The organism is Exiguobacterium oxidotolerans JCM 12280, from assembly GCF_000702625.1.
Lineage (GTDB): Bacteria > Bacillota > Bacilli > Exiguobacteriales > Exiguobacteriaceae > Exiguobacterium_A > Exiguobacterium_A oxidotolerans.
On the sequence record NZ_JNIS01000001.1, the window covers coordinates 1,543,186 to 1,600,000 of the forward strand.

Here is a 56,815-nt window from a genome sequence, read left to right on the forward strand (position 1 = left end):
ATGCTCCGGCTGATCGACCGGATTTGATTTTCTTCGAACGTCATCTTGATCGTCGCTAAATCAAATTCTGGTTGTTCGAGCAACGGGCCAATTTCGCCGAAGACCGGATAACGATTCAAATAGAGACGGAAGATTGCCGTTTGTTGCTCTTCTTGACTACTCATTTGATCAAAGTAATAACGGAAGCCGCTGCGTTGCGTGACTTGGTCGAGCCAGCCTCCATGAATATTGATGTAGCTGACGAGCGTACTGTAATCGACTGCCGTACTTTGTGTGTTCGGTGACAGCGTGTTGAAACGATAGGCATTGTAATCCCGGTCATACGTCGAGACGCTGACCCCATCCGTCAACACGTCGAGTCCGTCTCGTCCCTTGATTTGTTGCACGTTCGTATTCGCTGTGAAGAACGCACTGCGGATCCGGTCGAGTGGTTTCGGGTCCTGTCCGACTTCGTCATAAACAAACACTTCTTCAAGACGAGGGGTTGCTGTTGCGACGTACGTGTAGTCACCGCCTTTAAGCTCGACCTTCGTCATCGGTTTTTTCTTATCGTAGGCAAAGAGACGTTTTAAGACTGTCTCGTCGCCGACCAATTGAAAGTCTTTAAAGCGACCCGTCGCTGACTCGAGCCGGAGAATCGGTCCGTCATAATCGAGCAGATAGAGCCGTTTAATCGGTTCAGTCATCGCAATCTCTTTTTCACCGAGTAGTTCTTCAAGCATCGCTGCCGTGACCGGTGTCGGGAAAATCATCTCGACGCTCCGTTTGCTGAGCGGGATGTTTGACGCTTTATCTGTCAAGACGAGGACACCGATATCAAACGAAGCACCAATCCGGTTCAAAATCGTCCGCCCGATGATTTGTGTCTGATAGGCTTCCACGCCATTCGAATAGACGACGAGTTCGGGATTGACGAGCTGGTTACTTTCAACCGTCTTTGAAGCATCAATTTCATTAAATGATACTTGTTCCTGCTCGATTGATTCACTACTTGGATGATATGTCCAAAGCATTGCCGTCTGAAAAATAGAACCACATACAAGTAGAATCAGCAGGGTCGTTTTCAGTCGTTGCTTCATCATCCGGCATCCACCTCTTCAATCACTTCATAAGGAAGGGTAAAGTAAATCGTCGTACCACGTCCCCATTCACTTTCTGCCCAAATGTCGCCGCCATGTGCCGAAACGACATCTTTCGCGATCGAGAGACCAAGACCTGTCCCACCAATCTTCCGTGCCCGTGCCTTATCGACACGATAGAAACGTTCGAAGATTTTTTGCAGGTTCGCTTTCGGAATCCCGACTCCTTCATCCTTGATGCTGATAACGATCCGTTTCGCCCGTAACATCGTCCGGACGGTAATCGTTCCGCCTTCCGGTGAATACTTGATCGCGTTCGTCAAAATGTTATCGGCAACTTGAATCAACTTATCCTGGTCCCCACGAATATAAACTTTCCGTTTCATGATTTTCCGGCGGAAGCGAATCCGCTCCGGTTTCGTCATGTCATGACGATCGAGAATTTCATTAATGAACTGGATATAGTCGAAGCGCACTTTATTCATCTTGTATTCCTTACTATCCATTTTCGACAGTTGCAGGAGGTCTGTGACGAGACGAATCATCCGCTCCGTCTCATTTTGTGTCGTCTCAAGGAAGCGTGGTGCCAGTTCTTCGTCTTGATAGGCCCCTTCTGCGAGTGCTTCGAGATAACTCCGCATCGTCGTCAATGGAGTCCGGAGTTCGTGACTGACGTTCGCGACGAACTCGCGGCGGTCCTGTTCGACTTGCTCTTGTTCCGTGACGTCATGCAAGACGATGATCATTCCGGTAATCGGTCCACTGTGTTTCTTGACGGGCGAGAAGAACGCCCGGACGAGGAATAGCTCATCCTCACTACTGAAATCAAGCAAACGTGGTGGCATTGTTCCGTCTTCCGGAATCATGAAATCGTCCCCGAGTGCGAGCAAATCCTTCAGATTCGTTCCGACCATGCCTGCCTCTTCGACGCCGACGATGTCTTTCGCCTGATCGTTCATCAAGATGACACGGAGCGTCCGGTCCGTTGCAATCACACCATCCGTCATGTTTTCGAGGACGCTCGTCAACTTCCGTCGTTCCGCTTCCGTCGTCGCGTTTGCTTCGAGCAACTCGTCGGTCAATTCATTGAACGACCGGGCCAGCTGTCCGATTTCGTCATCGGAATAGACTTTTACTTTCCGGGAGAAGTTCCCCCGGCGCATCTCGATTGCTTGCCGACGCATGTCGGAAATCGGTCGCGTGATCGTTCGAGATAACAGCACCCCGAGAATCGACGTGATGACAAGTGCAATCACTGTTCCCGTCGCTAGAATGCGGGTGACCTGTTGCATCTGTGAATAGATCGACTCCATCGATGCCCGGACATAAATCATCCCGATCGTCGAACCATCACCTTCTGACGTGACAGGTACGGCGAAGATTCGGATTTTATCTTCATTCGGATCAAGGACGGTATCGATTCGGGTCGAACTCGTCGCCTGCGCTTTTTTGATTAACGAGTTTGTCGCCCGTTGCCCAACCGCCGACTGGTTGTCCTCATCCGACGTCGCTTGAATGACAGAATCCTGATCGATGATTTGGACTTCGAGAATGTCGTTCCTTGAAGTGGAGCCACTACTAAACTCAGACAGCAGCTGCCCAAGAGACTCAGACAACTGCCGTTTAGAGGCTTCATCATCGCCTGCCTTATCAAATTCCTTCCCGACATTGTAAGCTACAAGTCCGGCTCGGTCCTCGACAGATTTTGAGAAGTTTGTAATGTACTGCTTTTCAAGGGAACGAACGAAATAGACTCCAATGACTTGCATCGCGACTAAAATCAGTAACGCGTATATGACGACAAGTTTCCACTGGATGGATTTAAAGAAGTTCGTTCCTTTTAACATAGTTATTCATTCTCCCCATCTTGGAGATAATAACCGACACCACGACGTGTCATGATATAGATTGGTGTACTTGGATTGTCTTCGACTTTCTCACGTAGACGGCGTACCGTCACATCGACCGTCCGAACGTCGCCGAAGTAATCATAGCCCCAGACTGTCTGAAGAAGATGTTCGCGCGTCATGACTTGTCCGATGTTCTTCGCTAAATAATGCAACAGTTCGAATTCACGTTGTGTGAGTTCGATTTTTTCTTCACGCTTCGTGACCGTATGAGAGTTTAAATGAATCGTCAACTCACCAATCGTAATATCATCCGGGTCATCACTGACTGGTTTTTCATCACGTCCTCGTTTTCGCATGTTCGCTTTGACACGTGCGAGTAGCTCGCGTGAACTAAACGGTTTCGTTACGTAATCATCCGCACCGAGTTCCAGTCCGAGTACTTTATCGATTTCTGAGTCTTTTGCCGTCAACATGATGATGGGTGTCTCAAGTGTTTTTCGGACTTCACGACAGACTTCCATCCCATCCATTAAAGGCAACATGATGTCGAGCAAGATCAAGTCTGGTTTGAATTCCTCGACCTTCTCAAGTGCTTCGATGCCATCATTGGCAACAGCGACGCTGTAACCTTCTTTTTCAAGTTTAAATTTTAATATATCCGCAATCGGTTGTTCGTCGTCGACGACGAGTATTCTACGTTCCGTCAATGGGTGTTCCCCCTTAAAAAATTTCTATTCAATCTATTTTACCTGTTTTTTCGGCATATAGAAAGGTGGCGACGGAAACTACCGACGCCACACCCCTACCATTCAACCGATTTCATGTGGAACGTTCCACGTGAAACATTACTTTTAGTATACGCTCTTATCCTTTTGTTTGTGAATTATTTCGCTTATCAAAAGATATAAAAAAAACAGGTGCGGCATCGATTGATGCCACGCCTGTTTGTATTCGACTTATGCTTCTTCGTAAAGATCGCGAAGGACGACTGTCTGCTCGCGACCTGGTCCGACCGAGAACGTGACGAGTGAAATGTTCGTCAAATCTGCGATCCGTTTTACGTAGTTTTGAGCATTGATCGGAAGGTCTTCAAACTTACGAATCCCTGTAATATCTTCTTTCCAACCCGGTAACTCTTCGTAGACCGGGACACACGCTTCAAGATCACGGAAGCTTGCTGGGTACTCATCGATTTGTTTTCCGTTGAATTCGTACGATGTACAAATCTTCAACGTTTCAATCCCCGTCAAGACATCGATCGAGTTCAAGGACAGGTCTGTCAAACCACTCGTCCGACGTGAGTGACGAACGACAACCGAGTCGAACCAACCGACGCGACGCGGACGACCTGTCGTCGTACCATATTCGCGACCGACTTCACGGATGTGATGACCGATTTCATCGAACAATTCCGTTGGGAACGGACCATCACCAACACGTGACGTATAGGCCTTACAGACACCGACGACGTGGTCGATACGAGCAGGACCGACACCGACACCTGACGCGACGCCACCCGCTGAAGCATTTGATGATGTGACGAACGGATACGTTCCGTGGTCGAGATCGAGCAAGACACCTTGCGCTCCTTCAAACAACACTTTTTCCCCTTTATCGAGGCTATCGTTGACGACGACTGATGTATCACAGACATACTTCGCGAATTCTTGACCATACGCGTAGTACTCTTCGAAGATATCATCAAAGGCAATCGGCTCTGCGTCGTACATTTTCGTAAACATCCGGTTCTTCTGTTCAAGCACGATTTGAAGTTTTTCAGCGAATGTTTCTTTATCGAGTAAGTCTGCCATCCGGATCCCGATCCGTGCTGCTTTATCCATGTAGCACGGTCCGATTCCTTTCAGCGTCGTTCCGACTTTCGCGTCGCCTTTTGCTTCTTCTTCGAGCTGATCTTGCAATTGATGGTATGGCAAGATAACATGAGCACGATTTGAAATTAATAAGTTATCTGTAGAAACACCACGATCGTGCAGATACTTTAATTCCTTGACGAGCGATTTCGGATTGACGACTAGGCCATTTCCGATGACACATTTCTTGTCTGAGTAAAAGATCCCTGAAGGAATCAAGTGTAACTTATACGTCTCATTATTGAATACGATTGTATGTCCTGCATTGTCCCCACCTTGATAACGAGCGACGACATCGGCTTTTTTCGAAAGGAAATCGGTAATTTTACCTTTCCCTTCGTCGCCCCACTGTGTTCCGACTACTACTACTGATGACATATTCTCATCCACCTCCACGTACGATTCAAAACCACGACTAAGTGTAACGCGGAAAAAAACAGAAGTCAATCAAATACCGAACAATTAATTAATGTATTTCTGTTTCGTTCGTTTAATTACTCCTTTTTGCTTCCTTTTTTCCTTTACTTTCAAGATATCGAAACATAATGATTCTTCCCGATGACTTCGTTTGTCCAAATCGTTATACTTCCTTTATGTGCTTTACTCTCGTCTTGTTTATCAAAATCGGGGGCTAGGCTACAGATACACTACTATTTAATTCTTCTACATACGCCCGCCGCGCTTTTCCTCTCCGAATCGACTTCTGAGCGGCAATCCCTTGCGCCGCTTCGCTTCGCTGCAGGGTCGCGCCTGATTGCTGTTCGCTCAAAAGCGATTCAATTCGGAACGCGCGACTCAACAAATCGATCCCCAATGATCCATACGACCCGCTACACAAGACAACCGTTTTACTTCTCGTGACTCCTACGGGAAAAAGCACAAGACGTCTTGTGCTGTCAGAGGCAGGCAAGACCCTGCTCCGTGTTCGTCAGAACGAAGGAGCAACGGCTTGCGCCTCGCCCGAGGAAAGCACGAGAAGAAAGACACGGTTGTCAGAAAGCAGAAAGCAAAAAGCCCCGTTCACAACATTGAATTTATCTTGTCCACACGTGAACTAAACTAACACCCCAGTCATGATTTTCTACAAACAAAAACACCCCGACCTGGTTAGATCGAGGTGTTGCTTGTTACGCCGGTGGAGCATACGAATTACTCGGCTCAAGATCGACGAATTTATTAAATTCTTTCCGAAAAGCGAGTTTAACCGTACCGGTCGGACCATTCCGCTGTTTCGCGATGATGATCTCGATCGTATTCGCATCTTCCGTTTCTTTGTTGTAGTAATCGTCCCGGTATAAGAAGGCGACGATATCCGCATCTTGCTCAATCGCCCCTGATTCCCGGATATCCGACATCATCGGTCGTTTATCTTGACGACTCTCCACACCACGCGAGAGCTGCGATAAGGCGATGACGGGCACTTCGAGTTCACGTGCGAGCGACTTTAAGGAACGGGAAATCTCTGAGACTTCCTGTTGACGGTTGTCGCTTGAGCGACCGTTCCCTTGAATCAACTGCAAGTAATCAATCATGATCATGCCGAGTCCGTGCTCTTGCTTTAAGCGACGACACTTCGCCCGGATATCATTGACACGAATCCCTGGCGTATCATCGATGTAAATCCCTGCTTGCGACAGACTGCTCATCGCGAGCGACAGTTTACCCCAATCTTCATCTTCGAGTTGCCCCGTCCGGAGACGTTGCGCATCGACGTTGCCTTCTGCACAGAGCATCCGCATGACGAGTTGTTCCGCACCCATCTCAAGACTAAAGATGGCAACATTCTCGTCGGCACGGGTGGCGACGTTTTGCGAGATGTTCAAGGCGAATGCCGTCTTCCCGACAGACGGACGGGCGGCGACGATGATTAAATCGTTACGCTGGAACCCGGCCGTCACTTGATCGAGGTCGCGGAAGCCGGTCGGAATCCCGGTCGTTTCACCGCTTTGCTTATGCAATTTATCAATCGTCGCATACGCGCTCGTCAAGACGTCAGAAATCGGGATGAAGCTTGCGCTCCCCTTGCCTTGCGAGACTTCAAGAATCTTCCGTTCTGCTTCATTCAGCAGGACGTCGACTTCATTTTGTCGTTCGTACCCGTCTGTGACGATTTCATTCGCTGTCCGGATTAAACGGCGGAGCGTTGATTTTTGGTCGACGACATTGACGTAATAATTGATATTCGCCGCTGTCGGGACACCTTCCGCAAGCTCACCGAGATAGGCAAGCCCGCCGATTTCTTCCAAGACACCAAGCGTGCTCAGTTCCGCCGTGACGGTGACGAGATCGATCGCTTCGCCACGGTCCGACAACACGAGCATCGCTTCAAAAATCCGTTGGTGTGCCGCTCGATAAAAATCGTGTGGCAATAATCGTTCGGACGCACTGATCAATCGATCAGCATCAATCATGATCGCCCCAAGGACGGCTTGTTCCGCCTCGATACTTTGGGGTGGCGTATTTTGCATTACATCACTCATCACCGATCCCCTTTTCTAATCACGCTTCTTTGACCTGAACGTTTAGCGTCGCTGTGACTTCATTGTGCAGTTTTAACGGCACTTTCGTGAATCCGAGGGCTTTGATCGGGTGTTCAAGCTCGATTTTACGTTTGTCGATTTTGTAGCCCATGCTCTTCAATGCTTCTGCAATTTGTTTACTCGTGACTGAACCGAAGACACGGCCGCCTTCGCCCGCTTTCGTCGAAACGACAATCGTTTCTTTTTCAATCTTCTCTTTTAACGCTTCCGCGTCGAGCAATGCTTGTTTCGCTTGCTCTGCTGCTTTACGTTCATGTGCTTCATGTTGTTTTAAGTTCCCTGTTGTCGCGGGACGCGCTAATTTCTTTTTGAATAACACGTTGTTCGCGTATGCATCTGCGACTTCTTTCACGTCTCCTGCTTTACCTTGTCCTTTAACGTCTTGCAATAAAATAACTTTCATTCGATTTCCTCTCCTTTTGTTTCATCTTCTAGATAACGATCGATTGCTTGTCTTAATTCATCCGCGACCGTGATGATCGATTCCGTCATCTGTGTCGCCGCATTCGTTAAGTGACCACCGCCACCTAACGTCTCCATGATCAACTGGACATTGACCTCACCGAGCGACCGGGCACTGATTGCCGTTCGACCATCTTGGAGCTCAGCGATGACGAAGGCAGCACGGATTCCTTGTAAGGATAACAGTTGATCCGCCGTTTGGGCGATCAAGACTTGATCATGGATGACCCCTGGCTCCGCTGTCGCGATCGCCATACCGGCCTTATAGATTTCCGTCCGCTCGAGAATATGCGACTGTTCGACATACGTCTCGAGGTTTTGACTAAGGAACTCTTGGACGAGGACCGTATCTGCGCCTTGCGAACGCAAGTAGGAGGCCGCATCAAACGTCCGCGAGCCTGTCCGGATCGTAAAGCCTTTCGTGTCGACGATGATTCCTGCAAGTAACGCCGTCGCTTCAAGCATTGACAGCTTTTCGTTCGTCGGTTGGTATTCAATCAACTCTGTGACGAGTTCTGACGTCGATGAGGCATATGGTTCCAGATAGACGAGCACCGGCTCCTCGATGAAATCTTCTCCGCGACGGTGATGATCGATGACGACCATTCGTTCGAACTGATCCAGTAATGCCGGAACGACGACAAGCGACGGTTTATGCGTGTCGACGATAATCAATAACGCTTGATCGTCGACGAGTTGCTCAGCTTGGAACGAATTGATGAAGCGCGACTCCAGTTTCTCGTCTTCACTGATTTCCGACATCATCCGTCGAATCCCTTGACCGATTTCTGCATCCGGTAACACGATATGTGCTTCCTTATCGTTCATCTCGGCAAGCTTGAGAATACCAATCGATGCTCCAAGTGAATCCATATCAGGATTTCGATGACCCATGACGAGGATTCGACTCGATTCCTGCATCAAGTCACGCAACGAATTAGCGATGACCCGTGCTCGGACACGCGTCCGTTTTTCCGTCGGGTTCGTTTTCCCACCATAAAAGCGGACTTTCCCGTCACGTTTGATGACGACCTGGTCACCCCCGCGTCCGAGTGCTAAGTCAAGACTCGACTGCGCCATCTGACCGAGAACAGGTATCGCGTCACTGCCACAGCCAATTCCGATCGACAGCGTTAATTGCACCCCACGTTGACTCGTCTCGTCTCGGACAATGTCTAAGATGGAAAACTTCGTCCGCTCAAGGATCCGTAGATTCTCTTCTGTCGTCACGACGAAGTAACGGTCTGAGGCGGTACGTTTTATATAGGTGCCGTGATCCGCCGCCCAATGGTTCAATAACTGGGTGACCCGACTATTTAATTCACTTCTTAATTGATCTTCAATCCCTTGCGTCATCTCATCATAGTTATCGAGATAAATGACGCCGATGACGGTTTGATTGTCGACGAGTTGTTGTTCAACTTGCGCCTCTTCTGTCATATCAAATAGATAGAACGTCCGATTTTCACGATTCGAGAAGACACGATAGACGGACTCACCAATCTCAAGTGTCGCTTGATCTTCATCCGTCGCCATCATTTCAACGAACAAGGGATCGAGATCGAGTAACAGATGCCCCATTGCCAAGTCGTCGAAGATTTCACGCATCGGATCATTGAACCATGTGACGTGCGTTTCCTCATCATATAGTAAGATTCCAATCGGCATATTCGTCAAAGCATCTTGCCCTGTATCCTCGACTTGAATCGATATTCTTTCGACATATGCTTCCCAGGACTTTCGTGCCCGCTGCTCTTCTAATAGATGAAGGACAAAAAGAACAGTCGTCACGAACGCACCAATTGCTGCGATGATTGGATTACTAATTGCGACGACGAGAAGTAGACCGACGATTAATAGATACGGAACGAAGCGAACAACCCGCCGTTCCCGTTCTGATGATACTTGTTGACCTGACTCCATCGCGTCCTCCTTAAATACTTCTAATTAAAAATTCGTTAACTTGTTTATTATAACCGAAAAATAGGACCGGTTGAAAGCGAAGCGAAAAAAAGCGCCCTTCCTTCGAAAAGGAAAAGCGCTTCACCGTAATCAGTCAGCTACGTATGGGATTAAAGCCATTTGACGTGAACGTTTGATTGCGATTGTAAGTGGACGTTGGTATTTCGCTGAAGTACCAGTCACACGACGTGGAAGAATCTTACCGCGTTCCGAAATGAAACGTTTGAGAAGTTCTACGTCTTTATAATCGATATGAGTGATGTGGTTCGACGTGAAGTAACATACTTTACGACGACGTTTTCCACCTGGACGACGTGCCATGTGATTAACCTCCTTTTTAGAGTAAATTTTTCAGTCCAACGTTCCCATTAGAATGGGAGATCGTCGTCTGAAAGATCGATCGAACTTCCACCGCTGAACGGATCAGCGCCGAAGCCCGAGTTCGATGAAGATGAAGCGGGTGCTGGCGAGGAAGAGTTGTTCTGCTGTTGCTGTGAACCCCATCCTGCAGCATTCCCGTTTCCACCTGTATTTGAATTCGAAGAATAGCTGTCACTATCTGAAGAACGGCTTGCATTGCGTGATTCTAGGAATCGAACACTATCCGCGACGACTTCAGCACGATATCGACGTTGACCCTCTTTATCGTCATAACTGCTAATCTGTAGGCGACCCTCGACACCTGCGAGGCTACCTTTTTTCAAATACTGAGCAACGTTCTCTGCTTGCTTGCGCCATACGACGCAATCGATGAAATCAGCTTCTCGCTTCCCATCTTGTCCCGTAAATGGACGGTCACATGCGAGTGTGAATCGCGTTACCGCAATCCCGCTCTGCGTATAACGCATTTCAGGGTCACGAGTTAACCGACCGACTAAAACGACGCGGTTAATCATCAGAATCACTCTCCTGTTTCAGCTTATTTCTCGTCTTTTGTGATCATTAAGCGAACGATATCGTCACTGATCTTCATGAGACGGTCAAGTTCTTTAGTAGCTGCTGGTTCAGCAGTCACGTTAAGAAGAACATAGAATCCTTCACGCATATCATTGATTTCGTAAGCGAAACGACGTTTACCCATTTCAGTTGTTTTTTCAACTGTACCACCGTTGTCAGTGAGGACTTTGTTGAAACGCTCAACTAGAGCTTTTCGTGCTTCCTCATCAACTTCCGGACGGATGATGTAAAGTACTTCGTATTTACGCATATCTGTCACCTCCTCTTGGACTGGCGGCTCGATTCATCGAGCAAGGAGCAATAATTCATTACTCACATTTGTTAATACTATCAAAGTATTTTGGTTTATGCAATAACGATTCGTTCGCTCCGCTTAAACGTTGAAGCGGAATGTGACAACATCGCCATCTTGGAAGACATATTCTTTACCTTCAGAACGGTAACGTCCTTGTTCTTTGACTGTCGCCATGTTTCCAGCTGCTGCTAAGTCATCGTATGCGACCACTTCAGCACGGATGAATCCACGTTCGAAGTCAGAGTGGATGACACCGGCACATTGTGGTGCTTTCATCCCTTTTTTGAATGTCCAGGCACGAACTTCTTTTTCGCCCGCTGTGAAGTATGTCGCGAGACCGAGCGTGTTATAGGCTGCATGGATCAATTGATCGAGACCTGACTCTTCGATTCCGAGGTCAACGAGGAACTCTTGACGTTCTTCCGGTTCGAGTTCAGCGATTTCTTCTTCGATCCGGGCACAGATGATGATGACTTCCGCGCCTTCTTTTGCTGCGAACTCACGCACGAGACGGACGTTTTCGTTGCTGTCTGCATCCGCGACTTCGTCTTCACCGACGTTTGCGACATAAAGCATCGGTTTCATCGTCAACAATTGGAAGTGTTTCACGATTGCCGCTTGATCTTCGTTTAGTTCTGCAAGACGTGCTGGTTTTTCGTCTTCGAGCAATGCGAGGACGATTTCAAGTGCTTCGAGTTCGCCTGCTGCGTTTTTATCACGTGACTTGACTTGTTTTTGGACACGTTGGATCCGTTTTTCAACCAATTCGAGATCGGCCAAAATCAACTCGAGGTTGATCGTTTCGATATCATCGATCGGTGAGACTTTACCTGAGACGTGTGTGATGTTTTCGTCGACGAAACAACGGACGACCTGACAGATCGCATCGACTTCACGGATATTGGCTAAGAATTTATTTCCGAGTCCTTCACCTTTAGACGCGCCTTTGACGATTCCCGCGATATCCGTGAATTCGAATGCTGTCGGGATGGTCTTCTTCGGGTTGACGAGTTCTGTCAATTTACGAAGACGTGCATCGGGTACTTCGACGACACCTACGTTCGGGTCGATTGTTGCGAACGGATAGTTCGCCGCCTCGACACCTGCTTGTGTAATCGCGTTAAAAAGTGTTGATTTTCCTACGTTTGGTAAGCCAACGATTCCTGCTGTTAATCCCACTTGGAATTCCTCCTTTTCGGTATTTCCTAGGAAATCCGTGCTAGCGGCCGCAGTGGGTAGATTGATTACACCACGTCAGCACATCTTTCACAATTATAGATAGTTCAATTTTTTTAAGCAAGGAGATGGGAATTCTTTTTTAAAGAGTTTGCTAATTCACCTAGCCGCTTAATCAAAACTTAGACTTCTCTTCAATCTTTTTTCCACCATTAGCGTCCTGCTTTATAACTAAAAAGACCGAGGCACCTATTAAGCGCTTCGGTCGTGTTTGATCAAATTCATTCTGGTAAGACTTTTTTTAACCGCTTATCAAAATCGCGCCGAGGCATTAAGATGCTTGCCCCACACCCTTGACATTTGATACGGATGTCCATGCCGACACGAATGATTTGCCACCGGTTCGTTCCGCATGGATGTTGTTTCTTCATTTCGACATAATCATGGAGATTGTACGTTTTTGGCATCATTGATTTGCTCACCATTCCCTTGATCTGTAGTGTTCATCATGACCATGTGCGGGTACGGAATCTGGATTCCTTCCGCTTCGAGACCTTGTTTGAATTCTTTACGCATCAAACGGCCCGCTTGAAAATGTTGCATCGGTGGTACTTCTGCCATCATACGGTACGCAACGCCAGAAGAATCAAGCATTTGGACACCGAGTATTTGAATCGGTTCAACGAACATATCGGCGTACTTCTTCGTCGTCGCTTCCGAGATGTCGTTCAGAATCGTCTCGACCCGATCAAGATCCTCTTCATACGGAACTTGGACATCGACTAAGGCAAAACTGTTATCGACCGAGAAGTTCGTCACTTGCAGAATCTGACCATTCGGGACGATATGAATCTCGCCCGTCAGACCTTTCAGCTTCGTCGTCCGAATACCAAGCTCGATGACAATCCCTTCAATCACGCCAACGCGGACATAATCACCGACTTTGAACTGTCGTTCGAAGATGATGAAGGCACCTGTGATGATATCTTGAACCAGGTTTTTCGCACCAAACGAAATGGCAAGACCGGCAATCCCTGCACTGGCGACGAGTCCTGTGATATTGATGCCGAATTGACTGAGTACGGTCAGCAACATGACAATTCCGAGGACGTAGCGAATCGCATTTTGCAACAATTTGAGTAACGTCTCGTTTTGTCGTTGCGCTAAATAATCATGCTCGTTGATTTTTCGAATCGTAAACAAACGGGCGACTGCTCCCGTCAGGACCCGTGTCAGGATATAAAATCCGACAATGATGATTAACGCAATCGTCACCTTCAGTCCAAACCGAATCCACATTTCTGTATCCGTCACTTGTGCAATCAACTTATCGACCTGGGCGACTGATTCTTTCACATCTTGATTGGTAGCCATTCTTTTCATCCTTTCCTTTCTCTCTATTACGACAGTATACGTGATTTTTAATGAGTTTCAACTAAAGAACCGATTTCGACGTTAGTTTTCCCGAAAAACCGGGAAAGGAAAATCATTACAGAACACCTTCACTCTCGCCAATACACCATGACGTAGACACCTAGAGAAGAAAGGATGATCTAGAGATGAACTTCCGCTTTCATTCACATGAGCCAAAGCCCTACTCTTTCTTTTTAGAGCATACAGAGCCGTTTGCGAAAGAACGATTAGCTGAACAATTACACGAGCAAGTCGCTGCGACGAAAGAAACACGTCCGGTCGTTCTCGTTTGTATCGGTTCCGATCGTTCGACGGGGGATTCCCTCGGTCCACTCGTCGGTACATTCCTCGAAAAATCCCGTCCCGCGCATATGCATGTGTATGGCACATTAGCCAAACCGGTTCATGCCTTAAATTTAGCTGAGACACTTCACTCGATTCAAACGACCCATTACAAACCACTCGTCATCGCCATCGACGCTTGTCTCGGACGCTTATCGAGCGTCGGTCATGTCTTTTTCTCGGAAGGTCCTCTCGCACCCGGAGCCGGTGTCCAAAAAGAATTGCCTGCTGTTGGTGACTTCAACATCAAAGCCGTCGTCAACGTCAGTGGATTTATGGAAATGATGATTTTGCAAAATACCCGACTCCACCTCGTCTATGAATTAGCTGAACTTGTTGCCGACAGCTTCGCCTTACTCGATGCGAAACTGGCAGCGGAAACAAAACGAACAACGATTTCCTTTACGCCCCGTTCGATTTAAACAGCACACACTACAATTAAAATAAGGACAAGCGAATCCTTACGACTCGCTTGTCCTTATTTTTTTGTCATTCTTCTTCCGGTAACAAAATATCAAGTATCCGATTTAAATCTTCTTCGTCCATAAAATCGATTTCTAGTTTCCCTGCCTGCTTCGTCGTCTTGATTCGAACACTGGCCCCGATCCGCTCCCGTAACGCGTCTTCAATAAAATGAAGTTCAGTCGTCTGTTCAGAAACATGCCGCTTTTGCTTACGTTCGCGGAGCTCTTGCTCAAGACGACGGACATTCCAATTCTCCGTGATGACGCGTTCCGCCATCCGCTCGATTTTTTGCGGATTTTTTAAAGCGAGCAAGGCACGTGCATGCCCCATCGATAACCGTTCTTCCATGACTGCTTGTTGGACGAGTGGCGGTAATTGCAACAAGCGTAGACTGTTCGTGATGTGCGAACGACTTTTTCCGACACGGCTCGCAAGTTCTGCTTGCGTCACCTCAAACTCTTCCAACATCTCGGCATACGCCATCGCTTCTTCAATCGCACTTAAATCAGCACGCTGAATGTTTTCAATCAACGCAAGCTCCATCATCCGTGTATCATTGGCCTCGATGATTAAGACAGGTACATTGGTGAATCCGACTTGTTTCGCTGCTTGATACCGGCGTTCCCCGGCGACGATTTCGTAAAATCCATCACGTGGTCGAACGACGATCGGTTGAATCATCCCGTGCTGTCGTAAAGAATGTGCTAACTCTTGTAATGCTTTTTCATTAAATTGTTTGCGTGGCTGACCTGGATTCGGTCGAATCGCCCGCAGGGGTATCTCATTCACATGAATCTCTCCTAAACGTAGCGGAAGGCACGACCGCAGTTTACGGACGTGCCTTCACGATGCGGATTCGCACCTCGACATATTCTTCACAATCTACTTCTTCTTTTTCGACGGTCAATCCTGTCCGCTCAATCATGTCGACTGAATCGCGTAGTGTGTTCAACGCGATCCATGTATCCCGTGCAAAACTTTTATGTCGTTTCTTCGGCTTTTTCGGTGTCAGTAGACGCTCGACACGCTGTTCCGTTTCTTTGACATTCCATTCGCGTTCCATGATTTCCGCTAAGACTGAGATTTGAAGATCTGCATCCTTTAAAGGCAACAAGGCGCGCGCGTGACGTTCCGTGATCGTCCGTTGCTTCAATGCCTCGCGAATTTCAGCTGGCAAACGCAACAGACGTAACTTGTTCGCAATCGTCGACTGACTGCGTCCTAGTTTACGTGCTAAGACTTCTTGCGTAATGTGTTGCATCGCAAGCAATCGTTCATATGCTTCTGCTTCTTCGATTGGAGTCAGTTCTTCCCGTTGTAGATTCTCAATCAATGCGAGTGCAGCTGTCGTTTCATCGGTCATTTCCTTGATGATTGCGGGAATCGTTTCCCACCCAAGTGATTCAACCGCTCGAAAACGACGCTCACCCGCGATGATTTCATAACCTAGCCCCTGTTTTCGTACTACGATTGGCTGTAGTAACCCATGTTCTTCAATCGTCATTGCCAATTCTTCAATCCGCTCCCCATCAAAAATCGTTCGGGGTTGGAATTGATTGGCAACAAGCTCTGTTAGCTTTAGCTCCTGAAGCGTGTCTCGGGGATCAAGCTCAAGCGGGACAGGCTGTCCCCCTTTACCAAGCAGTTTAGCAATTGCATTTTTCACGTTCGCGCACCTCACCTTTATCAGTCATCGTTTCACGTGAAACGGTGTTTAACTCAGTGGATCTTTAGCCGGTGTTCCCGCCTTCCGCGGATATTTCCCGGGTGTTAATCGTTTTTTATCTACAATCACGATATTACGCTCACTTTCCTCACCTGGCAATTGGAACTGGAAACTTTCCCGTAAATTACCACCAAGTACTTTGAGTGCCGTTGCGCCTTCTTCTAACTCTTGCCCTAACTTCGCTGCCTTCAAGGCAACGAATTGTCCGCCGACTTTCGCGAGTGGCAAACAGTATTCTGCAAGGACTGACATCCGGGCGACAGCGCGTGCCGTCACGACATCAAAGTGTTCCCGGAACTGTTTGTTTTTACCGAACTCTTCGGCCCGACCATGATGGAACGCGACACCTTCAAGTTCAAGTTCTGTCGCGAGCATGTTCAAGAAGCCGATTCGTTTATTCAGTGAATCGATGATCGTGACTTTTAAGTGCGGGAACATGATTTTAATCGGGAGGCTCGGGAAACCGGCACCGGCTCCGACATCACAAACGGTTTCGACGTCTGTGAAATCAAAGTAGAAAGCCGCTGTGATCGAATCATAAAAATGCTTCAAGTAAACATCTTCTTTATCCGTGATTGCCGTCAGGTTCATTTTTTCATTCCATTCGACGAGTAGCTCATAGTAGCGTTTGAACTGGTGTAATTGTTGTTCTGAGACGTTGAGACCTTGCTCGGCTAAAGCCGTTACGAATTGCTGTTCGTTCATGTTATCACTCCGCAGTCAATGCGTATTGGCCTTGCTCGATGTAAATTAGCAAAATCGAGATATCTGACGGGTTAACCCCAGAAATCCGTGATGCTTGTCCAATCGAGAGCGGACGCACTTGGTTTAGTTTCTGTTTTGCTTCAATCGCGAGACCATTGATGACATCGTAATCGAGTCGATCCGGAATTCGTTTTTGTTCCATCCGCATCATACGTTCGACTTGGTCGAGTTGTTTGTCGATATAACCGGCGTACTTGACTTGGATTTCGACTTGCTCGGCCGCTCCCGCTGACAATGCGACAGGTGGCTCTGTCATGTCTGCAATCATTGCGTACGTGATTTCCGGACGTTTCAATAACGTAATTGCGTGCAACGCTTCTTTCAACGGTGAGACACCGATTGCTGTCAGTTTTTCGTTGACGTCTGGTGTCGCTTTGATGACGACTTTTTCAAGACGTTTCATTTCGCGACTGATTTCGTCTTTTTTCAGTTCGAGTTTCGCATGACGTGTGTCATTGATCAGACCGAGTTCATGCCCGATTTCAGATAAGCGAAGATCGGCATTGTCATGACGGAGTAAGAGACGGTATTCAGCACGTGACGTCAAGAGGCGATACGGTTCGTTCGTCCCTTTTGTGACGAGATCATCAATCATGACACCGATATACCCTTGCGAACGCGACAAAATCAATGGCTCTTTGCCTTGAACTTTAAGCGATGCATTGATTCCAGCCATGATGCCTTGTCCGGCAGCTTCTTCGTAGCCGCTCGTACCGTTAATTTGTCCTGCTGTGAATAACCCTTCGACCCGTTTCGTTTCAAGTGTCGGCCACAGTTGCGTCGGAATGACCGCATCGTATTCGATTGCATAGCCGGGACGCATCATTTCTGATTTTTCAAGACCGGGAATCGAACGTAAGATATCGTGTTGGACATCTTCCGGTAAGCTTGTGGATAACCCTTGGACATAGACTTCTTCCGTATCGCGACCTTCCGGCTCGAGGAAGATTTGGTGACGCGGTTTATCATTGAACCGGACGACTTTATCCTCGATCGAAGGACAGTAGCGTGGGCCTGTTCCTTTAATCATGCCTGAGAACATCGGCGAACGGTGTAAGTTCGCGTCAATCAATTGGTGCGTGTACTCTGTCGTATACGTTAACCAACATGGAATCTGTTCCGTGATCATCTGAGTCGTCTCATGGCTGAACGGTAAAGCAACCGCATCCCCTGGTTGGATTTCGGTTTTTGAATAATCAATTGTTTTTCCATCAATTCGGGGTGGTGTCCCTGTTTTGAAGCGCGCGAGCTCGAACCCGAGTTCCTCGAGGTGCTTCGATAGGTTGACGGACGGCATCTGATTGTTCGGACCACTCTCGTATGAGAGTTCACCGATGATGATTTTCCCACGCATGAACGTTCCTGTCGTAATGACGACAGCATTCGCCCGGTACTCTGCGCCTGTATTCGTCACGACACCGACACAACGTCCGTCTTCAATCAATAGACGTTCGACGAGTGCTTGACGGAGTAACAGGTTCGGTTCATCCTCAAGGGCTTTTTTCATTCGATTTTGATACTCAAATTTATCTGCTTGCGCCCGAAGTGCACGGACGGCCGGACCTTTTGACGTATTGAGCATTTTCATTTGGATGTAAGTCGCGTCAATCGCTCGTGCCATCTCGCCACCTAATGCATCAATTTCCCGGACGACAATCCCTTTTGCGGGACCTCCAATCGACGGGTTACAGTACATGAACCCGACCATGTCGGGATTCATCGTTAACATCACCGTTTTCGAACCCATTCGCGCTGACGCGAGTGACGCTTCGATTCCAGCATGTCCGGCTCCGACGACGATGACGTCGAATTCACCTGCTTGATAAGCCATAATTTCGGTTCCTCCTTTTATGAATCAACAACCTGACAGTGCAATTATTTCCCTAAACAAAACTGGGAGAAAAGTTTATCGAGTAGACTATCTTGCGCCGTATCCCCGTTGATTTCGCCAAGCGTATCCCATGCCCGGCGTAAATCGATTTGGACCATGTCGATCGGCATCGCTGCTTCTGCCGCCCCGAGCGCATCTTCAATCATCTGACTCGCTTGTTTAATCAATTGAATATGACGTGCATTCGAGACGTACGTCATGTCTTGGCTTTCAACACCTTGTTCGAAGAAGAGGGCCGCGATGGCTGCTTCGAGGTCGTTGACGCCTGCTTCTTCAAGCAAGGATGTCGTGACGACCGGGCGTCCTGCCGCCAGTTCTTCGACACGTGTTAAGTCGATTTGTTGTGCAAGATCACTCTTGTTGACGATGATGATCGCGTTCATATCGCGAATCGCTTCAAACAACAACGTATCTTCTTGCGTCAATTCGTCGTTTCCGTTTAAGACGAGTAAAATCAAATCCGCTGAATTGAGCGCTTGGCGTGATTTTTCGACACCCATCCGTTCGACGATATCTTCCGTTTCCCGAATCCCTGCCGTATCGATCAACTTGAGCGGTACACCGCGGACATTCACATATTCCTCAATCGTATCACGGGTCGTCCCTGCGATATCCGTGACGATTGCTTTTGCTTCTTGCACCAATGTGTTGAGCAAAGATGATTTCCCGACGTTCGGTCGCCCGATGATTGCTGTCGACAGGCCTTCGCGTAGAATTTTTCCTTGGCGCGCCGTCCGGAGCAGTTCCGTCAGGATGCGGCGAACTTCCCCAGCATCTTTTTGGACGATTTGTTGTGTCATTTCTTCCGCATCGTATTCCGGGTAGTCGATGTTGACTTCAATCGAAGCAATCGTCTGTAACAACTGTTCGCGCAATTCTTGGACGAGCTTCGAAAGCCGTCCTTCGATTTGACCGATTGCAACTGTCATCGCCCGGTCCGTTTTCGCACGAATTAAGTCCATTACGGCTTCTGCTTGGGATAAGTCGATGCGCCCGTTCAAAAAGGCGCGCTTCGTGAATTCACCTGGTTCTGCTAGACGAACATCAGGTTGTGCCAGAATGAGTTCGAGTACACGATTGACCGCAACGACTCCACCATGACAATTCAATTCGACGACATCTTCGCGCGTAAACGTCTTCGGCGCTCGCATGACACTGACCATGACTTCATCGACGACCTGCTCCGTCTCGTGGTCGACTAATTTCCCGTAATGAATCGTGTGGGTTGGTACTTCGAGTAACTGATTCGCACCTCGGTACACTCGGTCTGCCGTTGCTACTGCTTGCGGACCTGATAAGCGGACGATTGCAATTGCCCCTTCGCCCATCGGTGTCGAAATCGCGGCTATCGTATCAAATTCCATCATTCGTCATTCACACCTCGTTTTCTTCTATCGTTTCTATGATTAATTGATGAGTTAGTTATAAATGGGTATAACGTGACAACTATACACGAAATAGCCCAAAAGAAAAAGAGCGACACTCTGTAAAAACGGAGTATCGCCCTCATTTGTGATTAACGTTTCTTTTTCGGCTTTTTCGGAGCAGGAGCTGCTTCAGCCGCTTCTTTTTCACGTTTTGAAGCAATCGTTGCTTCAGTCTGTAATTTAATCTTCTCACGCATCGGCTTCATGATCACGATCGTCACGATAATCGAGAAGATATAACCAACGACCCAGTAAAGTGATAGGGCAGATGGTAACGTCACACCCATGACGAAGATCATGACCGGGAAGATGTATAACATGATTTTCATCTGCGGATTATCTTCTTGCCCTGCCATCGAGAGTTTCTGTTGCAGGTACGTAAAGACCGCGGAAAGAATCGGTAAGATAAAATACGGATCTGGCTTTCCAAGATCGAACCAAAGGAACGTATGCTTGAAAATATCCGGCGTGTAAATGATTGCATTGTAGAAGGCAATCAAGATTGGCATTTGAATTAAGATCGGTAAACAACCTGCAAGTGGATTGACGTTATGCTCCTGATAAAGCTTCATCATTTCCTGTTGCAATTTCTGTTGTGTTTCCTGATCTTTTGAACTGTATTTCTCACGCAGTTTCATCATTTCTGGCTGGATGACTTGCATACCACCCATACTCTTCGTTTGTTTAATCATCAACGGTAAGATGACAAGACGAACAATCAATGTCGTAATCACGATTGCAATCCCGTAATCCCCATTAAAGTATTCTGCAATTTTTCCAATCAACCAAGCCATCGGCCAAACAAAATAATGTTTCCAGAAACCTTCTGTGTCCGCAGTAATCGGTTCACCTGTTCCATATGTTCCAGGTGTACAACCCGATAGAACAACCGCGAGTACTGACATCAGTCCAAGTGTCAACCAAATCTTAGTTCTCTTGTTCATAATTCCTCCTAATGATGTTTACCCTTTGTCGGTCCAGACTCCTTCTATAGATAGAATAAGGAAAGACCGTTACAAATCAAACAGAATATACTACGTATTTATTTAACTTGCCGCTTCCAGACGCCGGAACGCTTTAATACATGTCGCAAACTATCTGCGACTTCTTGCGCAGTCATCTTCGCAGCTGGATTGCGGGCGATGATTACAAGATCATAATCTGGTGCAATCGAAGCTTCATGTAACAAAAATGCTTCACGAAGGTACCGTTTTACCTGATTACGTACGACAGCATTTCCGATTTTCTTACTCACTGATAAACCAATCCGAAAATGAGCTTGCTGGTCTTTTTTTAGTGCGTATACGACAAATTGCCGATTGGCGACAGAGGCTCCTCGAGTAAACACCGCTTGGAACTCCTTGTCTTTCTTGACGCGGTATTCCTTCTTCACCTTGATCACACTCCATCCTGACATCACGAAAATTCGTCGTCTTTCATCATATCATAGAATAATCCTGCTTCGCGAGAGGGGGTTGTGACAAAAGCACGAACACCCTTAAAAAAAAGCAAAAAAAAGATCACCTCAGGCATCGCCAGAAGTGATCTCATCATCGCTCGATTATACAGTCAAGGCTTTGCGGCCTTTAAGACGGCGAGCAGCCAAGATCCGGCGGCCACTCTTCGTTGCCATGCGCGCACGGAATCCGTGAACTTTTTTGCGCTTACGGTTGTTTGGGTTGAAAGTTGGTTTCATTTTAGTCTGCACCTCCTTTAAAAATTACTCTATTAAAAAACATCGTTTTCTACTTTAAGGCAGTCTTGTACATTATATAAATCAAAAGGGACCTTGTCAATGAAAGTTCGTAAGAATTATCTCGTTCGATTCTATCGATTCGTTACGATAGAAATCTGGATGAGGGTTCGTATTACAAGATAGGATCTGATCTGCATGAACAATAGGAAATTCCCCAAATCAAAACTATCCACAGACTTATCCACACTATCCACACTTTCCGTGGATAACTCTTCACTTTGTCTACAATAGTATTTTTTAAAATCAACGTCAAGGTTTGATTTTCGACTCGATTCTCCAACTATTTTTGATTTTGTGTATAACTATTTTTTTACGCTTCCTCTTTCAAAAAGTTATACACACGTTATCCACACCTTATCCACACTATCCACAGCCTGTGGGTAACTACCTGTGTATATCTTTATTTACTTGTGGATAAATCACTCTAGGCATTGCCAGGGCTCATTTCATTTGATACACTAATTGTGCATAACAACGACACGAACCAAATTGAATTTTCAAGTTATACACACCCTGTGGATAACTTTATACACAGTTTTATTTGCCTGTGGATAACGTTATCCACAGTTTTTATGTTGTGGGGATAAGTCGAGTTTCTTCATTAACTTTGTCCTGTGCATAAACCTGTGTATAGTTTTTTATATCATGATAGAAAAAGGGGGGTATTTATGAAAAACGCTGCCGAACTTTGGCATAATGTATTGTCTGTGATCGAGGAAGAAGAACGGACACCTAAGGCAAGTTATGACATGTGGTTAAAATCCACTGAAGGCGTCACGCTGAATGGAACGACACTAATCATCTCAGCACCAGCTGCATTTACCGTTACTTGGCTGGAACGTCAATACTTATCGTTACTCGAAGATACGGTTGAAGAAGTGACAGGGAGTCGACTTGATATTCAATTTATCGAGGAAGGCCAAGCAAAGAAGATGCTCGATCGTCAAAATGAGGAAGCGTCTGAGACGGTACCACCGTCTAAAACATCAAATCGTGCACAATCGTCACGAAAACCAACCGATGAGCTGGTCATGAGTGAACTCGGTCAATTGAACACAAAATACACGTTCGATACGTTTGTCATTGGATCAGGTAACCGTTTTGCCCATGCCGCTTCCTTGGCTGTAGCAGAAGCACCTGCAAAAGCCTATAATCCTTTATTCATCTATGGAGGAGTCGGACTTGGTAAAACCCATTTGATGCACGCGATTGGCCAGTACGTCCAAGATCAAAACCTTGGGACACGGATCGCCTATGTCTCCTCGGAACGTTTTACAAATGACTTCATTAACTCGATTCGGGACAATAAAACCGTTGAGTTTCGGAACAAATACCGGAACATCGATGTTCTATTAATAGATGACATTCAATTTCTCGCAGGAAAAGAGCAGACGCAAGAGGAGTTTTTCCACACATTCAATGCCCTGCACAATGATCAAAAACAAATCATCATCTCAAGTGATCGACCACCAAAAGAAATTCCGACACTTGAAGATCGGCTCCGTTCTCGGTTCGAGTGGGGATTGATAACAGACATCACACCGCCTGACCTTGAGACACGGATTGCGATTCTCCGGAAAAAAGCCAATGCCGAGCAACTTGATGTTTCTAATGAAGTCATGCTCTATATCGCGAGTCAGATTGACACGAACATCCGCGAGCTCGAAGGGGCACTGACGCGTGTCATTGCTTATGCAAACCTGGTCGGACGGACGATTGATCCGAATGTTGCGGCAGAAGCGCTGCATAACATCATGCCGGTCACGGAGCCACGAAAAGTCACGATTCGCGACATCCAAGAGTCGGTCAGTAAACACTTCAACTTACCGTTTGACGACTTAAAGGCCAAAAAACGGACGAAATCGATTGCCTTTCCCCGCCAGATCGCGATGTACCTCTCGCGAGAGATGACGGAAAGTTCTTTACCGAAGATTGGTGAGGAATTTGGTGGACGGGATCACACGACGGTCATCCATGCACATGAGAAAATCAGTATGCTCGTTAAATCGGATGGAGAAACAGGAAAAGTCATTGAACAAATTAAGCATGAATTGAAACATTCCTGAACCTGTGGATAAGCTGTGGATAAAAGAGGCTAGTTATCCACAAGTTATCCACACGCACTTTGGCTCTATACCAAGTTATCCACCGACTTATCCACACTATCCACAGCCCCTAATACTATTATTAAAAAAATATATTATTATGTTATGATGATGTAACGCCCATTTTGAGAGGAGCTTAACGACAATATGCATATTACAATTCAACGCGATACTTTAATCCAAGCCATCCAAGACGTAGCGAAAGCTGTCTCATCAAGAACGACGATTCCAATCTTAACGGGAATCAAACTTGAAGCGCATGGTGACGGAATGACGTTAACAGGGAGCGATACCGAGATTTCAATTGAACGGACAATCTACGCGGAAGAGAATGGTACTTCTTATGTAACGGTCCACCGCGCCGGTAGTGTCGTCCTCAATGCCCGTTTCTTTGGTGATATCGTTAAAAAGTTACCAACAGACGAAGTCATCATCGAAGTCTCTCCAAACTTCATGACACGGATTCAGTCCGGGACAGCTGAATTCCACCTGAACGGTCTTGACTCAGACGAGTTTCCGCGTCTTCCACAAGTCGATGGGGGGCAACAGTTCCGTTTACCTGCAGATCTATTACGTTCAATGATCCGTCAGACGAGTTTCGCCGTCGCGGTCCAAGAAACACGTCCTGTTTTGACAGGAGTGAATTTCTCAGCAGATAAAGGCATTTTGACATGCGTATCGACGGATAGTCATCGCCTTGCACTACGTCGGGCACAGTTTGAGACAGAGAACGAGATTTCGTTCCAAAATGTCATCGTGCCGGGTAAGAGCTTAAACGAATTATCGAAACTGTTAGGTGACGGTCATGTCGATGTCACGATCACGAACCAGCAAATCCTCTTCAAAATGAAACATGTCCTATTCTTCTCTCGTTTGCTCGACGGGAACTACCCGGATACGTCGCGTTTGATTCCAGAAGAGTACCGGACTGCTGTTCGCATGAATGCGAAGGAATTGCTTCAGGCAATCGACCGGGCATCCCTTCTTGCGCGTGAAGACCGCAACAACGTCATCAAGTTCGCCGCAGAAGGTACGACAGCCGTCGAAATTTCATCACACTCACCAGAAGTTGGGAAAGTTTCCGAACAAGTGAGCATCTTGTCGCTTGAAGGCGAAGAGCTGAAGATTTCTTTCAACTCGAAATACATGATGGATGCCTTGAAAGCACTCGATGCGACGGATATTGAAATTCAATTCACGGGATCGATTCGACCATTCATTCTCCATCCGGTCGACCAAGATAACGTCTTGCAATTGATTTTACCTGTCCGTACGGCTTGATTCCTTCCCCGAGAAACCGACTTGGTTTCTTGGGTTTTTTTTGTAATCCGTATATATGTTCGTTCATTTTGCTAAATCATGAGTTTTTTAGTACAATAAAGAGTACGTCATTTATAATATGTAGGTAGGAGGAGTCAATCCATGAATCAAATCAAAATCACGTCGGAATATGTCACATTAGGTCAGTTCTTGAAGCTGTCTGATATTATCTCGAGCGGAGGACAAGCAAAACCATTTCTAGCGGAGGTACCTATTCTCGTCAACGGTGAGGTCGATCAGCGACGTGGTCGTAAGCTGCGGGATGGAGATGTCATTGACGTAGAAGATTACGGTCAATTCGTCATCAAGAACGAGGCGAACTAACGTGCGACTAGATTCGGTACGACTCAGTCATTATCGCAACTATGAGTCGCTGGAATTGTTCTTTTCTGAAAAGACGAACGTTTTAATCGGGGAAAATGCTCAAGGCAAGACGAACTTGCTCGAAGCAATCCACGTATTGGCGCTCGCGAAATCGCACCGGACGACACACGATAAGGAATTGATCCAGTGGGATGCGGAAGCAGCACGCGTCGAAGGGCGTGTCATGAAGCGGATGGGTCCCCATTCGCAGGAAATCCAGATTTCGAGTCGTGGGAAGAAGGCGAAGCTCAATCATCTCGAACAGCGGCGCCTCAGTGATTATATCGGGGCGCTCAATATCGTGTTGTTCGCACCAGAGGATTTGCATATCGTCAAAGGCAGTCCACAAGTCCGGCGTCGCTTTTTAGATATGGAGATTGGTCAAGTCAGTCCGGTCTACCTGCATGAATTAAGTCAATACCTGAAAGTGTTGAAACAACGGAATGCGTTGTTGAAGCAGTTGTCAATTAAAGGGGGGGACGAGACGTTCCTCGACATTTTGACGGAACAGATGATTACGCTTGCCGTTAAAATCGTTCAACGCCGTCATCATTTCATTGCCCAGCTCGAAAAGTGGGCGCGACCGATTCATGATGGAATCAGTCGTGGACAGGAAGAACTCGTTCTACGCTATCGATCCGATACATTTAGTGATGATTCGCTAGATGTCGAAGGAATGACTGCTTCTTATACGCAGAAGTTTGGTAAAATAAAAGAAAATGAAATTAGACGAGGCGTGACGTTATTTGGTCCACACCGTGATGACTTCGAAATGGAGGTCAATGGACGAAATGTCCAGACGTACGGTTCACAAGGACAGCAGCGGACGGCTGCGCTCTCGTTGAAGCTAGCAGAGATTGAGTTGATTCATGAGGAAGTTGGAGAATACCCGTTACTTCTTCTAGACGATGTGTTATCGGAACTCGATGATCATCGCCAAACCCATTTACTCGATACGATGCAACAAAAGGTTCAGACGATCCTGACGACGACGAGTGTCGAGGGAATCGCACATGAAACGATTAGACAAGCGAAGTTGTTCCACGTGAAACAAGGGGCAGTTATTTTGGAAGAGACATCCTATAAAGAAACAGTAGGTGAGAAAACCGATGAGTAATCATGAAGATATGGAATTGGAACAAGGGTACGGTGCCGATCAGATTCAGGTACTTGAAGGTCTTGAAGCCGTTCGAAAACGTCCAGGTATGTACATTGGATCAACCGCGTCGAAAGGGCTCCACCATTTAGTTTGGGAAATCGTCGATAACTCGATTGATGAAGCACTAGCTGGATACTGTGACACGATTAAAGTCACGATTGAACCAGGGAACTCGATTCTAGTCGAGGATAACGGTCGGGGAATTCCGATTGATATTCAAGAAAAAATGGGACGTCCTGCAGTCGAAGTCATTTTAACGGTCCTCCATGCCGGCGGTAAGTTTGGTGGCGGAGGCTACAAAGTATCAGGTGGTCTTCACGGTGTCGGGGCTTCGGTCGTCAATGCCTTGTCGACGAAGCTTGAAGTATTCGTTAAGCGGAACGAGAAGCTCTATTATCAATCGTATCATCGTGGTGTTCCGACACAAGATCTCGAAATCATCGGGACTTCAGAAGAGACAGGGACGATGATTCGTTTCTTCCCGGACAGTGAAATCTTCCAGGAAACACTCGAATACGATTACGATTTACTTGCGACACGTTTACGTGAACTCGCTTTCTTGAATAAAGGTCTGAACATCGTCATTACGGACGATCGTGCAGAAGAACCGATTACGCGGCACTTCCATTACGAAGGTGGAATCAAGTCGTACGTTGAACACTTGAACCGCTCGAAAGAAGTTGTCCACCCGGAACCGGTCTATGTCCACGGGACAAAAGACGGAATTGAAGTCGAAGTTGCGCTTCAATACAACGATGGCTTTGCAGCCAACATCTATTCGTTTACGAACAACATTCCGACGCATGAAGGTGGTACGCATGAAACGGGCTTTAAGACGGCGTTGACGCGTGTCATCAATGACTATGCGAAGAAGTTCGGTTTGATGAAAGAAGCAGACGGTACGTTGTCTGGGGAAGACGTCCGTGAAGGAATGACGGCAATCGTCTCGATCAAACACCCGAACCCCCAATTCGAAGGACAAACGAAAACGAAGCTTGGTAACTCGGATGCTCGAACAGCGACCGATACGTTATTCTCTTCCATCTTTGAACAGTTCATGATGGAAAACCCGACGAATGCTCGTGCAATCGTCGAAAAAGGAATGATGGCCTCGCGTGCCCGGATGGCAGCGAAACGCGCGCGTGAATTGACACGTCGCAAAGGTGTCCTAGAAGTAAGTTCACTTCCTGGTAAATTGGCCGACTGTTCATCGCGGGATGCAACGATTTCAGAAATCTATATCGTCGAGGGTGACTCAGCGGGTGGTTCTGCGAAATCAGGTCGTGACCGTCACTTCCAAGCGATTTTACCGATCCGTGGTAAAATTTTGAACGTTGAAAAAGCCCGTCTCGATAAAATTCTCGGCAGTAACGAGATCCGGACGATCATTACCGCACTCGGAACGAGTATCGGTTCAGAATTCAACATCGAAAAAGCACGGTATCATAAAGTCATCATCATGACCGATGCCGACGTCGATGGTGCCCACATCCGGACACTCCTGTTGACGTTCTTCTACCGGTATATGCGTCCGCTCGTCGAGCATGGTTATGTCTATATCGCACAACCGCCGCTCTATGGAATCAAGCAAGGGAAAAACATCACATATGTGCATAACGAACGTGAACTGAACGAGGCCTTAGCCGCACTTCCAGAAAACGCGCGTTACGACATTCAGCGTTACAAAGGTCTCGGTGAAATGGATCCAGAGCAACTTTGGGAAACAACGATGGATCCGAGTGGTCGTCAAATGCTTCGGGTTGAACTTCAAGATGCCATCGAAGCGGATGAAGTATTCGATATCTTGATGGGAGATCAGGTAGAACCACGTCGTGACTTTATCCAGTCGCACGCGCATTACGTGAAGAACTTGGATATTTAACGTTGAATAGAGAGGGTGGCCAGACGAATGTCCGATCAACAAGGAATCATTAAAGATATAAATATTAGTCAAGAAATGCGTACATCCTTCATGGATTACGCGATGAGCGTCATCGTCGCACGTGCACTTCCAGATGTACGTGACGGTCTGAAGCCAGGACATCGCCGGATTCTTTATGCGATGAACGATCTCGGTATCCGCGCAGATAAGCCACATAAAAAATCTGCCCGTATCGTCGGTGAAGTTATCGGTAAGTATCACCCGCATGGTGATTCTGCTGTTTACGACACGATGGTTCGGATGGCACAGGACTTCAGCTACCGGTATGAGCTTGTCGATGGTCACGGAAACTTCGGTTCTGTCGACGGCGACTCCGCCGCTGCGATGCGATATACGGAAGCCCGTATGTCAAAAATCGCAATGGAGATCGTCCGTGACATCAATAAAAACACCGTTGATTTCAAAGATAACTATGATGGTTCGGAACGGGAACCGGAAGTCTTACCGGCACGTTTTCCGAACTTACTTGTCAATGGATCAAGTGGGATTGCGGTCGGGATGGCGACAAACATTCCACCGCACCAATTAGGTGAAGTCATCGATGGTGTACTTGCGCTAACGCACAACCCGGAGATTACGATTTCCGAATTGATGCAACACATTCCCGGTCCGGACTTCCCGACAGCTGGTGAAATTCTAGGGCGGAGTGGGATACGCCGTGCCTATGAAACGGGACGCGGGTCGATCATCGTTCGTGCGAAAGCAGAAATCGAACAAGCTAAAAAAGACCGCGAACGGATTATCGTCACGGAACTGCCGTATCAAGTCAACAAAGCACGTCTTGTTGAAAAAATCGCCGATCTCGTCCGTGAGAAGAAAATTGAAGGCATTACAGACTTACGTGACGAATCCGATCGTCGTGGTATGCGGATTGTCATGGAAATTCGTCGTGACGCGAACGCAAGCGTCATCTTAAATAACTTATACAAACAGACATCGATGCAAACGACGTTTGGTGTCAACATGCTTGCGATCGTTGGTGGTCGTCCGAAGACGTTGACACTTAAAGAGATGCTCTATCATTACCTCGAGCACCAAAAAGAAATCGTCCGTCGCCGAACACAGTTCGATCTTGAGAAAGCGGAGGCACGTGAACATCTTCTTGCGGGTCTTCGTATCGCACTTGATCACTTGGATGAAGTCATTAAAATCATCCGGGCGAACCGAACAGCCGATGCGGCACGCGAACAGTTGATGGATCGGTTTGCTTTATCAGAGAAACAATCGCAAGCGATTCTCGATATGCGTCTTCAACGTCTAACAGGACTCGAACGTGAGAAAATCGATGCTGAATATGATGAAATCATGCAATTGATTGCGGAACTCAAGAAAATTCTCGAAAGTGATGAAGAATTGCTCGAATTGATTCGGACGGAACTCGAGGAAGTGAAAGAACGCTTCAACGACAAACGCCGGACTGAAATTCGAATGGATCACATCGAATTCGAAGATGAAGATTTAATTCCTGAAAAAGATATCATCATCACATTGACGAGCAGCGGATACATCAAACGTCTCACGACGGATTCGTATCGAGCACAACGTCGTGGTGGTCGTGGTGTCCAAGGAATCGGAACGAATGATGCGGATTATGTAACACGTCTCTTATCGTGTTCGACGCATGATACGATCCTGTTCTTTACGAACCGCGGGAAAGTCTACCGCATCCGTGGGTATGAAGTACCGGAGATGAGCCGGACTTCAAAAGGTGTGCCAATCATCAACCTGATTCAGATTGAACGGGATGAAAAGGTTGAGACGATGATTCCAGTTAACTTCAAACGTTACTTGGAAGAGCAAAATGTCGTCGAAGAATCCATCATCGACGCGACAATCGAATCGGATGACGATGTAGCACCGGAAGAAGAAACGGAAGAGATTCTTGACGCAGAAGAAGTCATGCAGGATGAGCAAAAATCATTAATCTTCATGACACGCAAAGGACGCGTTAAACGTTCGCCACTCTCTGCGTACGCCCGGATTAATAAAAACGGTCTGATTGCGATTCGTCTGTTCGAAGACGACGAATTGACATCGGTCCGTCTCGCTTCGACAGACGATGAAGTCTTTACCGTTTCGAACCGTGGTAAGGCGATTCGTTTCCCGATCACAAACGTCCGCTCGATGGGACGTGGTGCGCGTGGTGTCAAAGCGATGAAACTAGCCGAAGAAGATATCGTCATCGGCATGGAGCTTGCGCGTGACGAACAAGATGTCCTCGTCATCACAGAAAAAGGCTTCGGGAAGCGGACACCAATGACTGAGTTCCGAAGCCAGACACGTGGTGGTAAAGGATTGATCGCAAGTAAAGTGAACGACCGGATTGGTCAAATTGCTGCCCTGCGGATCGTTGACGTCGATGATGACATCATGATCATGACAGAAGGCGGAATCGTCATTCGGACCGATTCACAAAACATTTCACGTGTCGGACGGAACACGCAAGGCGTTAAGGTCATTCGGATTGAAGAAGGTGACCGTGTCGCTACCGTTGCGAAACTGAAAAAAGAAGAAAACGAAGAAGCGATTGTTGATGAGCTGTCGACTGTCGTAGACGAAGAAAACGTTTCTTCGGCTGTTGAAGCAGAAACAGTAATCGAAGAAACCGAAGAATAACATCAGTATGGAATAAAGAGGTACAGCAGAGTCGGACGGTAGATGTCCCTACTCTGCTGTTTTTCTACAAATAAAACTGATGAGAGAAAGGGAAGAGGTAAGATGCGTATCGCAAGCGAGCGACTCATCATCGGCGATCGAGTAACGGAGTCAGTCTTTTTACATACCGATATACCGATTGTCGAAGCTGGAAAAAAACTAGGGACAGACGAACTAAGACGCCTGAAACGGTTTTTGATTAAGGAAATCGATATTGAGGAACGACCAGAAGGTCTAGTCGAAGAAAGTCAACAAGAGATGGTTCGTCTTCAAGAAGTGAGCGAAAATCCGTTCGAAGAACTTGTTAGTTCCTATAATCAAGTTTTCACCTCATGGGAGCAAGGTTTCACCCCGAATACATATGAAGCGTTGAAATGGGTTAAAAACTCGATGCCCGATACAGTTCGTCGGGAAGATATTTTACCGTTCTTCCTTGAACGGGGAACGGAAGCATATACAGTTCGCCATGCGATTTATCGAGGGGCACTTGCTCAGTTGTTAGCGGAAGCAGTCAGAAAAGAACGAAAGATGATTCAAGACTTATGGACAGCCTCTTACTTTGCAGACTATGGACTTGCACGTATCATGGAGTGGCGACATACAAAACGATATGAAGCGATGCAACAAGAGATTTTCCATCGGCATCCGGCGATGGCTTATCAAGCCTTACAAAACGATACGGTCATTTCAGATACGGTCAAACGTTTAATCGTCCAACACCATGAACGTCTAGACGGATCCGGTTATCCATTAAAAGCTACGGGTGATAAAATCATGGATCATACACGTCTTTTCATCGTAGCAGATGTTTTTGCGGCAATGACAAGCTGGCGTCCATATCGAGAGGCTTACACGGCATACGATGCATACGTTCACTTAAAGACGCGGCCGATGCAGTACGATTCGAAGTACGTTACATTACTCGGACAACTCTTATTGCCGATTGGAATCGGAGATCGTGTTTTGATGAGTAACGGAAAAATTGCGACTGTCGTGCGGAAAAATATCATCTTTGATCGTCCTGTCATCGTCTATGATGAGCATAATCAGCAAGTCTTGAAAGACTTAATGGAAGACCGGCAGTTGAACATCATGAAGCTAATGGATTGAGTAAGAACTAGTACTATAGAAGAAACAAGCCATTTAGTTTCAAAATAAGTGATCAATTGAACTAAGATATCGTTTTGTTCGAGTCGTATTTTAAACATGTTGCATAGCTTTGAGAATTTTTTAGAGTAGCACCTGATTGTTTCGACTCGAACAAAATAGTATATCTAAACCCACTCATACCCACTCATACCAACGATAAATGAGTTTTTATTCAAATGGCATCAAATCATTACAAAAGAAATTAAATTTCTTTTGTAAAAAATCTTGCACAATAATAAATCGCATGGTATATTATTTCATGTCCTAAAGAGGACGCACGCTTGAAACGAACGAAAAAAACTTCTTTTAAAAAGTTGTTGACTTATCGTTCCAGACTTGGTATTCTAATTGAGTCGCCAAAACAGGCGCGGACGAACTTTGAAAACTGAACGATGAGGCAAAAACGTATCTTCGGATACAAACAATGAATGAAGCGCAAGCTTCGTCAACGTGACTTTTAGTCACAACAACGAGCAAGTCAAACACTTTATGGAGAGTTTGATCCTGGCTCAGGACGAACGCTGGCGGCGTGCCTAATACATGCAAGTCGAGCGCAGGAAGTTCGCGGAACTCTTCGGAGGGAAGTAAGTGGAATGAGCGGCGGACGGGTGAGTAACACGTAAGGAACCTGCCTCAAGGATTGGGATAACTCCGAGAAATCGGAGCTAATACCGGATAGTTCTTCGGACCGCATGGTCCGATGATGAAAGGCGCTTCGGCGTCACCTTGAGATGGCCTTGCGGTGCATTAGCTAGTTGGTGGGGTAATGGCCTACCAAGGCGACGATGCATAGCCGACCTGAGAGGGTGATCGGCCACACTGGGACTGAGACACGGCCCAGACTCCTACGGGAGGCAGCAGTAGGGAATCTTCCACAATGGACGAAAGTCTGATGGAGCAACGCCGCGTGAGTGATGAAGGTTTTCGGATCGTAAAACTCTGTTGTAAGGGAAGAACAGATACGAGAGGTAATGCTCGTATCCTGACGGTACCTTGCGAGAAAGCCACGGCTAACTACGTGCCAGCAGCCGCGGTAATACGTAGGTGGCAAGCGTTGTCCGGAATTATTGGGCGTAAAGCGCGCGCAGGCGGCCTTTTAAGTCTGATGTGAAAGCCCCCGGCTCAACCGGGGAGGGTCATTGGAAACTGGAAGGCTTGAGTACAGAAGAGAAGAGTGGAATTCCATGTGTAGCGGTGAAATGCGTAGAGATGTGGAGGAACACCAGTGGCGAAGGCGACTCTTTGGTCTGTAACTGACGCTGAGGCGCGAAAGCGTGGGGAGCAAACAGGATTAGATACCCTGGTAGTCCACGCCGTAAACGATGAGTGCTAGGTGTTGGGGGGTTTCCGCCCCTCAGTGCTGAAGCTAACGCATTAAGCACTCCGCCTGGGGAGTACGGCCGCAAGGCTGAAACTCAAAGGAATTGACGGGGACCCGCACAAGCGGTGGAGCATGTGGTTTAATTCGAAGCAACGCGAAGAACCTTACCAACTCTTGACATCCCCTTGACCGCTTGAGAGATCAAGTTTTCCCTTCGGGGACAAGGGTGACAGGTGGTGCATGGTTGTCGTCAGCTCGTGTCGTGAGATGTTGGGTTAAGTCCCGCAACGAGCGCAACCCCTATCCTTAGTTGCCAGCATTTAGTTGGGCACTCTAGGGAGACTGCCGGTGACAAACCGGAGGAAGGTGGGGATGACGTCAAATCATCATGCCCCTTATGAGTTGGGCTACACACGTGCTACAATGGACGGTACAAAGGGCAGCGAGACCGCGAGGTGGAGCCAATCCCAGAAAGCCGTTCCCAGTTCGGATTGCAGGCTGCAACTCGCCTGCATGAAGTCGGAATCGCTAGTAATCGCAGGTCAGCATACTGCGGTGAATACGTTCCCGGGTCTTGTACACACCGCCCGTCACACCACGAGAGTTTGCAACACCCGAAGCCGGTGAGGTAACCGCAAGGAGCCAGCCGTCGAAGGTGGGGTAGATGATTGGGGTGAAGTCGTAACAAGGTAGCCGTATCGGAAGGTGCGGCTGGATCACCTCCTTTCTAAGGAAAACGTCCCGTAAGGGACATGCCCATCGTTCAGTTTTGAGAGCTCGTCTCTCAGTCTCGTAAGAGACACTCGCACCTTGAAAACTGAAGACATCAACAAGACATCAAATTTTTTATAACCATGTCATTAGACGTGTGTTCTTAGAATACCAAAATGCTAGATCAAGGTATGAAGGGCGTACGGTGGATGCCTTGGCACTAGGAGCCGATGAAGGACGCGACGAACAGCGATATGCTTCGGGGAGCAGTAAGTATGCTTTGATCCGAGGATTTCCGAATGGGGGAACCCACCATCCGTAATGGGATGGGACATGTTACATGAATACATAGTGTAGCGTGAGGCAGACCCGGGGAACTGAAACATCTAAGTACCCGGAGGAAGAGAAAGCAAATGCGATTCCCTGAGTAGCGGCGAGCGAAACGGGAACAGCCCAAACCGGAGAGCATGCTCTCCGGGGTTGTAGGACACTCTATACGGAGTCAAAAAGGAAGACAGTAGGTGAATGACCTGGAAAGGTCGGCCGAAGAAGGTGACAGCCCTGTAGCTGAAACTGTTTTCCCTCCAGAGTGGATCCTGAGTACGGCGGGACACGTGAAACCCCGTCGGAATCCGGGAGGACCATCTCCCAAGGCTAAATACTCCCTAGTGACCGATAGTGAACCAGTACCGTGAGGGAAAGGTGAAAAGCACCCCGGAAGGGGAGTGAAATAGATCCTGAAACCGTATGCCTACAAGTAGTCAGAGCCCGTTAATGGGTGATGGCGTGCCTTTTGTAGAATGAACCGGCGAGTTACGATAGCGCGCGAGGTTAAGCTGATGAGGCGGAGCCGTAGCGAAAGCGAGTCTGAATAGGGCGCCATAGTGCGTTGTCGTAGACCCGAAACCAGGTGATCTACCCATGTCCAGGATGAAGGTCAGGTAACACTGACTGGAGGTCCGAACCCACGCACGTTGAAAAGTGCGGGGATGAGGTGTGGGTAGCGGTGAAATGCCAATCGAACCTGGAGATAGCTGGTTCTCCCCGAAATAGCTTTAGGGCTAGCCTCGAGGTTGAGAGTTCCGGAGGTAGAGCACTGATTGGACTAGGGGCCCCCACAGGGTTACCGAATTCAGTTAAACTCCGAATGCCGGCAACTTATACTCGGGAGTCAGACTGCGAGTGATAAGATCCGTAGTCAAGAGGGAAACAGCCCAGACCGCCAGCTAAGGTCCCAAAGTGTATGTTAAGTGGAAAAGGATGTGGCGCTGCCTAGACAGCTAGGATGTTGGCTTAGAAGCAGCCACCATTCAAAGAGTGCGTAATAGCTCACTAGTCGAGTGGCGCCGCGCCGAAAATGTAACGGGGCTAAACATACCACCGAAGCTGCGGATTCCGTAAGGAATGGTAGGGGAGCGTTCCAAACCGCTGTGAAGCTGTACCGTAAGGAGCAGTGGAGCGTTTGGAAGTGAGAATGCCGGTGTGAGTAGCGAAAAGAGGGGTGAGAATCCCCTCCGTCGAAAGCCCAAGGTTTCCTGAGGAAGGCTCGTCCGCTCAGGGTTAGTCTGGACCTAAGCCGAGGCCGAAAGGCGTAGGCGATGGATAACAGGTTGATATTCCTGTACCACCGATCCACCGTTTGAACAATGGGGGGACGCAGGAGGATAGTGACGCATGCGGATGGAAGTGCATGTGTAAGTTTCGAGATCGTCTGATTGGCAAATCCGTCAGGCACCAAGATCGAGGAACGACGCGGAGTCCCCTAGGGACGAAGGTCACGATTTCACACTGCCAAGAAAAGCCTCTAGTGAGGTGGAAGGTGCCAGTACCGTAAACCGACACAGGTAGGCGGGATGAGAATTCTAAGACGCGCGGGATAACTCTCGTTAAGGAACTCGGCAAAATGGTCCCGTAACTTCGGGAGAAGGGACGCTCTACATGAGTAGAGCCGCAGTGAATAGGCCCAAACGACTGTTTAGCAAAAACACAGGTCTCTGCTAAATCGCAAGATGACGTATAGGGGCTGACGCCTGCCCGGTGCTGGAAGGTTAAGGGGATGGGTTAGCGCAAGCGAAGCTTTGAACCGAAGCCCCAGTAAACGGCGGCCGTAACTATAACGGTCCTAAGGTAGCGAAATTCCTTGTCGGGTAAGTTCCGACCCGCACGAAAGGCGTAACGATTTGGGCACTGTCTCAACGAGAGACCCGGTGAAATCATAGTACCTGTGAAGATGCAGGTTACCCGCGACAGGACGGAAAGACCCCATGGAGCTTTACTACAGCCTGATATTGAGGCTTTGTGCATGATGTACAGGATAGGCGGGAGACGTCGAGACCGGAGCGCCAGCTTCGGAGGAGTCACCCTTGGGATACCGCCCTTCATGCATAGAGTCTCTAACTCGCAGCCGTAATCCGGCTGGAGGACCGTGTCAGGCGGGTAGTTTGACTGGGGCGGTCGCCTCCTAAACAGTAACGGAGGCGCCCAAAGGTTCCCTCAGAATGGTTGGAAATCATTCGTAGAGCGCAAAGGCAGAAGGGAGCTTGACTGCGAGACCTACAAGTCGAGCAGGGACGAAAGTCGGGCTTAGTGATCCGGTGGTTCCGCATGGAAGGGCCATCGCTCAACGGATAAAAGCTACCCTGGGGATAACAGGCTGATCTCCCCCAAGAGTCCACATCGACGGGGAGGTTTGGCACCTCGATGTCGGCTCATCGCATCCTGGGGCTGGAGTAGGTCCCAAGGGTTGGGCTGTTCGCCCATTAAAGCGGTACGCGAGCTGGGTTCAGAACGTCGTGAGACAGTTCGGTCCCTATCCGTCGTGGGCGCAGGAAATTTGAGGAGAGCTGTCCTTAGTACGAGAGGACCGGGATGGACGCACCGCTGGTGTACCAGTTGTTCCGCCAGGAGCATCGCTGGGTAGCTACGTGCGGACGGGATAAATGCTGAAAGCATCTAAGCATGAAGCCCCCTCCAAGATGAGATTTCCCTTTGAGTAATCAAGAAAGACCCCTCAGAGACGATGAGGTAGATAGGTCACGGGTGGAAGCATGGTGACATGCGGAGCTGAGTGATACTAATCGGTCGAGGCCTTGTTCTAGCAGATGATTGTTGATGACTTCAGTTTTGAGGGCGCGAGCCCGTCGTCTGGTGACGATAGCCAAGTGGTCACACCCGTTCCCATGCCGAACACGGAAGTTAAGCACTTGAACGCCGAAAGTAGTTGGGGGCTTCCCCCTGTGAGGATAGGACGTTGCCAGGCAATTGAAAAAGACCGATCTGCATCTTGCAGGTCGGTCTTTTTGTGTTGTGTGAAACTTCAGACTGTTCTGATTATTAGTGGAGTCATTGACATGACTGCTTCTCCTTGTTACCATAACATCAATATTCTTTTATCAAAGAGAAAGCGAGTGGATAAACATGTGGGAGAATAAATTTGCTAAAGAGGGCTTGACGTTTGATGACGTTTTGCTTGTACCACGTCGTTCAAGTGTCTTACCACGTGACGTCGATCTATCTGTATCCTTATGCGAAGGGATTACACTGAACATCCCGTTGATCAGTGCAGGAATGGATACTGTGACGGAAGCACCAATGGCGATTGCCATGGCACGTCAAGGCGGTCTAGGTGTCGTCCACAAAAATATGTCGATGGAAGACCAAGCAGAACATGTCGATCGCGTCAAACGTTCTGAAAATGGTGTCATCACGAATCCGTTTTACCTTACACCTGAACGCCAAGTATACGATGCTGAATATTTAATGAGTAAATATCGTATTTCTGGTGTTCCGATTGTTAACAACGAAACAGAACGGAAACTCGTGGGTATTTTAACAAACCGTGATCTTCGTTTTGTTAAAGATTATTCGACGGTAATTGAGACGGTCATGACGACAGAAGAACTCGTCACTGCTACAGTTGGTACGTCACTTGAAGAAGCAGAACAAATTCTCCACAAACATCGCATTGAAAAGTTACCACTCGTTGATGAGAACGGTGTATTAAAAGGCTTAATCACAACAAAGGATATTGAAAAAGTGGAACAATATCCACATGCAGCAAAAGATCAATTCGGACGTCTTCTCGTCGCTGCAGCTGTCGGTGTCACGAAAGATGCATCTCTTCGCGCACGTTTCCTTGTTGATGCAGGCGTCGATGCACTCGTCGTCGATACGGCACACGGTCACTCTGAAGGCGTACTCTTAAAAGTACGTGAGCTTCGTGATGAATATCCAAATCTTCCAATCATCGCAGGGAACGTTGCAACAGCAGAAGCAACACGCGATTTAATTGAAGCTGGTGCATCGGTCGTCAAGGTAGGGATTGGACCTGGTTCAATTTGTACGACACGTGTCGTTGCGGGAGTGGGGGTTCCACAAATCACTGCAGTCTTTGATTGTGCGACGGAAGCCCGTAAGCATGGTGTCTCCATCATTGCTGACGGCGGAATCAAATACTCGGGCGATATCGTCAAAGCACTTGCAGCTGGCGGCCATGCCGTCATGTTAGGTAGTCTGCTCGCTGGTGTTGAAGAAAGCCCAGGCGAAATGGAAATCTACCAAGGTCGTCAATTTAAGACATACCGTGGTATGGGTTCTGAAGCATCAATGAAACGTGGTAGTCAAGATCGCTACTTCCAAGAAGCAGATAAAAAATTCGTTCCAGAAGGAATTGAAGGTCGCGTCGCTTACCGTGGAAAACTCGGTGATTCTGTCTATCAACTCGTTGGTGGGATTCGTTCAGGAATGGGATATTGTGGAGCAGCTTCATTAGAAGAATTGCGTGAAGACACACAATTCATCCGCATGACGGGTGCTGGATTACAAGAAAGTCACCCACATGACATTCAAATCACAAAAGAAGCATCGAACTATACACGCCAATAATCAAACAAAAAAGCCTTGCAGATGATGCGAGGCTTTTTTTGTTTGATCAGTGATGTCGAGCGACTCAAAGTGAGACACAGTATGAAAATCATGAACACATTTAAGTAGATTTTGTTCACAGTCCGAGAGAACAATACTATAACTTCCAAGCCTGTAACAACTCCCCAAGCCCCTCTTCAAGATCTGATTCCGATAGACTTGCAAAACCTAACACGATTTGTGGATGCACTGCTTCTAACGGAAGTTGTGCATACTGAGATAAACCATAGACCTGAATTGAAGCGTCGTGTGCTCGCCTGACTAATTCTTCTTCCGTCATCCCGTTCGCAACAGAAACGACGACATGCAAACCCGCACTTTCGCCGGTCAAGCGCAGGGATGAGACAGCACGTAACGAATTGACGACGATGTCTAACTTACGCCGGTAAATCTTTCGCATCCGGTTCAAATGTTTCTCGAAGTCTCCTTCTTTCATAAAGCGTGTCAAAATCGTTTGATCAAAACGTGAGACACTGCATGTGTAATAGGAGAGTTCGGCCTGATAGCGCTCAAGCAAAGAAGGCGGAAGGACCATGTAGCCAATCCGCAGTGAAGGCATGAGCGACTTGGAGAAGGTGCTCAAATAGAGGACCCGTTCACTATCGATGCTGTGGAGTGACGGAATCGACTTGCCACTATAACGAAACTCACTGTCGTAGTCATCCTCAATGATGTAACGTGTCGGCGATTCAGCAGCCCAGTTCACCAATTGCCGGCGCCGATTGACGGATAAGATGCTTCCGGATGGAAATTGGTGGGCAGGTGTCACATACATGATATCCACATTGGTCTGACTTAAAGTCGAGACTTTGACACCACTTTGATCGACCGGAATCGGGAGTGCTGTTCGTCCATGATTCTCAAGAATGAGTCGGGTCGCATGATAACCGGGATCTTCGATGCCATAGGTGACGTGTTGTCCTAGCAGGAAAATCAGTTGGGGTAAAAGTTGTTCGACCCCAGACCCGACGATGATTTGTTCAGGCGAACAGATGACACCTCTTGAGTGATATAGGTAGGTCGCAATTTCAACACGTAAGGCGAGATCGCCTTGCGGGTGTCCGAGTGAAACAAGAGATTGATTATGTTCATCGATGACATCCTTCGCATGTTTTCGCCAACGTGAAAAAGGAAAAGACGATCCATCGATTTTACTCGGATGGAAATCATGACGGATATAGGTGGACGGAGAAAGGTGTTGCCTCGTTGCTAGTGGTGTCTTCTTTACATAAGCGAGCTCTTCATGTGCTAAGACAAAATACCCTTTTCTTGAAATCGATTCGACATAGCCTTCGGCGACAAGTTGTTGATAGGCGAGCTCAATCGTCGTTTGACTCAAGTTCAAGAACTGACCGAGTTTTCGTTTTGATGGTAATTTGAGACCATACTCTAGACGTCCATCGATGATTTCTTGACGAATCTGCTGATACAATTGCTCGTATAACGGCTTATTGCCCTCTCGTATTAACTCGAACGATAACATATCCATCGAAGTACCTCCTAAAACTGACCTGTTCATTTCATCATAAACTGATACTTTTAAAATAGTCAATCGAGACTATACTAAAACGTAAGTATGGAGCTATCAATCAAATTGTTCGAGGGGGAATTTAGAATGATGGAACGGCAACAAGGAACGGACCGTGTCAAAAGAGGAATGGCTGAGATGCAAAAAGGGGGCGTCATCATGGACGTCGTCAATGCCGAGCAAGCAAAAATCGCAGAGGCAGCGGGCGCAGTCGCCGTCATGGCACTCGAACGTGTCCCATCTGATATTCGCCGAGATGGGGGTGTGGCACGCATGGCAGATCCGACCATCACGGAAGAGGTCGTAAATGCCGTCACGATTCCTGTCATGGCGAAATGCCGCATCGGGCATATCGTCGAAGCACGGATTCTTGAGTCGATGGGGGTCGATTTCATTGATGAAAGTGAAGTCCTGACACCGGCTGATGAAGAGTATCATTTGTTGAAGTCGACCTTTACGGTACCGTTCGTTTGTGGCGCACGCGATTTAGGAGAGGCGGCTCGGCGAATTGCGGAAGGTGCGGCGATGATTCGGACAAAAGGCGAACCGGGGACGGGGAACGTTGTTGAAGCTGTCCGGCATATGCGAAAAATTCAAGCGGAACTCAATCAGATTTTACATACGAATCCGGATGAGTTGATGACACGGGCGAAAGAGTGGGGTGCCTCTTATGAAGTCTTGCGTTTGATTCAGCAAGAAGGACGTCTACCGGTCGTGAACTTTGCTGCCGGTGGAATCGCGACGCCTGCTGATGCTGCACTGATGATGCACCTTGGTGCTGACGGTGTCTTCGTCGGTTCCGGGATCTTTAAATCGGAGCAACCGGAAAAATTTGCGAAAGCGATCGTCGAAGCCGTGACGTATCGGGATGACTTCGAACGAATTGCTTATCTCTCGAAAGGTCTTGGAACAGCGATGAAGGGGATTGATGTCACGTCGATGCCGTTTGAGGAACGGATGGCACCACGGGGATGGTAATCGGTGTACTTGGTCTACAAGGGGCAATCCGGGAACACCTTGAGATGTTGGCGTCGCTCGGTGTAAAGACGCGTATCGTTAAATCGGCCGGAGATTTAGAAGGACTCGCCGGACTCGTCCTGCCCGGTGGTGAATCCACGACGATGCGACGATTGATTGATCGTTACGCCTTACTTGCGCCCCTTCGACAAAAAATAAACACATTACCGATGTTCGGGACGTGCGCCGGGATGATTTTATTAGCGACGGAACTTGAACAAGGAGATGTTCACCTCGGGGCAATCCCGATGAAGGTGAAACGAAACGCCTTTGGTCGCCAAGTGGACAGTTTTGAAACGATGCTAGCCGTCGAGGGAATCGAGGTGGACATTGAAGCTGTCTTTATTCGAGGCCCTTATGTCGAACGAATCGATCAAGCGACCCGCGTTCTCGCTCGCATAGACGACGAAATCGTCGTCGTCGAAACAGACATGCATCTCGCCTGTTCGTTTCATCCGGAATTGACGAACGATACCCGTTTGCATCGTTACTTTATTGAAAAAGTAAAAAAACAACGTTCGGTTCACGTCATCTAACGACAAAAAAGTATCCTTCAGTTCAAGCTGTCGGATACTTTTTTTATGCTACACTGAGGGTATAAATGAATTAAAGGAGAGGAACGATGAAACGACTTTTCATACTCTTCTTGAGCGTCCTTTTGCTGACGACGAGTCTACTTCCAGTGACGAGTTATGCCGAGGTACCGACGATCAAGGCAGAATCCTACATCATGGTCGATGCTGTGACCGGTAAAGTATTGTTAGAAGAACAAGCCGATTTGGCTTTACCTCCCGCTTCGATGACGAAATTGATGACACTTTACTTAGTCCGACGTCAAATCGAACAAAAGAAACTAAGCTGGAACAAAAAAGTTCAACCAAGCCAAAAAGTGCTCAAATTAGCTGGCACACCAGGATTGGCACGGGTGCCGTTAAAAAATCGTACATATACCGTTCGTGAACTTTATAATGCCGCATTCATCAAATCGGCGAATGACGCTGCCGTCTTACTTGCTGAAGTCGTTGCCGGAACAGAACAAAAATTCGTCAAGCTGATGAATGAGACGGCGCAGACGTTTGGGATGGATAATACAGAATATGCAAACGCCTCGGGTCTCGACGCCGTCGATGCGGCCTTACCGGGGACGAACTTGATGACAGCGACGGATATCGCTTTACTTGTCATTCGGTTCATCAAGGACTATCCCGATGTCTTAGACGTCACGAGCCGCTCCTCGATGAAGCTTGACGGGACGACGCTTCAAAATTCGGATAAGATGCTGAAAAATCAAAAGTATGCGTATCCCGGGATGCGTGGGATGAAAACAGGGACGACGGATCTTGCCGGATATTGTTTTGCCGGTGTCGCGATCAAAGATAACATGACAATCATTACGGTCGTCATGCGGACGACATCCGATCAAGCACGTTTTGCAGAAACAAAAAAATTGCTCGATTATGGTTTTTCATCATTTGAACCGCTGACGTACTACGGCAAAGGCGAGCGTATAAAAGGTGTCTTCCCGATCCGCGGTGCAGAAGAAGCGGACTACGATGTCGTCACCGATGCGTCGCTTTACGTGACGGTACCGAAAAATGCAGCAAACCGTCCACCCGTATTTACGTTTGATGTGACCCATGCTCCTGTTAAAAATGGTGCAAGTGTCGGGACGGTTCAAGTGAAGGATGAGGGAACATATTTGCCGGGATTCGATGTGCCAAGATCACTTCTTTATAGTACGGAGCGGATTGAACTGGCGAGTTTTAAAACACGGTTATTCCGGGCGATTGCGGCCTGGTCCGATAAAATTGATGATGCGATTCGTAAACCGGGTCTTGTCAATCTCAAACAGGATAGTGTAAAGTAGAGCTAATCTCATAACGATGCAATGAACGGACCAAGTAAAGGAATTTATTCTGTTAAGAGAGCTAGTGGTTGGTGTGAACTAGTCAGAAGGATGCCTTGAATCGAGCCGGATCGCACACCTTGCGAACAAGGTGCGGGTACGCCCGTTATCGCGTCTTAAAGTTGGCTAGTTCTGTCTAGCAATGAGGGTGGCAACGCGGATCCAAGGTGATTCGTCCCTCTTCGGTTTTTTATACCGGAGAGGGATGGATTGCCTTTTTTTATTGAAAAAAAGGAGGAATACACATGATTGATATTAAACGCCTGCGTCAAGATTTTGACGCAATCCAAGAGAAACTGGCACACCGCGGGGAAGATTTGACGGACATGAACCGATTCATCGCGTTAGATGAAAAACGTCGTGAACTGATTGCCCGGACCGAGGTCTTGAAAGCGGAACGAAATGACGCGACGAAAAAAATCGCGGAACTCAAACGGAATAAAGAAAATGCCGACGAAGCAATTGCCGCGATGCGAACTGTCGGAGATGAGATTAAAGGGATCGATGACGAGTTGCGCGAAGTCGAAGCGACATTGAATCAACTGTTGCTTGGTATTCCGAACATCCCGCATGATAGCGTCCCAATCGGTTCTTCAGAAGATGATAATGTCGTCATCCGTGAAGTCGGTGATAAACCGGCCTTTGATTTTGAAGCTGTCCCGCACTGGGATTTGATGGAGCAGTTAAAAATCGTTGACGTTGAACGGGCAGGGAAAGTCACAGGAAGTCGCTTCGTTTTCTATCGTGGGGCAGGTGCTCGTCTCGAGCGGGCCTTGATCAACTTCATGATGGACATGCATCAAGATGAAAATGGCTACACGGAAATCTTACCACCACTCATGGTCAACCGCGAATCAATGACAGGAACAGGACAACTTCCGAAATTTGAAGAAGATGCCTTCAAAGTCGAAGAGACGAACTACTTCCTCGTCCCGACAGCGGAAGTACCCGTGACGAACATGCACCGGGACGAAATCTTGGCAGCGAGCCAGTTACCGATCGGTTATGCAGCATACAGCCAGTGTTTCCGCTCAGAAGCCGGATCTGCCGGTCGTGATACACGAGGTCTGATTCGTCAACACCAATTCAACAAAGTGGAGCTCGTTCGTTTCGTTAAGCCGGAAGAGTCTTATGAACAACTTGAACTGTTGACTGGTCAAGCCGAAGAAGTGCTTAAACGATTGAAATTACCGTATCAAGTCCTCAGCATGTGTACGGCGGATCTTGGGTTCACTGCAGCGAAGAAATATGATATCGAAGTCTGGATGCCGAGCCAAGGCGTCTACCGTGAGATTTCTTCTTGTTCAAACTTTGAAGATTTCCAAGCGCGCCGGGCACAAATTCGTTTCCGCTGGGAAGCGAATGCAAAACCGGAATTCGTGCATACATTAAACGGTTCTGCACTTGCTGTTGGCCGGACGGTCGCAGCCATCTTAGAGAACTATCAACAAGCAGACGGCTCAGTTATTATTCCAGAAGTACTTCGTCCATACATGGGCGGACTCAAAGTGATTCAAGCATAAGTAGAAAAGGGGGAGACTTCCCCCTTTGTACTTTTAAAAAGTTTTTTTAGAAAAGGTCTTTACAGAGTAAAACCAAGATGCTATTATAATTTATGTCAGGAAGGCAAGCACGTTACAATTTGCTCGATTATAAGTACGGAGGCGTACTCAAGTGGTTTAAGAGAACGGTCTTGAAAACCGTCAGGCGGCGAAAGCCGTGCGTGGGTTCGAATCCCACCGCCTCCTCCATTTCTTTTTTTTTACCTGAAAACTACATATAACTTGGAGGCGTACTCAAGTGGTTTAAGAGAACGGTCTTGAAAACCGTCAGGCGGCGAAAGCCGTGCGTGGGTTCGAATCCCACCGCCTCCTCCACTTCTTTTTTTTTACCCAAAATTACATTTAACATGGAGTCGTACCCAAGCCCGGCTGAAGGGGACGGACTCGAAATCCGTTAGGGGTCGCAAGGCCCGCGTGGGTTCGAATCCCACCGACTCCGCTTATATCGAGCATCTCACATCGTGTGAGATGCTTTTTTATTGCGTCGAGATCCGTCCGCGTGCTATGTTTTGCTACATGTAAAAAGGAAGAAGGAGTAAAGGATATGACAAACACAAAACAAACACTACTTGATCACTATAAAGAAACGATGGACTTCGTCCGAAATCTCGAACACATCCCGGAAGACGCGTGGCGGAGCTCGTATGCGGAAGGCAAATGGACGATTGCTGAAATCGTAGGTCACTTGTCACCGTGGGACCGCTTCATGGTAGCAGAACGTCTCCCATTTATGTTAGCGGACGAACCATTCCGTGTGAAACCGAACAGTCAGGAAGTCAACGAGGAAGCGGCGAAGATGAGTCGCGAACAGCAACGAATTTTGACGATTGATGAATTCTTAGTCAGCCGTGACCTGTTAAGACGGGCCGTCGATTTGATTCCGGAAGAGCGTTTGACGGATACATTCACATCAAACGGAAAAACGATGATGATCGTCGACTTGCTTGGCGCGATGAAACAGCACGACTTACATCACATCGACCAAATCAAACAAGTAACAGCACGCTAAAAAAAGCCCTTCGACGACTGTCGAGGGGCTTTTGAGTATGAATCAACGTGTTTTTGCAATCCGGGCGACTTCGAGTTGTTTATCGATTTTCGAGAGGATACGTTCAATCGACTCCGGTTCATTGAGAAGATCATATTCATCGATGGATAAACGAAGGACTGGGCAAATCGTGAAGTTATTGATCCAGTTCGTATACCGTTCGTACATCTCTTCCCAGTACTCAATCGGTGTTTGCTGTTCCATCTCGCGTCCGCGGAGACGAATCCGGTCGAGCACCTGTTCAAACGATCCTTCTAGATAAATCAACAAGTCTGGATGCGGGAAAAAGGGTGTCATGACCATCGCATCAAACAAACTGGAGTATGTTTCGTAGTCCGTTGGTGACATCGTGCCTTTTTCGAAATGCATCTTCGCGAAAATGCCTGTGTCTTCGTAGATGGAGCGATCTTGGATGAAACCGCCACCGTATTGGAAGATTTTCTTTTGTTCTTTAAATCGTTCCGCTAAGAAATAGATTTGTAAGTGGAAGCTCCAGCGCTCGAAATCATGGTAGAATTTATCGAGATAAGGGTTCGTATCGACTTTTTCAAGAGATGTCCGGAAGCCGAGTGCGTCTGCTAGACCGTTCGTGATCGTCGATTTTCCGATCCCGACCATTCCACCGATCGTAATGACGGCATCTGCCGGAATATTGTATTTTTCACGTAACTTCGAGTTCATGCGTGGTTCGCTCCTTCATATAATTCATTGCGGATTTTAGTTAAGACATAATCCAAGTCTTCTGGGCGTTTGACGAAGTCGAGTTCATCGCCGTTAAAACGAATGACTTTGACTTCCGGATGTTTGATTTGATACTCCGTGACAAACGTTTCGTAGTCTGCTGCGAGTTGCTCGAGATAATCGCGTGACATGTGTTCTTCAACTTCACGTCCGCGTAAGGCGACGCGTTTCATCAGTGTATCGATACTCGCATTCAAGTAGATGACGGCATCCGGTTTTGGCATGTCCGTCGTTAAGGTCGAATAAATTTGTTCATATTTGTCGATGTGCTCTACTTTGAGCGAGCGGTGAGCAAAAATCAGGTTTTTAAAGATATGATAATCAGCGACGACAGAGCGTTGTTTACTTAGGTAGTGACGTTCGATATCATCGAGCTGCTTAAAGCGATTGCATAAGAAGAACATCTCTGTTTGGAAACTCCATTCCTCGATGTCCTCATAGAACTTTCCAAGAAAGGGATTTTCTTCGACAATTTCGCGTAACATAGAAAATGAGAAATGATGACTGATGGCGTTCGCAAGTGAAGTTTTGCCTACACCAATCGGTCCTTCAACCGTTATGAACATATTCAATTACCCTCCGTTCAGCAAAGTGCAATTTATATTTTAGCACAAAGCAGGGACCCCTGCCGAAGTTTCAGAGGGAGAATTTTTGTAAAGATAGGGAGTGTGTAGAAGTGGAGCGACACGAATATTATATGGGGCTTGCGATTGGTGAGGCGAAAAAGGCGGAAGCCATCGGCGAAGTTCCGATTGGTTGTGTCATCGTCAAAGACGATCAAGTCATTGCGACCGGATATAATCATCGGGAAACGAATCGTCAGGCGACGGCACATGCTGAATTACTCGCCATCGAGCAAGCGTGTGAAAAACTCGGGAACTGGCGACTGGAAGGGTGCGAACTGTATGTGACGCTCGAACCGTGTCCGATGTGTGCCGGAGCCATCATGCTATCGCGGATTGAACATGTCATCTTCGGTGCCGTTGATCCGAAAGGGGGTTGTTGCGGAACCTTGATGAACCTCGTCCAAGATGAGCGCTTTAACCATGTTTCACGTCTAACGAGTGGTATACTAGAAAAAGAATGTGGTGAGTTGTTAACAGCGTTCTTCCGCGAACTTCGTGCGAAAAAGAAAGCAAAGAAACGTGCAATGGGTTGCAACAACTTAGACGAAACAGTATAATGAAAAAGCACTCGAACGGGTGCCACTAAAAAACGATAAATCATTTGCCGTGCTAGGTGGGGATGTAGCGGTTCCCTGTCACTCGCAATCCGCTATAGCGAGACTGAATTCCATATCGAGGGATATGATTGGTATGGTCTGCCTTACGTAAGTAGCGTTGACGTCTGAGTCCTGCGCAACAGATACCCATGAACTAGGTCAGGTCCGGAAGGAAGCAGCCTTAAGTGGTGCTCTCTGTGTGCCGCAGGAGTGCTTGGACTGAGCAGGCTGCGTGAGTAACGCATGTTGAACATATTTCAGAATATGGTGCGCGGCAGTTTAATTTTTATAAAACAAGTCTACAGCCGGTTTCGGTTGTAGACTTTTTTAGGTAGAATAGAACAAGGATTATAAAAAGAGGAGGCGCAAATTTGGCCTATCAAGCACTATACCGCGTGTATCGTCCGCAGCGTTTTGATGAAGTCGTCGGACAAGCACATATCACTCGGACGATTCAAAACGCATTGATGGAAGAACGGATGTCACATGCCTACCTATTTTCAGGCCCGCGCGGAACGGGGAAGACAAGTCTTGCGAAAATCATCGCAAAAGCGATCAACTGTGAACACGCACCTGTCAAAGAACCGTGTAATGAATGCCCGACCTGTCTCGCGATTACAGAAGGGTCGAGCCCGGATGTATTCGAAATCGATGCGGCTTCAAACAACGGAGTCGACGAAATTCGTGAAATCCGCGATAAGGTGAAGTACCCGCCTTCAGAAGCAGCCTATAAAGTTTATATCATCGATGAAGTGCATATGCTATCGACAGGAGCGTTCAATGCATTATTAAAAACGCTTGAAGAACCACCGGCACATGCGATTTTCATCTTAGCGACAACAGAGCCCCATAAAATCCCGGCGACCATCATTTCGCGTTGCCAACGTTTTGATGTCAAACGCCATGAAGTCGACCAACTAGTCGAACGGATGCAGTTCATTTTATCCGATCAAGAAATTGCCTACTCGGAGACGGCGTTACGGTTGATTGCACGGGCGGCAGACGGAGGAATGCGGGATGCCTTGAGTTTACTCGACCAAGCCGTCGCGTTTTCGAATGGGGATTTGACGGATGCTGCCGTACTCGAAGTAACGGGTGCCGTAGAAGACGAGGCGTTGCTCGCAATTGCAAATGCACTTCATAATCATCAAGTCGATCAATTATTGCAGACGCTTGAGCAGATGCAACGGGCAGGAAAAGACCTGAAGCGATTCGTCGAGGACCTAGTCTTCTTTTATCGGGATACGCTCCTGTTAAAAGCCTCACCGACGGCAGTCGATTTGTTAGAACGCGCCCGTCCGACAGAGGAATTCAAACAGTTTGTCGAAATGATTGAAGCGGAAACATGTTTTCATGTCATCGAACAACTGCATGATTGCCAACAACAGATGCGATTGACGAATCATCCACGTGTCTTAGTCGAGATTGCCTTCATCCAAATTACGGAACAGGGGCGTACGACGGGACAAATCGTCCAGTCATTGCAACAGGAAGTAAGAGAAATGAAGGAACAGATGCATCAGTTGAAAGCGAATGGTGTACCGGCAACGGAGCAAGTCGCAGCACAACCAGCTAAACGGAAGCAAGGTCGTCCGACCGTGCGGATCGCGAAAGAGCGGATTCGACAAATGCTGATGCGAGCAGAAAAAGCACAACTACTTGAAATCCAAGAGCGCTGGGATGCTATTCTAAAACTCATCTTAAAGCAAGATGGTCCGATCTATTCGCTTGTCCATGAAAGTAAACCCGTCTTGTGTTCGGGAGATACGTTATTGATTGAGTTTGATAACGGTAAGGGCTGGCATTTCGAACAAGTCATGACGAATGAACGAACGCGTTTCGTTATCGAAGAAGCCCTGTTTGAAGTATGTGGCGTCAAACGGGAGATTCTCGCAATTCTTGATCAAGACTGGAATGAATTGAAGGCAGAGTTTGTTGCAAAGCGAAATAGTAGTAATATAGAAGAGAAAGAGGTCGCTGAAGAATCGGAAAGCGATCGCTTATTATCCGAGACGCTTGGTCGTTTTGGTGATATCGTAGAATTTGAAGACTAATCTTACTTGAGGAGGAACAAATATGCGTGGTATGGGAAATATGAACAATATGATGAAACAAATGCAAAAGATGCAAAAGGATATGGCGAAAGCTCAGGAAGAACTTAAAGATTTGACAGTGACGGGTACAGCTGGCGGTGAAATGGTATCTGTCGTCGCGGATGGTCACAAAAATATCATCGATGTCATCATCAAAGAAGAAGTAGTGGATCCTGACGATGTCGAAATGATTCAAGATCTCGTCCTCGCTGCAACGAATGATGCATTGAAAAAAGTCGATGAACTTGTTTCAAGTAAGATGGGTAAATTTACGCAAGGTATGAACATGCCGGGAATGTTTTAAACTGTAGGGGGAAATCAATTGCAATATCCTGAAGCAATCAGTCGTTTGATTGAAAGTTTTACGAAGCTACCGGGGATCGGACCGAAAACGGCTGTTCGTCTTGCTTTTCATGTCTTAGACATGGAAGAAGATGATGTGTTGATGTTCGGGAAGGCACTCGTTAGCGCGAAGCGCGATATTTCTTATTGTAGCGTGTGTGGAAACATAACAGACAAAGATCCGTGTTATGTTTGTTCGGATAAACATCGTAATCGGACGGTTGTCTGTGTTGTTCAGGATTCGCGAGATGTGATTGCGATGGAGAAGATGCGAGATTATCAAGGGTTGTACCATGTACTCCACGGGGCGATTAGTCCAATGGAAGGGATTGGACCTGAAGACATTAACGTATCGAGTCTTTTGACACGTCTCCAAGAAGATGAAGCCATTACGGAAATCATCTTAGCAACGAATCCGAACATTGAGGGAGAGGCAACGGCGATGTACTTGTCACGTTTACTGAAACCGACGGGAATTCGTGTGACACGAATTGCACATGGTCTTCCTGTTGGGGGAGATTTAGAGTATGCGGACGAAGTCACATTATCCCGTGCGATGGAGGGAAGACGCGAACTATGAGTTGGTTTCGAAAAAAAATCCGAAACGAATACGATGAGCGTCTCCTTACAGAATTGTCTAAAGCAAAAGAAGACTACTTGATGAAACGTCATCTACTTGAGATTAGTTATGATGATTATGGTGATCTTGAAGCACAAATGAAATTAGCCGAGTCGTTGTATTTCTTCTATATAAGCGAAGCAAAACGAAGACGCGTTTCAATCATGATGAAGTGAACGAGTGAAGGCTGTGAGCCCGAGTGGTTTGCAGCCTTTCATCTGTTCTTAAAAAGAAGAATCGAAAAAAATGAAACTATTTTAATAAAACAGTTGTCATCCCCTAATTATCGTGGTATATTAATTCATGTCCTAAAGAGGACGCACGCTTGAAACGAACGAAAAAAACTTCTTTTAAAAAGTTGTTGACTTATCGTTCTAGACTTGGTATTCTAATTGAGTCGCCAAAACAGGCGCGGACGAACTTTGAAAACTGAACGATGAGGCAAAAAACGTATCTTCGGATACAAACAATGAATGAAGCGCAAGCTTCGTCAACGTGACTTTTAGTCACAAAAACGAGCAAGTCAAACACTTTATGGAGAGTTTGATCCTGGCTCAGGACGAACGCTGGCGGCGTGCCTAATACATGCAAGTCGAGCGCAGGAAGCTCGCGGAACTCTTCGGAGGGAAGCGAGTGGAATGAGCGGCGGACGGGTGAGTAACACGTAAGGAACCTGCCTCAAGGATTGGGATAACTCCGAGAAATCGGAGCTAATACCGGATAGTTCTTCGGACCGCATGGTCCGATGATGAAAGGCGCTTCGGCGTCACCTTGAGATGGCCTTGCGGTGCATTAGCTAGTTGGTGGGGTAATGGCCTACCAAGGCGACGATGCATAGCCGACCTGAGAGGGTGATCGGCCACACTGGGACTGAGACACGGCCCAGACTCCTACGGGAGGCAGCAGTAGGGAATCTTCCACAATGGACGAAAGTCTGATGGAGCAACGCCGCGTGAGTGATGAAGGTTTTCGGATCGTAAAACTCTGTTGTAAGGGAAGAACAGATACGAGAGGTAATGCTCGTATCCTGACGGTACCTTGCGAGAAAGCCACGGCTAACTACGTGCCAGCAGCCGCGGTAATACGTAGGTGGCAAGCGTTGTCCGGAATTATTGGGCGTAAAGCGCGCGCAGGCGGCCTTTTAAGTCTGATGTGAAAGCCCCCGGCTCAACCGGGGAGGGTCATTGGAAACTGGAAGGCTTGAGTACAGAAGAGAAGAGTGGAATTCCATGTGTAGCGGTGAAATGCGTAGAGATGTGGAGGAACACCAGTGGCGAAGGCGACTCTTTGGTCTGTAACTGACGCTGAGGCGCGAAAGCGTGGGGAGCAAACAGGATTAGATACCCTGGTAGTCCACGCCGTAAACGATGAGTGCTAGGTGTTGGGGGGTTTCCGCCCCTCAGTGCTGAAGCTAACGCATTAAGCACTCCGCCTGGGGAGTACGGCCGCAAGGCTGAAACTCAAAGGAATTGACGGGGACCCGCACAAGCGGTGGAGCATGTGGTTTAATTCGAAGCAACGCGAAGAACCTTACCAACTCTTGACATCCCCTTGACCGCTTGAGAGATCAAGTTTTCCCTTCGGGGACAAGGGTGACAGGTGGTGCATGGTTGTCGTCAGCTCGTGTCGTGAGATGTTGGGTTAAGTCCCGCAACGAGCGCAACCCCTATCCTTAGTTGCCAGCATTTAGTTGGGCACTCTAGGGAGACTGCCGGTGACAAACCGGAGGAAGGTGGGGATGACGTCAAATCATCATGCCCCTTATGAGTTGGGCTACACACGTGCTACAATGGACGGTACAAAGGGCAGCGAGACCGCGAGGTGGAGCCAATCCCAGAAAGCCGTTCCCAGTTCGGATTGCAGGCTGCAACTCGCCTGCATGAAGTCGGAATCGCTAGTAATCGCAGGTCAGCATACTGCGGTGAATACGTTCCCGGGTCTTGTACACACCGCCCGTCACACCACGAGAGTTTGCAACACCCGAAGCCGGTGAGGTAACCGCAAGGAGCCAGCCGTCGAAGGTGGGGTAGATGATTGGGGTGAAGTCGTAACAAGGTAGCCGTATCGGAAGGTGCGGCTGGATCACCTCCTTTCTAAGGAAAACGTCCCGTAAGGGACATGCCCATCGTTCAGTTTTGAGAGCTCGTCTCTCAGTCTCGTAAGAGACACTCGCACCTTGAAAACTGAAGACATCAACAAGACATCAAATTTTTTATAACCATGTCATTAGACGTGTGTTCTTAGAATACCAAAATGCTAGATCAAGGTATGAAGGGCGTACGGTGGATGCCTTGGCACTAGGAGCCGATGAAGGACGCGACGAACAGCGATATGCTTCGGGGAGCAGTAAGTATGCTTTGATCCGAGGATTTCCGAATGGGGGAACCCACCATCCGTAATGGGATGGGACATGTTACATGAATACATAGTGTAGCGTGAGGCAGACCCGGGGAACTGAAACATCTAAGTACCCGGAGGAAGAGAAAGCAAATGCGATTCCCTGAGTAGCGGCGAGCGAAACGGGAACAGCCCAAACCGGAGAGCATGCTCTCCGGGGTTGTAGGACACTCTATACGGAGTCAAAAAGGAAGACAGTAGGTGAATGACCTGGAAAGGTCGGCCGAAGAAGGTGACAGCCCTGTAGCTGAAACTGTTTTCCCTCCAGAGTGGATCCTGAGTACGGCGGGACACGTGAAACCCCGTCGGAATCCGGGAGGACCATCTCCCAAGGCTAAATACTCCCTAGTGACCGATAGTGAACCAGTACCGTGAGGGAAAGGTGAAAAGCACCCCGGAAGGGGAGTGAAATAGATCCTGAAACCGTATGCCTACAAGTAGTCAGAGCCCGTTAATGGGTGATGGCGTGCCTTTTGTAGAATGAACCGGCGAGTTACGATAGCGCGCGAGGTTAAGCTGATGAGGCGGAGCCGTAGCGAAAGCGAGTCTGAATAGGGCGCCATAGTGCGTTGTCGTAGACCCGAAACCAGGTGATCTACCCATGTCCAGGATGAAGGTCAGGTAACACTGACTGGAGGTCCGAACCCACGCACGTTGAAAAGTGCGGGGATGAGGTGTGGGTAGCGGTGAAATGCCAATCGAACCTGGAGATAGCTGGTTCTCCCCGAAATAGCTTTAGGGCTAGCCTCGAGGTTGAGAGTTCCGGAGGTAGAGCACTGATTGGACTAGGGGCCCCCACAGGGTTACCGAATTCAGTTAAACTCCGAATGCCGGCAACTTATACTCGGGAGTCAGACTGCGAGTGATAAGATCCGTAGTCAAGAGGGAAACAGCCCAGACCGCCAGCTAAGGTCCCAAAGTGTATGTTAAGTGGAAAAGGATGTGGCGCTGCCTAGACAGCTAGGATGTTGGCTTAGAAGCAGCCACCATTCAAAGAGTGCGTAATAGCTCACTAGTCGAGTGGCGCCGCGCCGAAAATGTAACGGGGCTAAACATACCACCGAAGCTGCGGATTCCGTAAGGAATGGTAGGGGAGCGTTCCAAACCGCTGTGAAGCTGTACCGTAAGGAGCAGTGGAGCGTTTGGAAGTGAGAATGCCGGTGTGAGTAGCGAAAAGAGGGGTGAGAATCCCCTCCGTCGAAAGCCCAAGGTTTCCTGAGGAAGGCTCGTCCGCTCAGGGTTAGTCTGGACCTAAGCCGAGGCCGAAAGGCGTAGGCGATGGATAACAGGTTGATATTCCTGTACCACCGATCCACCGTTTGAACAATGGGGGGACGCAGGAGGATAGTGACGCATGCGGATGGAAGTGCATGTGTAAGTTTCGAGATCGTCTGATTGGCAAATCCGTCAGGCACCAAGATCGAGGAACGACGCGGAGTCCCCTAGGGACGAAGGTCACGATTTCACACTGCCAAGAAAAGCCTCTAGTGAGGTGGAAGGTGCCAGTACCGTAAACCGACACAGGTAGGCGGGATGAGAATTCTAAGACGCGCGGGATAACTCTCGTTAAGGAACTCGGCAAAATGGTCCCGTAACTTCGGGAGAAGGGACGCTCTACATGAGTAGAGCCGCAGTGAATAGGCCCAAACGACTGTTTAGCAAAAACACAGGTCTCTGCTAAATCGCAAGATGACGTATAGGGGCTGACGCCTGCCCGGTGCTGGAAGGTTAAGGGGATGGGTTAGCGCAAGCGAAGCTTTGAACCGAAGCCCCAGTAAACGGCGGCCGTAACTATAACGGTCCTAAGGTAGCGAAATTCCTTGTCGGGTAAGTTCCGACCCGCACGAAAGGCGTAACGATTTGGGCACTGTCTCAACGAGAGACCCGGTGAAATCATAGTACCTGTGAAGATGCAGGTTACCCGCGACAGGACGGAAAGACCCCATGGAGCTTTACTACAGCCTGATATTGAGGCTTTGTGCATGATGTACAGGATAGGCGGGAGACGTCGAGACCGGAGCGCCAGCTTCGGAGGAGTCACCCTTGGGATACCGCCCTTCATGCATAGAGTCTCTAACTCGCAGCCGTAATCCGGCTGGAGGACCGTGTCAGGCGGGTAGTTTGACTGGGGCGGTCGCCTCCTAAACAGTAACGGAGGCGCCCAAAGGTTCCCTCAGAATGGTTGGAAATCATTCGTAGAGCGCAAAGGCAGAAGGGAGCTTGACTGCGAGACCTACAAGTCGAGCAGGGACGAAAGTCGGGCTTAGTGATCCGGTGGTTCCGCATGGAAGGGCCATCGCTCAACGGATAAAAGCTACCCTGGGGATAACAGGCTGATCTCCCCCAAGAGTCCACATCGACGGGGAGGTTTGGCACCTCGATGTCGGCTCATCGCATCCTGGGGCTGGAGTAGGTCCCAAGGGTTGGGCTGTTCGCCCATTAAAGCGGTACGCGAGCTGGGTTCAGAACGTCGTGAGACAGTTCGGTCCCTATCCGTCGTGGGCGCAGGAAATTTGAGGAGAGCTGTCCTTAGTACGAGAGGACCGGGATGGACGCACCGCTGGTGTACCAGTTGTTCCGCCAGGAGCATCGCTGGGTAGCTACGTGCGGACGGGATAAATGCTGAAAGCATCTAAGCATGAAGCCCCCTCCAAGATGAGATTTCCCTTTGAGTAATCAAGAAAGACCCCTCAGAGACGATGAGGTAGATAGGTC

General features: G+C 47.9%; 43 protein-coding genes, 3 tRNA genes, 5 rRNA genes, 1 other RNA gene and 1 other annotated feature (2 of these 53 running past the window's edge). Of the genes, 28 read left to right on the plus strand and 24 right to left on the minus strand.

The annotated features are described in order from the left end of the window. The 13 genes from P403_RS0107820 to P403_RS0107880 form a co-directional block, all read right to left on the minus strand. Nucleotides 1–1,082 carry the 5' portion of a YycH family regulatory protein gene (locus P403_RS0107820; protein ID WP_029332154.1) on the minus strand. 235 nt of this gene lie to the left of the window's left edge, so the window shows 1,082 of its 1,317 coding nt (coding positions 1–1,082); the start codon lies at nt 1,080–1,082; its stop codon lies beyond the left edge, outside the window. Continuing rightward, a complete protein-coding gene (gene walK, locus P403_RS0107825) occupies nt 1,079–2,926 on the minus strand; it encodes a cell wall metabolism sensor histidine kinase WalK (protein ID WP_029332155.1) in 1,848 nt (615 codons plus the stop codon). Before walK ends, P403_RS0107820 begins: the two co-directional genes overlap by 4 nt. A gap of 2 nt (nt 2,927–2,928) precedes the next feature. Further along, nucleotides 2,929–3,636: a response regulator YycF gene (gene yycF, locus P403_RS0107830; RefSeq protein ID WP_029332156.1), complete on the minus strand. Its 708-nt coding sequence runs from the start codon at nt 3,634–3,636 to the stop codon at nt 2,929–2,931. A 249-nt stretch (nt 3,637–3,885) separates the two neighbouring features. Beyond that, nucleotides 3,886–5,178 carry an adenylosuccinate synthase gene (locus P403_RS0107835; protein WP_029332157.1) on the minus strand — a complete coding sequence of 431 codons (1,293 nt, stop codon included), beginning with the start codon at nt 5,176–5,178 and terminating at the stop codon, nt 3,886–3,888. A gap of 749 nt (nt 5,179–5,927) precedes the next feature. Further along, nucleotides 5,928–7,280, minus strand: a complete 1,353-nt coding sequence (dnaB, locus tag P403_RS0107840) for a replicative DNA helicase (RefSeq protein ID WP_029332158.1) — start codon at nt 7,278–7,280, stop codon at nt 5,928–5,930. A gap of 19 nt (nt 7,281–7,299) precedes the next feature. Then, a complete protein-coding gene (rplI, locus tag P403_RS0107845; protein ID WP_029332159.1) occupies nt 7,300–7,743 on the minus strand; it encodes a 50S ribosomal protein L9 in 444 nt (147 codons plus the stop codon). Continuing rightward, the gene (locus P403_RS0107850; RefSeq protein ID WP_029332160.1) at nt 7,740–9,725 is read right to left on the minus strand and encodes a DHH family phosphoesterase; all 1,986 of its coding nucleotides are present in this window, start codon (nt 9,723–9,725) and stop codon (nt 7,740–7,742) included. The genes rplI and P403_RS0107850 overlap by 4 nt, the downstream gene beginning before the upstream one ends. Nucleotides 9,726–9,854: 129 nt before the next feature. Beyond that, nucleotides 9,855–10,085, minus strand: coding sequence for a 30S ribosomal protein S18 (rpsR, locus tag P403_RS0107855; RefSeq protein ID WP_012371896.1), 231 nt, complete (start codon nt 10,083–10,085; stop codon nt 9,855–9,857). A 47-nt stretch (nt 10,086–10,132) separates the two neighbouring features. Further along, nucleotides 10,133–10,660 carry a single-stranded DNA-binding protein gene (locus tag P403_RS0107860; RefSeq protein ID WP_029332161.1) on the minus strand — a complete coding sequence of 176 codons (528 nt, stop codon included), beginning with the start codon at nt 10,658–10,660 and terminating at the stop codon, nt 10,133–10,135. A 23-nt stretch (nt 10,661–10,683) separates the two neighbouring features. Next, nucleotides 10,684–10,971, minus strand: a complete 288-nt coding sequence (gene rpsF / locus P403_RS0107865; protein WP_012371898.1) for a 30S ribosomal protein S6 — start codon at nt 10,969–10,971, stop codon at nt 10,684–10,686. Between the two features lie 123 nt (nt 10,972–11,094). Then, nucleotides 11,095–12,195 carry a redox-regulated ATPase YchF gene (gene ychF, locus P403_RS0107870; protein WP_029332162.1) on the minus strand — a complete coding sequence of 367 codons (1,101 nt, stop codon included), beginning with the start codon at nt 12,193–12,195 and terminating at the stop codon, nt 11,095–11,097. 278 nt (nt 12,196–12,473) lie between these two features. Continuing rightward, nucleotides 12,474–12,662, minus strand: a complete 189-nt coding sequence (locus P403_RS0107875) for a DUF951 domain-containing protein (protein WP_012371900.1) — start codon at nt 12,660–12,662, stop codon at nt 12,474–12,476. Further along, nucleotides 12,634–13,566: a mechanosensitive ion channel family protein gene (locus P403_RS0107880; protein ID WP_029332163.1), complete on the minus strand. Its 933-nt coding sequence runs from the start codon at nt 13,564–13,566 to the stop codon at nt 12,634–12,636. The genes P403_RS0107875 and P403_RS0107880 overlap by 29 nt, the downstream gene beginning before the upstream one ends. 185 nt (nt 13,567–13,751) lie before the next feature. Between P403_RS0107880 and yyaC the strand changes: the two genes are divergently transcribed. Then, nucleotides 13,752–14,369: a spore protease YyaC gene (gene yyaC / locus P403_RS0107885; protein ID WP_029332164.1), complete on the plus strand. Its 618-nt coding sequence runs from the start codon at nt 13,752–13,754 to the stop codon at nt 14,367–14,369. 67 nt (nt 14,370–14,436) lie between these two features. Here yyaC and P403_RS0107890 read toward each other — a convergent pair whose 3' ends face one another. From P403_RS0107890 to rpmH, 8 genes are all read right to left on the minus strand, one after another. Then, nucleotides 14,437–15,201: a ParB/RepB/Spo0J family partition protein gene (locus P403_RS0107890; protein WP_029332165.1), complete on the minus strand. Its 765-nt coding sequence runs from the start codon at nt 15,199–15,201 to the stop codon at nt 14,437–14,439. 40 nt (nt 15,202–15,241) lie between these two features. Continuing rightward, nucleotides 15,242–16,078, minus strand: coding sequence for a nucleoid occlusion protein (gene noc / locus P403_RS0107895; protein ID WP_029332166.1), 837 nt, complete (start codon nt 16,076–16,078; stop codon nt 15,242–15,244). A 48-nt stretch (nt 16,079–16,126) separates the two neighbouring features. Continuing rightward, complete coding sequence (gene rsmG / locus P403_RS0107900; RefSeq protein ID WP_029332167.1) at nt 16,127–16,843, minus strand: 16S rRNA (guanine(527)-N(7))-methyltransferase RsmG; 717 nt, start codon at nt 16,841–16,843, stop codon at nt 16,127–16,129. Between the two features lie 4 nt (nt 16,844–16,847). After that, nucleotides 16,848–18,734: a tRNA uridine-5-carboxymethylaminomethyl(34) synthesis enzyme MnmG gene (gene mnmG / locus P403_RS0107905; protein ID WP_029332168.1), complete on the minus strand. Its 1,887-nt coding sequence runs from the start codon at nt 18,732–18,734 to the stop codon at nt 16,848–16,850. 44 nt (nt 18,735–18,778) lie between these two features. Then, nucleotides 18,779–20,161 carry a tRNA uridine-5-carboxymethylaminomethyl(34) synthesis GTPase MnmE gene (gene mnmE, locus P403_RS0107910; protein ID WP_029332169.1) on the minus strand — a complete coding sequence of 461 codons (1,383 nt, stop codon included), beginning with the start codon at nt 20,159–20,161 and terminating at the stop codon, nt 18,779–18,781. Between the two features lie 149 nt (nt 20,162–20,310). After that, nucleotides 20,311–21,165: a membrane protein insertase YidC gene (yidC, locus tag P403_RS0107915; protein WP_029332170.1), complete on the minus strand. Its 855-nt coding sequence runs from the start codon at nt 21,163–21,165 to the stop codon at nt 20,311–20,313. Nucleotides 21,166–21,263: 98 nt separating this feature from the next. Continuing rightward, on the minus strand, nt 21,264–21,614 hold the full coding sequence (gene rnpA / locus P403_RS0107920; protein ID WP_029332171.1) for a ribonuclease P protein component: 351 nt from the start codon (nt 21,612–21,614) through the stop codon (nt 21,264–21,266). Nucleotides 21,615–21,782: 168 nt separating this feature from the next. Further along, complete coding sequence (gene rpmH / locus P403_RS0107925; protein WP_012371910.1) at nt 21,783–21,917, minus strand: 50S ribosomal protein L34; 135 nt, start codon at nt 21,915–21,917, stop codon at nt 21,783–21,785. Nucleotides 21,918–22,645: 728 nt separating this feature from the next. Here rpmH and dnaA point away from each other — a divergent pair. The 11 genes from dnaA to guaB all read left to right on the plus strand — a co-directional run bounded on the left by dnaA (nt 22,646) and on the right by guaB (nt 39,586). Beyond that, nucleotides 22,646–24,043, plus strand: a complete 1,398-nt coding sequence (gene dnaA / locus P403_RS0107930) for a chromosomal replication initiator protein DnaA (protein WP_029332172.1) — start codon at nt 22,646–22,648, stop codon at nt 24,041–24,043. Between the two features lie 186 nt (nt 24,044–24,229). Then, entirely contained in the window at nt 24,230–25,363 is a 1,134-nt protein-coding gene (dnaN, locus tag P403_RS0107935) for a DNA polymerase III subunit beta (RefSeq protein ID WP_029332173.1), read from the plus strand. Between the two features lie 141 nt (nt 25,364–25,504). Continuing rightward, nucleotides 25,505–25,726, plus strand: a complete 222-nt coding sequence (gene yaaA / locus P403_RS0107940; protein ID WP_029332174.1) for a S4 domain-containing protein YaaA — start codon at nt 25,505–25,507, stop codon at nt 25,724–25,726. Between the two features lies 1 nt (nt 25,727). Further along, a complete protein-coding gene (recF, locus tag P403_RS0107945) occupies nt 25,728–26,882 on the plus strand; it encodes a DNA replication/repair protein RecF (protein WP_029332175.1) in 1,155 nt (384 codons plus the stop codon). A gap of 10 nt (nt 26,883–26,892) precedes the next feature. Then, nucleotides 26,893–28,806: a DNA topoisomerase (ATP-hydrolyzing) subunit B gene (gene gyrB, locus P403_RS0107950; RefSeq protein WP_200872415.1), complete on the plus strand. Its 1,914-nt coding sequence runs from the start codon at nt 26,893–26,895 to the stop codon at nt 28,804–28,806. Between the two features lie 27 nt (nt 28,807–28,833). Beyond that, nucleotides 28,834–31,482 (plus strand): DNA gyrase subunit A, encoded by a 2,649-nt coding sequence (gene gyrA / locus P403_RS0107955; protein ID WP_029332177.1) that lies wholly within the window; start codon nt 28,834–28,836, stop codon nt 31,480–31,482. A gap of 102 nt (nt 31,483–31,584) precedes the next feature. Further along, nucleotides 31,585–32,631 (plus strand): HD-GYP domain-containing protein, encoded by a 1,047-nt coding sequence (locus tag P403_RS0107960; protein ID WP_029332178.1) that lies wholly within the window; start codon nt 31,585–31,587, stop codon nt 32,629–32,631. Nucleotides 32,632–33,156: 525 nt separating this feature from the next. After that, nucleotides 33,157–34,718 (plus strand): 16S ribosomal RNA (locus P403_RS0107965). 166 nt (nt 34,719–34,884) lie between these two features. Next, a 23S ribosomal RNA gene (locus tag P403_RS0107970) occupies nt 34,885–37,799 on the plus strand. 46 nt (nt 37,800–37,845) lie between these two features. Beyond that, nucleotides 37,846–37,961, plus strand: a 5S ribosomal RNA gene (gene rrf / locus P403_RS0107975). Together the 16S, 23S and 5S rRNA genes form the textbook arrangement of a ribosomal RNA operon. Nucleotides 37,962–38,119: 158 nt before the next feature. Continuing rightward, nucleotides 38,120–39,586: an IMP dehydrogenase gene (gene guaB / locus P403_RS0107980; protein WP_029332179.1), complete on the plus strand. Its 1,467-nt coding sequence runs from the start codon at nt 38,120–38,122 to the stop codon at nt 39,584–39,586. Between the two features lie 136 nt (nt 39,587–39,722). Here guaB and pdxR read toward each other — a convergent pair whose 3' ends face one another. Then, entirely contained in the window at nt 39,723–41,114 is a 1,392-nt protein-coding gene (pdxR, locus tag P403_RS0107985) for a MocR-like pyridoxine biosynthesis transcription factor PdxR (RefSeq protein ID WP_029332180.1), read from the minus strand. 129 nt (nt 41,115–41,243) lie between these two features. Here pdxR and pdxS point away from each other — a divergent pair, with 129 nt between their 5' ends. From pdxS to P403_RS0108025, 8 genes are all read left to right on the plus strand, one after another. Then, nucleotides 41,244–42,131 carry a pyridoxal 5'-phosphate synthase lyase subunit PdxS gene (gene pdxS / locus P403_RS0107990; RefSeq protein ID WP_029332181.1) on the plus strand — a complete coding sequence of 296 codons (888 nt, stop codon included), beginning with the start codon at nt 41,244–41,246 and terminating at the stop codon, nt 42,129–42,131. Then, nucleotides 42,125–42,706, plus strand: coding sequence for a pyridoxal 5'-phosphate synthase glutaminase subunit PdxT (gene pdxT / locus P403_RS0107995; RefSeq protein ID WP_029332182.1), 582 nt, complete (start codon nt 42,125–42,127; stop codon nt 42,704–42,706). Before pdxS ends, pdxT begins: the two co-directional genes overlap by 7 nt. A gap of 86 nt (nt 42,707–42,792) precedes the next feature. Beyond that, nucleotides 42,793–44,037 (plus strand): D-alanyl-D-alanine carboxypeptidase family protein, encoded by a 1,245-nt coding sequence (locus P403_RS0108000; protein WP_029332183.1) that lies wholly within the window; start codon nt 42,793–42,795, stop codon nt 44,035–44,037. Nucleotides 44,038–44,049: 12 nt separating this feature from the next. After that, nucleotides 44,050–44,259, plus strand: a binding site (T-box leader). Nucleotides 44,260–44,321: 62 nt separating this feature from the next. Then, entirely contained in the window at nt 44,322–45,599 is a 1,278-nt protein-coding gene (gene serS, locus P403_RS0108005; RefSeq protein ID WP_029332184.1) for a serine--tRNA ligase, read from the plus strand. Between the two features lie 137 nt (nt 45,600–45,736). Further along, a tRNA-Ser gene (locus tag P403_RS0108010) sits at nt 45,737–45,827 on the plus strand. Between the two features lie 35 nt (nt 45,828–45,862). Then, a tRNA-Ser gene (locus P403_RS0108015) sits at nt 45,863–45,953 on the plus strand. Between the two features lie 34 nt (nt 45,954–45,987). Continuing rightward, nucleotides 45,988–46,077, plus strand: a tRNA-Ser gene (locus tag P403_RS0108020). A gap of 105 nt (nt 46,078–46,182) precedes the next feature. After that, a complete protein-coding gene (locus P403_RS0108025) occupies nt 46,183–46,647 on the plus strand; it encodes a DinB family protein (protein ID WP_029332185.1) in 465 nt (154 codons plus the stop codon). Between the two features lie 42 nt (nt 46,648–46,689). On the opposite strand, the gene P403_RS0108030 is transcribed toward P403_RS0108025, so the two are convergent. Then, nucleotides 46,690–47,367: a deoxynucleoside kinase gene (locus tag P403_RS0108030; RefSeq protein ID WP_029332186.1), complete on the minus strand. Its 678-nt coding sequence runs from the start codon at nt 47,365–47,367 to the stop codon at nt 46,690–46,692. Beyond that, on the minus strand, nt 47,364–47,993 hold the full coding sequence (locus P403_RS0108035; RefSeq protein ID WP_029332187.1) for a deoxynucleoside kinase: 630 nt from the start codon (nt 47,991–47,993) through the stop codon (nt 47,364–47,366). Before P403_RS0108035 ends, P403_RS0108030 begins: the two co-directional genes overlap by 4 nt. A 110-nt stretch (nt 47,994–48,103) precedes the next feature. Between P403_RS0108035 and tadA the strand changes: the two genes are divergently transcribed. The 8 genes from tadA to P403_RS0108070 form a co-directional block, all read left to right on the plus strand. Next, nucleotides 48,104–48,610, plus strand: coding sequence for a tRNA adenosine(34) deaminase TadA (tadA, locus tag P403_RS0108040; RefSeq protein WP_034801063.1), 507 nt, complete (start codon nt 48,104–48,106; stop codon nt 48,608–48,610). 47 nt (nt 48,611–48,657) lie between these two features. Next, nucleotides 48,658–48,924, plus strand: an RNA gene (ffs, locus tag P403_RS16415) — signal recognition particle sRNA large type. A gap of 96 nt (nt 48,925–49,020) precedes the next feature. Next, nucleotides 49,021–50,703: a DNA polymerase III subunit gamma/tau gene (gene dnaX / locus P403_RS0108045; protein WP_029332189.1), complete on the plus strand. Its 1,683-nt coding sequence runs from the start codon at nt 49,021–49,023 to the stop codon at nt 50,701–50,703. A gap of 22 nt (nt 50,704–50,725) precedes the next feature. Beyond that, nucleotides 50,726–51,046, plus strand: a complete 321-nt coding sequence (locus P403_RS0108050; protein WP_012368932.1) for a YbaB/EbfC family nucleoid-associated protein — start codon at nt 50,726–50,728, stop codon at nt 51,044–51,046. A gap of 18 nt (nt 51,047–51,064) precedes the next feature. Beyond that, nucleotides 51,065–51,664 carry a recombination mediator RecR gene (gene recR, locus P403_RS0108055; RefSeq protein ID WP_029332190.1) on the plus strand — a complete coding sequence of 200 codons (600 nt, stop codon included), beginning with the start codon at nt 51,065–51,067 and terminating at the stop codon, nt 51,662–51,664. Next, nucleotides 51,661–51,879 carry a YaaL family protein gene (locus tag P403_RS0108060; RefSeq protein ID WP_029332191.1) on the plus strand — a complete coding sequence of 73 codons (219 nt, stop codon included), beginning with the start codon at nt 51,661–51,663 and terminating at the stop codon, nt 51,877–51,879. The genes recR and P403_RS0108060 overlap by 4 nt, the downstream gene beginning before the upstream one ends. A 355-nt stretch (nt 51,880–52,234) precedes the next feature. Further along, nucleotides 52,235–53,796: ribosomal RNA gene (locus P403_RS0108065) — 16S ribosomal RNA — on the plus strand. A gap of 166 nt (nt 53,797–53,962) precedes the next feature. Next, nucleotides 53,963–56,815: ribosomal RNA gene (locus tag P403_RS0108070) — 23S ribosomal RNA — on the plus strand (it continues 62 nt past the right edge of the window).

Coding starts and splice junctions, on each gene's coding strand:
- walK (WP_029332155.1), bottom strand. CDS start 2,926: ATGTTAAAAGGAACGAACTTCTTTAAATCCATCCAGTGGAAACTTGTC.
- P403_RS0107835 (WP_029332157.1), bottom strand. CDS start 5,178: ATGTCATCAGTAGTAGTAGTCGGAACACAGTGGGGCGACGAAGGGAAA.
- dnaB (WP_029332158.1), bottom strand. CDS start 7,280: ATGAGTGATGTAATGCAAAATACGCCACCCCAAAGTATCGAGGCGGAA.
- rplI (WP_029332159.1), bottom strand. CDS start 7,743: ATGAAAGTTATTTTATTGCAAGACGTTAAAGGACAAGGTAAAGCAGGA.
- P403_RS0107850 (WP_029332160.1), bottom strand. CDS start 9,725: ATGGAGTCAGGTCAACAAGTATCATCAGAACGGGAACGGCGGGTTGTT.
- rpsR (WP_012371896.1), bottom strand. CDS start 10,085: ATGGCACGTCGTCCAGGTGGAAAACGTCGTCGTAAAGTATGTTACTTC.
- P403_RS0107860 (WP_029332161.1), bottom strand. CDS start 10,660: ATGATTAACCGCGTCGTTTTAGTCGGTCGGTTAACTCGTGACCCTGAA.
- rpsF (WP_012371898.1), bottom strand. CDS start 10,971: ATGCGTAAATACGAAGTACTTTACATCATCCGTCCGGAAGTTGATGAG.
- P403_RS0107875 (WP_012371900.1), bottom strand. CDS start 12,662: ATGATGCCAAAAACGTACAATCTCCATGATTATGTCGAAATGAAGAAA.
- P403_RS0107880 (WP_029332163.1), bottom strand. CDS start 13,566: ATGGCTACCAATCAAGATGTGAAAGAATCAGTCGCCCAGGTCGATAAG.
- yyaC (WP_029332164.1), top strand. CDS start 13,752: ATGAACTTCCGCTTTCATTCACATGAGCCAAAGCCCTACTCTTTCTTT.
- rsmG (WP_029332167.1), bottom strand. CDS start 16,843: ATGAACGAACAGCAATTCGTAACGGCTTTAGCCGAGCAAGGTCTCAAC.
- mnmG (WP_029332168.1), bottom strand. CDS start 18,734: ATGGCTTATCAAGCAGGTGAATTCGACGTCATCGTCGTCGGAGCCGGA.
- mnmE (WP_029332169.1), bottom strand. CDS start 20,161: ATGATGGAATTTGATACGATAGCCGCGATTTCGACACCGATGGGCGAA.
- yidC (WP_029332170.1), bottom strand. CDS start 21,165: ATGAACAAGAGAACTAAGATTTGGTTGACACTTGGACTGATGTCAGTA.
- rpmH (WP_012371910.1), bottom strand. CDS start 21,917: ATGAAACCAACTTTCAACCCAAACAACCGTAAGCGCAAAAAAGTTCAC.
- dnaA (WP_029332172.1), top strand. CDS start 22,646: ATGAAAAACGCTGCCGAACTTTGGCATAATGTATTGTCTGTGATCGAG.
- dnaN (WP_029332173.1), top strand. CDS start 24,230: ATGCATATTACAATTCAACGCGATACTTTAATCCAAGCCATCCAAGAC.
- yaaA (WP_029332174.1), top strand. CDS start 25,505: ATGAATCAAATCAAAATCACGTCGGAATATGTCACATTAGGTCAGTTC.
- gyrB (WP_200872415.1), top strand. CDS start 26,893: ATGGAATTGGAACAAGGGTACGGTGCCGATCAGATTCAGGTACTTGAA.
- gyrA (WP_029332177.1), top strand. CDS start 28,834: ATGTCCGATCAACAAGGAATCATTAAAGATATAAATATTAGTCAAGAA.
- P403_RS0107960 (WP_029332178.1), top strand. CDS start 31,585: ATGCGTATCGCAAGCGAGCGACTCATCATCGGCGATCGAGTAACGGAG.
- guaB (WP_029332179.1), top strand. CDS start 38,120: ATGTGGGAGAATAAATTTGCTAAAGAGGGCTTGACGTTTGATGACGTT.
- pdxR (WP_029332180.1), bottom strand. CDS start 41,114: ATGGATATGTTATCGTTCGAGTTAATACGAGAGGGCAATAAGCCGTTA.
- pdxS (WP_029332181.1), top strand. CDS start 41,244: ATGGAACGGCAACAAGGAACGGACCGTGTCAAAAGAGGAATGGCTGAG.
- pdxT (WP_029332182.1), top strand. CDS start 42,125: ATGGTAATCGGTGTACTTGGTCTACAAGGGGCAATCCGGGAACACCTT.
- P403_RS0108000 (WP_029332183.1), top strand. CDS start 42,793: ATGAAACGACTTTTCATACTCTTCTTGAGCGTCCTTTTGCTGACGACG.
- serS (WP_029332184.1), top strand. CDS start 44,322: ATGATTGATATTAAACGCCTGCGTCAAGATTTTGACGCAATCCAAGAG.
- P403_RS0108025 (WP_029332185.1), top strand. CDS start 46,183: ATGACAAACACAAAACAAACACTACTTGATCACTATAAAGAAACGATG.
- P403_RS0108030 (WP_029332186.1), bottom strand. CDS start 47,367: ATGAACTCGAAGTTACGTGAAAAATACAATATTCCGGCAGATGCCGTC.
- P403_RS0108035 (WP_029332187.1), bottom strand. CDS start 47,993: ATGTTCATAACGGTTGAAGGACCGATTGGTGTAGGCAAAACTTCACTT.
- P403_RS0108050 (WP_012368932.1), top strand. CDS start 50,726: ATGCGTGGTATGGGAAATATGAACAATATGATGAAACAAATGCAAAAG.
- P403_RS0108060 (WP_029332191.1), top strand. CDS start 51,661: ATGAGTTGGTTTCGAAAAAAAATCCGAAACGAATACGATGAGCGTCTC.